At 60.8% G+C, this 56408-nt stretch carries 52 protein-coding genes (1 of these 52 running past the window's edge); 25 read left to right on the forward strand and 27 right to left on the reverse strand.

The window, feature by feature from the left end:
• Positions 1-448: 448 nt before the first annotated feature.
• The 4 genes from ACP7EW_RS30395 to ACP7EW_RS30410 all read right to left on the reverse strand — a co-directional run bounded on the left by ACP7EW_RS30395 (position 449) and on the right by ACP7EW_RS30410 (position 5444).
• Positions 449-790, reverse strand: a complete 342-nt coding sequence (locus ACP7EW_RS30395; protein ID WP_426221759.1) for a DUF6124 family protein — start codon at positions 788-790, stop codon at positions 449-451.
• Positions 791-1166: 376 nt separating this feature from the next.
• A complete protein-coding gene (locus ACP7EW_RS30400; RefSeq protein WP_426221760.1) occupies positions 1167-2600 on the reverse strand; it encodes a PIN-like domain-containing protein in 1434 nt (477 codons plus the stop codon).
• Between the two features lie 471 nt (positions 2601-3071).
• On the reverse strand, positions 3072-4505 hold the full coding sequence (locus ACP7EW_RS30405; protein WP_426221761.1) for a serine hydrolase domain-containing protein: 1434 nt from the start codon (positions 4503-4505) through the stop codon (positions 3072-3074).
• 24 nt (positions 4506-4529) lie between these two features.
• Positions 4530-5444 (reverse strand): LysR substrate-binding domain-containing protein, encoded by a 915-nt coding sequence (locus tag ACP7EW_RS30410; protein WP_028616574.1) that lies wholly within the window; start codon positions 5442-5444, stop codon positions 4530-4532.
• Between the two features lie 379 nt (positions 5445-5823).
• Here ACP7EW_RS30410 and ACP7EW_RS30415 point away from each other — a divergent pair, with 379 nt between their 5' ends.
• From ACP7EW_RS30415 to ACP7EW_RS30455, 9 genes are all read left to right on the forward strand, one after another.
• On the forward strand, positions 5824-7386 hold the full coding sequence (locus ACP7EW_RS30415; RefSeq protein WP_426221762.1) for an ABC transporter substrate-binding protein: 1563 nt from the start codon (positions 5824-5826) through the stop codon (positions 7384-7386).
• Between the two features lie 2 nt (positions 7387-7388).
• Positions 7389-8330, forward strand: coding sequence for an ABC transporter permease (locus tag ACP7EW_RS30420; RefSeq protein WP_033902298.1), 942 nt, complete (start codon positions 7389-7391; stop codon positions 8328-8330).
• Positions 8327-9205: an ABC transporter permease gene (locus ACP7EW_RS30425; protein ID WP_426221763.1), complete on the forward strand. Its 879-nt coding sequence runs from the start codon at positions 8327-8329 to the stop codon at positions 9203-9205. The genes ACP7EW_RS30420 and ACP7EW_RS30425 overlap by 4 nt, the downstream gene beginning before the upstream one ends.
• Positions 9202-10845, forward strand: coding sequence for an ABC transporter ATP-binding protein (locus ACP7EW_RS30430; protein ID WP_426221764.1), 1644 nt, complete (start codon positions 9202-9204; stop codon positions 10843-10845). The genes ACP7EW_RS30425 and ACP7EW_RS30430 overlap by 4 nt, the downstream gene beginning before the upstream one ends.
• A 111-nt stretch (positions 10846-10956) precedes the next feature.
• Positions 10957-12210: an OprD family porin gene (locus ACP7EW_RS30435; protein WP_426221765.1), complete on the forward strand. Its 1254-nt coding sequence runs from the start codon at positions 10957-10959 to the stop codon at positions 12208-12210.
• Positions 12211-12340: 130 nt separating this feature from the next.
• Positions 12341-13459, forward strand: coding sequence for a succinylglutamate desuccinylase/aspartoacylase family protein (locus tag ACP7EW_RS30440; RefSeq protein WP_426221766.1), 1119 nt, complete (start codon positions 12341-12343; stop codon positions 13457-13459).
• Positions 13460-13486: 27 nt separating this feature from the next.
• A complete protein-coding gene (gene rocD, locus ACP7EW_RS30445) occupies positions 13487-14680 on the forward strand; it encodes an ornithine--oxo-acid transaminase (RefSeq protein WP_051422206.1) in 1194 nt (397 codons plus the stop codon).
• A complete protein-coding gene (locus ACP7EW_RS30450; RefSeq protein ID WP_426221767.1) occupies positions 14677-17322 on the forward strand; it encodes an aconitate hydratase in 2646 nt (881 codons plus the stop codon). Before rocD ends, ACP7EW_RS30450 begins: the two co-directional genes overlap by 4 nt.
• A complete protein-coding gene (locus ACP7EW_RS30455; protein WP_426221768.1) occupies positions 17315-18028 on the forward strand; it encodes a transporter substrate-binding domain-containing protein in 714 nt (237 codons plus the stop codon). The genes ACP7EW_RS30450 and ACP7EW_RS30455 overlap by 8 nt, the downstream gene beginning before the upstream one ends.
• Here ACP7EW_RS30455 and ACP7EW_RS30460 read toward each other — a convergent pair.
• Positions 18014-18376, reverse strand: a complete 363-nt coding sequence (locus ACP7EW_RS30460; RefSeq protein ID WP_095016581.1) for an NUDIX hydrolase — start codon at positions 18374-18376, stop codon at positions 18014-18016. The two genes, ACP7EW_RS30455 and ACP7EW_RS30460, sit on opposite strands and share 15 nt — an antisense overlap.
• A 126-nt stretch (positions 18377-18502) precedes the next feature.
• Here ACP7EW_RS30460 and ACP7EW_RS30465 point away from each other — a divergent pair, with 126 nt between their 5' ends.
• The gene (locus tag ACP7EW_RS30465; protein WP_426221769.1) at positions 18503-19483 is read left to right on the forward strand and encodes a Gfo/Idh/MocA family protein; all 981 of its coding nucleotides are present in this window, start codon (positions 18503-18505) and stop codon (positions 19481-19483) included.
• 36 nt (positions 19484-19519) lie between these two features.
• Positions 19520-20149 (forward strand): ribonuclease T2 family protein, encoded by a 630-nt coding sequence (locus tag ACP7EW_RS30470; protein WP_426221770.1) that lies wholly within the window; start codon positions 19520-19522, stop codon positions 20147-20149.
• Here the strand turns inward: ACP7EW_RS30470 and ACP7EW_RS30475 are convergent.
• Complete coding sequence (locus ACP7EW_RS30475) at positions 20146-20583, reverse strand: Rrf2 family transcriptional regulator (RefSeq protein ID WP_426221771.1); 438 nt, start codon at positions 20581-20583, stop codon at positions 20146-20148. The genes ACP7EW_RS30470 and ACP7EW_RS30475 overlap by 4 nt on opposite strands.
• Before the next feature lie 144 nt (positions 20584-20727).
• Here ACP7EW_RS30475 and ACP7EW_RS30480 point away from each other — a divergent pair, with 144 nt between their 5' ends.
• The gene (locus ACP7EW_RS30480) at positions 20728-21600 is read left to right on the forward strand and encodes an NAD(P)/FAD-dependent oxidoreductase (protein ID WP_426221772.1); all 873 of its coding nucleotides are present in this window, start codon (positions 20728-20730) and stop codon (positions 21598-21600) included.
• Here the strand turns inward: ACP7EW_RS30480 and ACP7EW_RS30485 are convergent.
• The gene (locus tag ACP7EW_RS30485) at positions 21590-22288 is read right to left on the reverse strand and encodes an SDR family oxidoreductase (protein WP_038846576.1); all 699 of its coding nucleotides are present in this window, start codon (positions 22286-22288) and stop codon (positions 21590-21592) included. The two genes, ACP7EW_RS30480 and ACP7EW_RS30485, sit on opposite strands and share 11 nt — an antisense overlap.
• 106 nt (positions 22289-22394) lie before the next feature.
• Between ACP7EW_RS30485 and ACP7EW_RS30490 the strand changes: the two genes are divergently transcribed.
• Together ACP7EW_RS30490 and ACP7EW_RS30495 are read left to right on the forward strand one after the other, a co-directional pair.
• Positions 22395-22829: a winged helix-turn-helix transcriptional regulator gene (locus ACP7EW_RS30490; RefSeq protein ID WP_033902288.1), complete on the forward strand. Its 435-nt coding sequence runs from the start codon at positions 22395-22397 to the stop codon at positions 22827-22829.
• Positions 22830-22882: 53 nt separating this feature from the next.
• Entirely contained in the window at positions 22883-24571 is a 1689-nt protein-coding gene (locus ACP7EW_RS30495) for a phospholipase D-like domain-containing protein (RefSeq protein WP_426221773.1), read from the forward strand.
• Here ACP7EW_RS30495 and ACP7EW_RS30500 read toward each other — a convergent pair.
• The 3 genes from ACP7EW_RS30500 to ACP7EW_RS30510 all read right to left on the reverse strand — a co-directional run bounded on the left by ACP7EW_RS30500 (position 24564) and on the right by ACP7EW_RS30510 (position 26848).
• Positions 24564-25157: a TetR/AcrR family transcriptional regulator gene (locus ACP7EW_RS30500; protein ID WP_426221774.1), complete on the reverse strand. Its 594-nt coding sequence runs from the start codon at positions 25155-25157 to the stop codon at positions 24564-24566. The genes ACP7EW_RS30495 and ACP7EW_RS30500 overlap by 8 nt on opposite strands.
• Before the next feature lie 64 nt (positions 25158-25221).
• Entirely contained in the window at positions 25222-26064 is an 843-nt protein-coding gene (locus tag ACP7EW_RS30505; RefSeq protein WP_061436467.1) for an alpha/beta fold hydrolase, read from the reverse strand.
• A gap of 133 nt (positions 26065-26197) precedes the next feature.
• Positions 26198-26848: an aldehyde reductase gene (locus ACP7EW_RS30510; RefSeq protein WP_426221775.1), complete on the reverse strand. Its 651-nt coding sequence runs from the start codon at positions 26846-26848 to the stop codon at positions 26198-26200.
• 172 nt (positions 26849-27020) lie between these two features.
• Between ACP7EW_RS30510 and ACP7EW_RS30515 the strand changes: the two genes are divergently transcribed.
• Entirely contained in the window at positions 27021-27608 is a 588-nt protein-coding gene (locus ACP7EW_RS30515) for a LysE family translocator (protein WP_426221776.1), read from the forward strand.
• On the opposite strand, the gene ACP7EW_RS30520 is transcribed toward ACP7EW_RS30515, so the two are convergent.
• The 8 genes from ACP7EW_RS30520 to gloB all read right to left on the reverse strand — a co-directional run bounded on the left by ACP7EW_RS30520 (position 27550) and on the right by gloB (position 38355).
• On the reverse strand, positions 27550-28443 hold the full coding sequence (locus ACP7EW_RS30520; protein WP_426221777.1) for an AraC family ligand binding domain-containing protein: 894 nt from the start codon (positions 28441-28443) through the stop codon (positions 27550-27552). The two genes, ACP7EW_RS30515 and ACP7EW_RS30520, sit on opposite strands and share 59 nt — an antisense overlap.
• 54 nt (positions 28444-28497) lie before the next feature.
• Entirely contained in the window at positions 28498-30099 is a 1602-nt protein-coding gene (locus tag ACP7EW_RS30525) for an ABC transporter ATP-binding protein (protein ID WP_426221778.1), read from the reverse strand.
• A 1-nt stretch (position 30100) separates the two neighbouring features.
• Positions 30101-31120 carry an ABC transporter permease gene (locus ACP7EW_RS30530; protein ID WP_012723835.1) on the reverse strand — a complete coding sequence of 340 codons (1020 nt, stop codon included), beginning with the start codon at positions 31118-31120 and terminating at the stop codon, positions 30101-30103.
• Between the two features lies 1 nt (position 31121).
• Positions 31122-32198, reverse strand: coding sequence for a microcin C ABC transporter permease YejB (locus tag ACP7EW_RS30535; protein WP_033902277.1), 1077 nt, complete (start codon positions 32196-32198; stop codon positions 31122-31124).
• A complete protein-coding gene (locus tag ACP7EW_RS30540; protein WP_426221779.1) occupies positions 32199-34037 on the reverse strand; it encodes an extracellular solute-binding protein in 1839 nt (612 codons plus the stop codon).
• Positions 34034-35863: an extracellular solute-binding protein gene (locus tag ACP7EW_RS30545; protein WP_426221780.1), complete on the reverse strand. Its 1830-nt coding sequence runs from the start codon at positions 35861-35863 to the stop codon at positions 34034-34036. The genes ACP7EW_RS30540 and ACP7EW_RS30545 overlap by 4 nt, the downstream gene beginning before the upstream one ends.
• A 210-nt stretch (positions 35864-36073) precedes the next feature.
• Positions 36074-37489, reverse strand: coding sequence for a lytic transglycosylase domain-containing protein (locus ACP7EW_RS30550; protein WP_038849325.1), 1416 nt, complete (start codon positions 37487-37489; stop codon positions 36074-36076).
• 98 nt (positions 37490-37587) lie between these two features.
• Positions 37588-38355, reverse strand: a complete 768-nt coding sequence (gene gloB / locus ACP7EW_RS30555) for a hydroxyacylglutathione hydrolase (protein WP_426221781.1) — start codon at positions 38353-38355, stop codon at positions 37588-37590.
• Positions 38356-38420: 65 nt separating this feature from the next.
• On the opposite strand from gloB, the gene ACP7EW_RS30560 reads away from it, so the two are divergent.
• The 5 genes from ACP7EW_RS30560 (at position 38421) to ACP7EW_RS30580 (ending at position 43521) form a co-directional block, all read left to right on the forward strand.
• Entirely contained in the window at positions 38421-39179 is a 759-nt protein-coding gene (locus ACP7EW_RS30560; RefSeq protein ID WP_016979721.1) for a methyltransferase domain-containing protein, read from the forward strand.
• A 30-nt stretch (positions 39180-39209) separates the two neighbouring features.
• On the forward strand, positions 39210-39662 hold the full coding sequence (rnhA, locus tag ACP7EW_RS30565; protein ID WP_010210917.1) for a ribonuclease HI: 453 nt from the start codon (positions 39210-39212) through the stop codon (positions 39660-39662).
• Positions 39663-39732: 70 nt separating this feature from the next.
• Positions 39733-40473 carry a DNA polymerase III subunit epsilon gene (gene dnaQ, locus ACP7EW_RS30570; protein WP_177053027.1) on the forward strand — a complete coding sequence of 247 codons (741 nt, stop codon included), beginning with the start codon at positions 39733-39735 and terminating at the stop codon, positions 40471-40473.
• Between the two features lie 202 nt (positions 40474-40675).
• Entirely contained in the window at positions 40676-42931 is a 2256-nt protein-coding gene (locus ACP7EW_RS30575; RefSeq protein WP_426221782.1) for an Orn/Lys/Arg decarboxylase N-terminal domain-containing protein, read from the forward strand.
• A gap of 8 nt (positions 42932-42939) precedes the next feature.
• Positions 42940-43521: a GNAT family N-acetyltransferase gene (locus ACP7EW_RS30580; RefSeq protein WP_177112536.1), complete on the forward strand. Its 582-nt coding sequence runs from the start codon at positions 42940-42942 to the stop codon at positions 43519-43521.
• On the opposite strand, the gene ACP7EW_RS30585 is transcribed toward ACP7EW_RS30580, so the two are convergent.
• On the reverse strand, positions 43518-44411 hold the full coding sequence (locus ACP7EW_RS30585; protein ID WP_426221783.1) for a LysR substrate-binding domain-containing protein: 894 nt from the start codon (positions 44409-44411) through the stop codon (positions 43518-43520). The genes ACP7EW_RS30580 and ACP7EW_RS30585 overlap by 4 nt on opposite strands.
• A gap of 109 nt (positions 44412-44520) precedes the next feature.
• On the opposite strand from ACP7EW_RS30585, the gene ACP7EW_RS30590 reads away from it, so the two are divergent.
• Positions 44521-44865, forward strand: coding sequence for a hypothetical protein (locus ACP7EW_RS30590; protein WP_061436484.1), 345 nt, complete (start codon positions 44521-44523; stop codon positions 44863-44865).
• Positions 44866-44926: 61 nt separating this feature from the next.
• On the opposite strand, the gene ACP7EW_RS30595 is transcribed toward ACP7EW_RS30590, so the two are convergent.
• The gene (locus ACP7EW_RS30595; RefSeq protein ID WP_016979714.1) at positions 44927-45163 is read right to left on the reverse strand and encodes a hypothetical protein; all 237 of its coding nucleotides are present in this window, start codon (positions 45161-45163) and stop codon (positions 44927-44929) included.
• A gap of 227 nt (positions 45164-45390) precedes the next feature.
• Between ACP7EW_RS30595 and ACP7EW_RS30600 the strand changes: the two genes are divergently transcribed.
• Positions 45391-45948: an NADPH-dependent FMN reductase gene (locus ACP7EW_RS30600; RefSeq protein WP_016979713.1), complete on the forward strand. Its 558-nt coding sequence runs from the start codon at positions 45391-45393 to the stop codon at positions 45946-45948.
• A 43-nt stretch (positions 45949-45991) separates the two neighbouring features.
• On the opposite strand, the gene ACP7EW_RS30605 is transcribed toward ACP7EW_RS30600, so the two are convergent.
• The gene (locus ACP7EW_RS30605; RefSeq protein ID WP_426221784.1) at positions 45992-46621 is read right to left on the reverse strand and encodes an FMN-dependent NADH-azoreductase; all 630 of its coding nucleotides are present in this window, start codon (positions 46619-46621) and stop codon (positions 45992-45994) included.
• A gap of 95 nt (positions 46622-46716) precedes the next feature.
• On the opposite strand from ACP7EW_RS30605, the gene ACP7EW_RS30610 reads away from it, so the two are divergent.
• Positions 46717-47568 carry a LysR family transcriptional regulator gene (locus ACP7EW_RS30610; RefSeq protein WP_426221785.1) on the forward strand — a complete coding sequence of 284 codons (852 nt, stop codon included), beginning with the start codon at positions 46717-46719 and terminating at the stop codon, positions 47566-47568.
• Here the strand turns inward: ACP7EW_RS30610 and poxB are convergent.
• Both poxB and ACP7EW_RS30620 read right to left on the reverse strand, forming a co-directional pair.
• Positions 47565-49289, reverse strand: coding sequence for a ubiquinone-dependent pyruvate dehydrogenase (gene poxB / locus ACP7EW_RS30615; protein WP_426221786.1), 1725 nt, complete (start codon positions 49287-49289; stop codon positions 47565-47567). The two genes, ACP7EW_RS30610 and poxB, sit on opposite strands and share 4 nt — an antisense overlap.
• Positions 49290-49366: 77 nt before the next feature.
• Positions 49367-50599 (reverse strand): NADH:flavin oxidoreductase/NADH oxidase family protein, encoded by a 1233-nt coding sequence (locus ACP7EW_RS30620; RefSeq protein ID WP_426221787.1) that lies wholly within the window; start codon positions 50597-50599, stop codon positions 49367-49369.
• Between the two features lie 71 nt (positions 50600-50670).
• On the opposite strand from ACP7EW_RS30620, the gene ACP7EW_RS30625 reads away from it, so the two are divergent.
• Positions 50671-51075, forward strand: coding sequence for a MerR family transcriptional regulator (locus ACP7EW_RS30625; RefSeq protein WP_426221788.1), 405 nt, complete (start codon positions 50671-50673; stop codon positions 51073-51075).
• Between the two features lie 41 nt (positions 51076-51116).
• Here ACP7EW_RS30625 and ACP7EW_RS30630 read toward each other — a convergent pair whose 3' ends face one another.
• Together ACP7EW_RS30630 and ACP7EW_RS30635 are read right to left on the reverse strand one after the other, a co-directional pair.
• Positions 51117-51611: a DUF934 domain-containing protein gene (locus ACP7EW_RS30630; protein ID WP_033902261.1), complete on the reverse strand. Its 495-nt coding sequence runs from the start codon at positions 51609-51611 to the stop codon at positions 51117-51119.
• Positions 51595-53253: a nitrite/sulfite reductase gene (locus tag ACP7EW_RS30635; RefSeq protein ID WP_426221789.1), complete on the reverse strand. Its 1659-nt coding sequence runs from the start codon at positions 53251-53253 to the stop codon at positions 51595-51597. The genes ACP7EW_RS30630 and ACP7EW_RS30635 overlap by 17 nt, the downstream gene beginning before the upstream one ends.
• A gap of 411 nt (positions 53254-53664) precedes the next feature.
• Here ACP7EW_RS30635 and ACP7EW_RS30640 point away from each other — a divergent pair, with 411 nt between their 5' ends.
• Positions 53665-54726, forward strand: a complete 1062-nt coding sequence (locus tag ACP7EW_RS30640; RefSeq protein ID WP_426221790.1) for an ABC transporter substrate-binding protein — start codon at positions 53665-53667, stop codon at positions 54724-54726.
• Here ACP7EW_RS30640 and ACP7EW_RS30645 read toward each other — a convergent pair.
• Together ACP7EW_RS30645 and metH are read right to left on the reverse strand one after the other, a co-directional pair.
• Complete coding sequence (locus ACP7EW_RS30645; protein ID WP_033902258.1) at positions 54723-54941, reverse strand: DUF2970 domain-containing protein; 219 nt, start codon at positions 54939-54941, stop codon at positions 54723-54725. The two genes, ACP7EW_RS30640 and ACP7EW_RS30645, sit on opposite strands and share 4 nt — an antisense overlap.
• Positions 54942-54993: 52 nt before the next feature.
• Positions 54994-56408: the 3' portion of a methionine synthase gene (metH, locus tag ACP7EW_RS30650; RefSeq protein ID WP_426221791.1), read on the reverse strand. Its footprint extends 2296 nt past the window's final position; 1415 of the gene's 3711 nt are visible here — the last part of the coding sequence; its start codon lies beyond the right edge, outside the window — the gene reads right to left on this strand; its stop codon occupies positions 54994-54996.

The raw sequence follows: 56408 nt of genomic DNA on the forward strand, positions 1-56408 counted from the left end.
TGATTTGGGGGGCCGCCGCCACGCGCCATCCATGGCGCGGGGCGGCTAAACCGGCATCCCTGCCGGTTTACCCCCCAAATCCCTGTCGAATTCCGGCCAGCGTGTTTGACGGGGCGCCTGAGATCAAGATCAAGATCAAAAGCAAAAGCAAGAGCACGGCGGCCTGGTAGCCGACCTGAGTGGTTGGATCAAAAGCAGGTAGGTGTAGGAGCTGGCTTGCCGGGTCGCCGCATCGCATCGCTGCGATGCAGACGCCTCGGTGCTACGGTTAGGAAGCGCTCTAACGCTTTCATGTGGTGAGCGGGCTTGTCCCGCGCTGGGCTGCGCAGCAGCCCCAAATCCAGCCACCTCATTCTGCCTGAAGGAACTCGGAGAAATTACTGAGCCGCTTCGCAGGCCTGCCCGGGCGATGCAACGATTCGACAAGCCCGCCCACCACAACAGCCATTCAACGCGGCTGCATACACTCCACAGCCCGATCTACCATGGCTCGCGCCATATCCACCAAATGCAGCACTGAAATCACCAGCGTCTGTTCCGTCCCCTCTAACCGCTCACCAGCCTCTTGCGCGGTCGCTGAGGCACAGCGCAGCAAGCTACTGGTGTGAACCAATGCACTTTCAAAGCTGGTTTCAGGGGCAACGGTAAACAGCATCGGTTCTACCGTATCGGGCGCTGGGGCAGGGGAGAGATAGTGGTCCAATGCACGTTTGTACGCGGCATATTTCTGCGCCTGAGCGCTGTAAGAATCAGAAAACGTGAATGGCGGATCGGGAATGACTTTATCCATCGTGAAGCACCTCTAGTCGGTTAGAGGCCGTCACCATCGCTGCTAAACGATCAAAGGGTGGCGGCCGAGCGCAGGTTAGCAGAACCGGAGACTAGTACCCGGCGCACCCGAAAGTGCCCTGCGCACGGCCACCATAAAGCGTCGGGCCGAAAAAAAGCGCCCCGTCAAAGGTGGCGCTTTGCGCCTAGTCATCGGCGGGCTGCTAAACCCGGTCACTGAATTGGCAGTGACGGCCGAAGACTAGCTAGCGGATTCGCGAGGCGCAAGCCCGCGCGATTTTCTCGGAAACGTCCTGCGAGGGGAAGAGAAAAATCGAGATTTTGTCTTGAACCCTTTATTAAACCTTCTTAACTGTACTTAGGTAGTATAAAAGTGATTATTCTGGATTTTCATCCTTCTTTTGAGCTCTTAAGAAATGGTTGAACTTTCTAAGTTCTTCGAGATGGATTAATCTGCTGATCTCGTCTGGAGTATAATTCAAGTTTCGCTCGCGAAAATTTTCTATATCGCCTAGCTCTGTCTGGTTTTTTATTTCTCTGAGTGAGCGGAGATTAAGCTGGTCATCCATTCTTCTTAGTTGTTGGAGGCTGTCCAATGCTTGGATTTCATTTAATCTATCTTGCATGCTTAGGCTGCGGAGCTCTTCAAGTTGGTGCCTGGTCTGTGTAATGGTTTTCCAATGATCACGTGCTGAGGAGAGCATGTCTTTTGATAAGGTATCAGTGTTGGGGTTAGATCCTCCAAAAATCCGATCTGGCCTCCCGTATTTCTCCAATAGTTCTTTTGGCGTTAAAGTGTTTGAAAGGTCAGGCTCTAGTTTTTCACTGGAGTCATCAGGTTTGAATTTTTCTAGGTCTAAAACTATCCGATTTTTATCTTGGATATCTTCTATTGAGCGGTCCGGAATGTTTGCCTTCAAGATATTGTTACTTGCTACAAGAAAAGCTGAAGACGTATACATGTGAAAAAGACTGACTTCTGTTTCTCGGTAGATTTCTGATTTTAAATCTTCATTTGGGCCAATTATTTTAAGGCCTGCTGAATCTACAGTGCGCCACCAGTCCTTTTTGGTGTCATCCGTGATAAGGATGACACTTTCAATGTTAGCCTGGATGGCATGCTCTATGAGTTGCTTCCAGAGTATGAGGTCGCCGTACTGACGCTCATAATTTAAGTTGTTGTATATAAAGCTGGCGTCGTCAGGAGAACCTTTTCCTTTATCTTTGTCGCAAAAGCCAGGGGGTAGCTTCTTTTTATATCTTTCTGCTCCCTCGGCATATAAGGTGTTTAACCACTCTTGATCTAAAGGAGGTGAGCCAATTTTGTCATGTGTAATGGCGTCAATCTTATCAAGGATTTCATCTTTGGACCTGACATCAGGTTGGCGGCTATCCCACTCTTGTATTTTGGTGTTGCATTTTTTGACATCTTTTCGGATGGATTCGATTAGCGACTTTAAGTGAGTGCTAAGTTCGGGGAATTTCTTGCTCAATGAAGTGCTGTTGAATTTGGCCTCTATGTCTGAGGGTATTTTTTCTAGCTCGGATTTTATTTCCCTGAATACCTTTTTTTCATTCTTTATTACATCCAGTCGTCGTCTGTGATACTCAAGGCCAACTTGGTGGGGTATCCAAATATTGGGTCTTAATTTTTCTAATATCTTAAAGAAATCTTGTCGGGTGCTTTCTTCGTATCCGTACAAGTTCAGCAAGACATTCGTGTCAAATACAAATAGGGTTTTTTCGCTGCGCCAGGCAGCTTCCAGTAGCTGTGGCTCAGGGATTTCAAAGCTTTTGAATGATCCTTTCATATGCGTTGATTCTGCTGTCGTTCTGGGGTGGCAAAATAGTAGCACGCCTGATGAATTAGTCTAATTTCGCTCGCGTCCGTCATTTCAATCAATGTGCTCTCCATTTTCAGGCAGGGCTGAATCGGGCTAAATCCGGTGACGTTTAATGGGTATCTAAACTGGTCCTCATGGTCCGCCGGAGGCTGATGCATTTTTTCGGTCACCGGTCGTACGGAAAATAAGATTTTTGGTCACCTGACCTCGCAACCCAAATTATGCCGTTCGATGACTGCGGGAGGTTTTTTGTGAAGTAGTGCGAACTATAGGGTCCTGTTCAGGCTTCAGATCCCACATGGGTGCCTTTGATAGTCAATCGAAGCAAGACTGAAACTTGAGGTTATGGTGTGTAGTTGAAAAATTGATGTGCGGCGAGTGGGGCCGCTTCGCAGCCCAACGGGAGCAAGCTCCCTCACCACAAGGGGGAGGGATCGCTTAGAGCGATTTACCCATCAACACTTCCTGCTCCCGCCCCGCACTGTTCACATTCACCGTACGAGCGAAGCTCACGCCACCCTCCTTGAATTCACACACCACCCGATCCCGAAACGCCGTCTGCGGATAGATCCAGGTCATTTCCAACGTGGTCTCATCCAGCCAACGCGCACCTGCCACGATCTGCGCATCCTTGAATTCATACCCATGGTGCAACGCACGGCCGGGCATGCTGGTGAGCCCGTTGAGCCAATGGTTAATGCCGATCTGTAGGCGATGGGTCGCCTCGTCGTCGGTCAGTTCGAAGGTCAAGACATCGCCTGAAAATTCGAACGACAGCTGGCTTACACCCAGGCTGTTCTCGGCCACGGCAAATGCGCGCTTCGAATCCTCCGGCGCCTTGCAGTCCGAGACCAGCGAAGGGCGCTCAGCCATACTCGCTAACCGCTGCTCCAATCTTGCATCCGCCTCGGGCTTCACGCTGCGATCCTCACCCAATACCGCCGGAAAATGCCGCTCGATAGAGGGCACGATTTCCGCCGAATTTTTCATCCCGCCCACCAGCAGCAAGGTTGCGTTGTGCTCGCGGTACACCGCTGCCATCTGCACAAACACCCCCAACGCACTGAACGCCGGGCGCGGTTTCATCATCCAGTGGTAGCCGTAACGGCTGTCCGGCCCGCCTTGGGGTTGGGTGGCGGCGCGGACCCAGGCGGCCGGCAGTATTTGCTGCCCATTCCAGAGCCCGTCCTGGGCGTGCAGCACTGCCAGTTTCAGCGCCGCCGACACGGGGGCGGTGAGGCCATTGCCGCCAGGGTTCACGCCGTCGGGGCCGATGTCCCAGGTTTCGTTGTGAATATCCAGGGGGATGAACAGGCGCGGCTTGAGGTAGTCGTGCAAGGTTTGCCCGGTGACGCGGTTGATCAGCGCCGAAAGCATGTAGCTGGCAGCGCTGGTGTAGACGTATTCGGTGCCGGGCGCGTAGGCCAAAGGGATCTTGAAGAACTCAGCGATCCAGCTGGTGCTGATGCCGCGCCACACGGAGCCGGAGGTGTTGCTGGCGTGGCCGGTGCGCATGGTCAGCAGGTGTTCGACGGTCATGTCGGCCAGGCGTGGGTCGGCGTCGGCGGGCACTTCGTCGGGGAAGTAGGTGACCAGGCGATCATCCAGCTTGAGAAAGCCTTCTTCGATGGCCAGGCCGATGGCGCAACCGGTGAAGCTCTTGGCCATGGAGTGCAGCACGCGGGGTTCGTTGGGGTCCACCGGCCAGGTCCAGCCTTCGGCAACGACGTGGCCGTGGCGGTGCAACATGAAGCCGTGCAGGTCGAGGCCGGCGGCCTTGACCTCGTCGAGAAACGCGATCAGGCGGTCGGGGTCAACGCCAACACTGCTGGCGCTGGCGCGGGGTAAACCATCGTAGGAGGTCAGGGGCATGGAAACGCTCGGCAAAAGGGTGGATCAACGGCTGCGGTGCACCAGCCGGGAATAGGAAATCAGCATGCTGGTGAGTTCCTGGCTGACCCCGGTGAGAGGCGCGGAACGGCGGCTGATCAGGCACACATCACGGGGCGCGAGGGGTTCTTCGATGGCGATGGTAGTCAGTGCGCTGGAGAACAGCTTCATCCCCGGCAGCATGCGCGGCTCGATGGTCAGGTAGTCGGTTTCCGAGACGATGTGCAGGGTTTCCAGCAGCGAGTCGGTGGTGATGGCGATCTTCGGCGGCGCCAGGCCCTGGGTGCGGAACAGCTGGACCAGGCGGTTTTCCGCGCCGCCGATTACGCCGGTGGAGCGCACGCTGATCCATTGGCAGTCCACCAGCTCCTGCACCGACTTGGCCTGGGCCAACGGGTGGCCTTTACGCGCAATGATGCCCGCGCTGGAACTGTAGAGACGGTCGATGGACAGGTCGATATCGGTGACGTTCGGCGCCAACGGGCACAGCACGAAATCCAGGCGTCCATCGCGGACTTTTTCCACCAGGCCCTTGGTGGTGCCGCTGGCCACATGCACTTGGATGCGCGGGAAGCGCTGGGTGAAGTTGCTCAGCACCGGTACCAGCAGTTCGGCCAGGGGTTCGGAGGTCACGCCCAGGTCGATATGGCCTTCGGGCTCGCCTTTCCACGGTTGCAGGTCGAGCAGGGCGCGTTCGCAGTCGAGGGTGATCGAGCGGGCGCGTACCAGGAACACTTCACCGGCCGAGGTCAGGTTGATGCCTTGGTTCGAGCGTTGCAGCAGCACCACACCGAGTTCTTTTTCCAGGGTCTGAATTGACTGGGTCAGGGTGCTTTGCGCCACGTCCAATTGGCGTGCGGCAGAGCGAAAGCTGCCTTTTTCGACCACGGCACAGAACGCACGAAGATGGGTGAGAGTCATGAAGGACTGCCTCAGGTTTCAGCATTTAAACCATTGAATGCCCGCCAGCTTATCTGATGGCTACAGGTGCGCACAGATCGGTTTTGCCGATCAGGTTCATTATTTTTGAACGCATGCAAACGGCTCCAGGCCCTGATTTTTCGGTAGGCTGGAGGCAAGTCAGGACAGGCTGGGCAGGTGATCGGAAAAGCCGAGCCTGATCACTTGGAGCGTTCTTCTCAAGCTTGCTGCGTGAAGAATAAGATCGGTTTAGGAACATTCGCCAACCGTGAAGGCGACTAAAACAACAACAACTCTCCAGGTGTTCGGCCGTGCCTCTTTTTGGGTCCTGCCAGCGTCCGAACCCCATGCGTAAGGAACATTTAAGGTGCAGTTATCCATGAACAAGACTCTTATCCTGGCAGGCGCCTTGTCTGCGGCGCTGGTGGGCACTGCCCACGCTGAAAGCGTATTGAAGGTCGCGCTCAACGCTGACATCCGCAGCACCGATCCGGGTGTGAACCGTGACACCAACTCCGACGCCGTGATCATGCACATCACCGAGGGGCTGGTAGCCTTCCGCGAAGATGCCACCGTTGGCCCGCTGCTGGCCAAGGACGTGCAGGTGTCCGACGACGGCTTGCGCTACACCTTTCACCTGCGCGACGGGGTGAAGTTCCAGAATGGCAAGGCGTTGACGTCTGCTGACGTGCTGTGGACCTGGAAGCGCTTCCTCGATCCCAAGACCCAATGGCGCTGCGCCCCAGAATTCGATGGGCATGGCGGCGCCAAGATCGTCGACATGAGCGCCCCGGATCCCCTCACCGTGGTGTTCACTCTCGACAAGCCCAACGGCTTGTTCCTGACCAGCACTGCACTGCCTGAATGTGGCGGTAGCGGCATCCTGTCCGCCGATTCGCTTAACGCCGACGGCAGCTGGAGAGCCCCAGTCGGCACCGGCCCATTCCAGCTGGGTGAGTGGAAGCCCGGCCAATACGTCGAGCTGCTGCGCAACCCCAACTACACCCCGCGCGACGAAACAGAGCCCGATGGCTACACCGGCAACAAATCCACCCGCCTGGACCGCGTGCGCCTGCTGGTGATCCCGGACCCGGCCGCCGCCAAAGCCGCGCTGTTGTCGAAAAACGTCGACCTACTGATTGATGTCACCCCGCTGGACGCCACAGAGCTGGCCGCCCATTCCGGCGTGCGCGTGACTTCCAGCGGCACCATGTCGGTCAATGCCTTGCTGTTCCAGACCCGCGACCCGCTGCTTAAAGATGTGCGTTTGCGCCAGGCCATCGCCCATGCCCTGGATTCGGCGCAAATCGTCGAGGCGCTCACCGGCGGTCGCTCCAAGGCCAACAACTCGATGGTCGCCAGCGGCAGCCATTACCACACTGCCGTCGAAGACCAGGGCTTCACCTTCGACCCGGCCAAGACTGCGCAACTGCTACGCGAAGCTGGCTACAAGGGCGAGCCGATCAAGCTGATCGTCAACAAACGCTACGCGGCGATCTTCGACATGGGCGTGTTCGTGCAGGCCATGGCCAAGGCCAGCGGCATCAACCTGGAGCTGGAAACCCTGGAGTGGGGCACGCAGTTGGAGCGCTACCAGAGCGGCAACTACCAGATGATGGCGTTTCCGTACTCCGAGCGCCTCGACCCGGCCTTGAGTTTCGACTCGATGACCGGCGACAAGGACAAGGAATCACGCAAGGTCTGGGACAACCCCCAGGCCCGCGAGTGGCTGCGTGAAGCCCAGCGCGAAGGTGACATCAGCAAGCGCCAGGCGCTGTTCGATCAACTGCACCAGCAGATGATCAAGGACGTGCCGATGATCCCGATGTACAACGGCAACGCGATTGCCGCCAGCCGTGACTACGTCAAGGGCCTGCGCACGTGGCCGGTGTCCAAGCCGCGCTTGTGGACCGTCAGCGTCCCCGCCGCCGGGAGTAATTGAGGATGTTCCGTTTTATCTCCCAACGCCTGGCGATGTCTGTGCCGACCTTGCTGCTGATCTCGCTGATGGTGTTCGCGATCATCCGCCTGGTGCCCGGTGACCCGGCCCTGCTGATGCTTGGCGACATGGCCGACGCCCACAGCCTGGAGGTGGCGCGTGCGTCCCTGGGGCTGGACCAGCCGCTGCCGGTGCAGTTTGTGATCTGGCTCAAGGCGGTGCTCAGCGGTGACCTTGGGCATTCGATCACCACCAATGAGGCGGTGTTGCCGCTGATCCTGGATCGGTTCCAGATGAGTGCCGGGATTGTCTTGGTGTCGGTGTTGTTGGCGGCCTTGATTGCGGTGCCGGCGGGCTTGCTGTCGGCGTGGAAGCAGGACAGTGCGCTGGACTTCGGCGTGGTGTCGACAGCGACGCTGTTGCTGTCGATCCCCAGTTTCTGGCTTGGCTTGCTGTTGCTGTATGCCTTCGGCATCAAGCTCGGCTGGTTGCCGGTGGTGGGTTATGTGTCGTTCGGCCAATCGCCGTGGCAGGCCTTGAGTTTTATCGTGCTGCCGATTGTCACCCTGACCTTGGTTGAACTGGGTGCGATCACGCGGATGGCACGGGCCAGTGCCATCGAAGTGCTGCGCCTGGAGTACATCACCCATGCCCGCGCCAAGGGCCTGTCGGAGCGGGCGGTGTTGTGGCGCCATGCGTTGCGCAACTCGTTTGCACCGACCTTGACCCTGATCGGCCTGATCCTTGGCAACCTGCTCAGCGGCATCGCTGTGCTGGAAACCGTGTTCACCCTGCCGGGTATCGGCCGCCTGATGGTCGACGCCATCTACGCCCGGGACTACCCGGTGCTGCAAGGCTGCCTGCTGCTGGTGACCTTTGTCTATGTGCTGGTCAACCTGTTGGTGGACCTGCTGTACCCGCTCTTCGACCCCAGGGTTAAGTTATGAATAAGCCACTGCCTGTTGCACCCGAGGTGCTGTTGCCCGCACCGATGCGTGCCCCCAGGGCCTGGCGCGTGCCGCCGTTGAACGCGCTGATCGGTGCGTTCCTGTTGGGCTTGCTGTTGATCATGGCCGCGCTCGGCCTGGTGTGGACGCCCCATGACCCGCTGGCGCTGAACCTGCTGGCACGTTTGCAGGCGCCGACCGCCGCGCATTGGCTGGGCACTGATGAATACGGCCGCGATGTGTTGAGCCGCCTGATGATCGGCGCACACACCAGCCTGTGGGTGAGTGTGCTGACGGTGAGCATGGCGATCATCGCCGGAACCTTCCTCGGCTTGCTCGCTGGTTTCCTGCGCGGCTGGGTCGACCGTGGCCTGATGATGGTCAATGACGCGTTGCTGGCGTTCCCCGGCATCCTGTTGGCCCTGGGCCTGATGGCGATCATCGGCCCGAGCCTGTATGGCATCGTCTTTGCCCTGAGCCTGGCCTATACGCCGTCGGTGGTGCGGGTGATGCGTGGCACGGTGCTGTCGCTGCGGGAGAAAGAGTTCGTCGAAGCCTCACGGGTGATTGGCAATTCCGAGCTGTACACCATGCTGCGTCACATCGCGCCGAACTGCGTCGCGCCGGTGTGCGTGCTGGCCACCAGCATGTTCGGCTGGGCGATCCTTGCCGAGAGTTCGTTGAGTTTCCTCGGCTTGGGCGTACCGCCACCGGCGGCGACCTGGGGCAACATGCTCGCGGCCAGTCGGCCGTACATCGCCACGGCCAGTTGGCTGGGGTTGTTTCCCGGTGTCTGCATCGCCATGGCGTTGCTGGCGTTCAATCTGTGCGGCGACGCCTTGCGTGACCGCCTTGATCCACGGATGAGTAAATGAGCATGACTGACGTATTACTGGCAGTCGATCACCTGAAAATCCGCATCGGCGCCCACGGCCCGCTGGCGGTCAATGACCTGAGCTTCACCATCGCTCCCGGCGAAATCGTCGCCTTGGTGGGCGAGTCCGGCAGCGGCAAGACCATGGCCGCCCGCGCCGCCATCGGCCTGTTGCCGCCACCGCTGGAACACTGCGGCGGCCAGGTGCGCTTCCAGGGCCATGACCTCAACAGCCTCAAGCCCGAGCAACTGCGCGAGCTGCGCGGGGCCAAGATCGGCATGGTGTTCCAGGAGCCCATGGTGTCGCTGAACCCGTCCATGAGCATCGGCGAGCAAATGGCCGAGGGCCTGCGCCTGCACGCCAAACTGACGGAAGCGCAGATCCGCGAACGCAGCCTGGAGATGCTTGGCCATATCGGCATCAAGGACGCCGAACGCTGCCTGAGCGCGTTCCCCCACGAGTTCTCCGGTGGCATGCGCCAGCGCATCATGCTTGCCTCGGTGATGCTGCTGCGCCCGGCGCTGCTGATTGCCGACGAACCCACCACCGCGCTGGATTGCCTGGCGCAGCTGGACGTGTTGAAGCTGATGCTCGACCTCACTCGCGAGCAGGGCACGGCGATTCTGTTCATCAGCCATGACCTGTCCCTGGTGGCGCGCTACGCCCATAAGGTGGTGGTGATGCGTGAAGGCCGCGCAGTGGAGCAGGGCACCATCGAACAGATCCTGCTGGCGCCCAAGGCCGACTACACCCGGCAGTTGCTGGAAGCCTTGCCGCGTCGCGGGGTACTGGCGGACTTGCCCCAGGCCGACGGCCCGCTGCTGACGGTCAAGGACGTGTGCATCGAGCATCCTGGCCCGCGCAGCCTGTGGGGCCGCACCGCGTTCAAACGCGTGGTGCATTCGGCCAACCTCACCATTGCACCGGGGGAGACCCTGGCGCTGGTGGGCGGCAGCGGTTCGGGCAAGACCACCCTTGGACGCGCCATTGTCGGCCTGAACAAAGCCTGTGCCGGTGCTATCGAGTTTGAAGGAGTGGACATTCTCAAGTCCGGCAACCGCGAACATCGCCTGCAATGCCAGATGATTTTCCAGGACCCGTACTCGTCCCTCGATCCGCGCATGAAAATCGGTGACATCCTCGCCGAACCGTTGCGCCATGTGCCCGGCATGAGTGCCGAGCAGAAGCGTGAACGGGTCACCAAGACCTTGCTGGACATCGGTTTGGCCGAGCAGTTTGTCGACCGCTTCCCGCACCAGCTCTCCGGTGGCCAGCGCCAGCGTGTCGCGATTGGCCGCGCACTGGTGCGTCATCCTCGATTGGTGATTGCCGACGAGCCGATTTCGGCGTTGGACATGACCATCCAGAAGCAGATTCTGGAGCTGTTCGAACGCCTGCAGGCGCAATACGGCTTTGCCTGCCTGTTCATCTCCCACGACCTGGCGGCGGTGGAGCGCATCGCTCACCGGGTGGCGGTGATGAGCGAGGGCAGGGTGGTGGAAATGGGCGCCCGCGATGAAATATTCGACCGCCCGCAACATCCTTACACCCGCAAGTTGCTGGCCGCCGCCAGCCCCTTGGAGAAGCTTGAAAACGGTGGCTACCGCATCCGCCAGGGCCCCGTACCGCTAGCGCTGTAACCCAGGACTGACTTTACCCGCCGCGCAAATCCCGGATTTGCGCGAACGGCGAAGCCATGCCCGAAGAACAATAAAAACACCCCAAACCCCACACTGCCAGGAGCTAAAAAAATGAAAAAATCCCTGACTCAACTCATCACCGGCGTTGGCGTCGTGAGCAGCGGGATGATCCCGTTCGCCGCCCATGCCGACTTCATCAAGGACAGCAGCGGCACGCTGGAATTGAAGAACTACTACTTCAACCGTGACTACCGTGAAGAGGCCAGCCAATCGGTGCGTGCCGAATGGGCCCAAGGCTTTTTGCTGGGGATCAAGTCGGGCTTTACCGACGGTACCGTGGGCTTTGGCCTGGATGCCATCGGTATGCTTGGCGTGAAACTCGACTCCAGTCCGGACAAATCCGGCACCGGCCTGCTGCAGCGTGACAGCGACAAACGCGCTTCCGACAGCTATTCCAAACTGGGCGTCACCGCCAAGGCCCGCTTGGCCAAGAGCGAGCTGCGCGTGGGTTACCTGGTGCCGGACCTGCCGACCCTGCAACCCAACACCAGCCGCCTGTTTCCGCAATCCTTCAGCGGTACGCAACTGGTATCCAACGACATCAGCAACCTAAAGATCAGCCTCGGCCAACTGGACCAGGCCAAGGACCGCGACTCCACCAACTACGAAGACATGAAGCTGACCACCATCAGCAAGGTCTACAAAAGCACGGCCCTGAGCGACCAGTTCCGTTTTGCCGGCGGTGATTACTCGCTGACGCCCAACACCTTGCTCAGCTACCACTATGCCGAGCTGGACAGCATCTACCACCAGCAATATGGCGGCTTCAAGAACAGCTTTGGCCTGGGGCCGGGCAACCTGAAGACCGACGTGCGCTACTTCAAGGCCGACAAGGACGGTGCGGGCCTGGCCGGTAACGTTGATAACCGGGCCTTGAGTACACGCCTGACCTACCAGTACGGCGGTCACAGCATCGGCGGCGGCTTCCAGCAGCAGTACGGCACCACGCCGTTCACCTACCTTGATGGCTCCATCAGCTACCTGTTCACCGAATACCAGTTCACCAACTTCACCCAGACCAAGGAACGCGCCTGGCATGCGCGCTACGACTACAACTTTGCCGACCTTGGCCTGCCGGGCCTGTTGTTCGGCATCAAATACGCCAAGGGTGATTCGGCTGAAGTGATCGGCTTCACCGGCGAAGGTCGTGAATGGGAGCGCGACCTGGACATCAGCTACGTGGTGCAGACCGGCCCGTTCAAGGGCGTGTCGATGCGCTGGCGCAACGCCCTGGCCAAGGGCAACTTCTACAACGACGTCAACGAAAACCGCGTGCTGCTGGGCTACACCCTGGCGCTCTGGTAACCACAGGTGGGGCGGCCTGGGCTGATCGGTTTTGCAGATCAAGATAGCCCCGGCCGCCCTTACAGGCGATCACCCGGTCTCGTTAGTATTTTCTCAAGTTCCGTCACTCGAATATCGAGACTTCTGCGTTATGAAACTTAATCAACACCCCTTGCTGCAAGCGACACAAGGTACCCACAGGCACGTGGAGAGTGAGCATTACGGTGCAGTGGGTGCAGGTCGGAAAATCTACATCCAGGCGGCATTGCATGCCGATGAAACCCCGGCGATGTTGGTGGCAGCGCATCTGCGCCGGCAACTCGCAGTGTTGGAAAATGCCGGCCGCATGAACGCGCAGATCGTGCTGGTGGCGGTCGCCAACCCGGCCGGCCTGGGCCAATACATCCTGGGTGCGCCCAGTGGCCGTTTTGAACTGGGCAGCGGGCGCAACTACAACCGTGGATTCCCGGTGCCTTATCAGGCCATCGCCGAAAAAATCGAGTTCCGGCTCGGCCAGGACATCGACGCCAACCGCGCGCTGATCCGCCAGGCCTGGGGTGAGTGCCTGCGCGCCGCTCAGCCGATGGATGAGTACCAGTCGCTGCAACAGACGCTGATGCTGCTGGCCCACGATGCCGACATCGTGCTCGACCTGCATTGCTCCCGCGAAGCCGCAATGCACCTCTACACCGGCGAGGCGGTGTGGCCGACCATCGAGCCGCTGGCCCGTTACATCGGTGCCGAGGCGACCTTGTTGGCGACCGACTCCCAAGCCAATTCCTTCGACGAAGCGCTGTACCTGCTGTGGGTCAACCTGCGTGAGCGTTTTGGCGCGCGTTTCCCGATCCCGGACAGCAGCATCGCAGTGACGGTCGAGCACCGTGGCCAGCGTGATGTGTCTTACGAGCTGGCGGACCATGACGCCACCGCGATCATCGATTACCTGACTCACCTGGGTGCCATCGAAGGCACGCCACGCCCGTTACCAGCGCTGCGCAGCCCAGCCACGCCGCTGGCGGGCAGCGAGCAGTTCTACGCACCGAGTGCCGGGGTGCTGGTGCACCGTGCGGCGGTGGGCAGCCGGATCGAAGCAGGGCAGGCGCTGTTCGATATCGTCGACCCTCACAGCGGCAAGACCGTCACGGTCAACAGTCACAACACCGGTGTGCTGTACATGCGCCGTGATGTGCGGTTTGTGAAACCGGGGGACCCGCTGGGTCGCGTCTCCGGGGCTAAACCGATTCGCAGCGGCAAGCTGCTCAGCGCTTGATCAGATACCTACTAGGCAGGACTCTCCATGCACTCCAACCCGGCAATCACCCTCGAAAACCAATTCTGCGCCCATAACTATTCGCCACTGCCGGTGGTCATCGTCAAGGGCGAGGGCGTCTGGGCCATTGGCGATGACGGCAAGCGCTATCTGGACATGATGTCGGCCTATTCCGCCGTCAGCCACGGTCATGTGCACCCGCGCATCCGCGCCGCCGCCGTGGCGCAGATCGACAAGATCAGCGTGGTGTCGCGCGCGTTCTACAGCGAGCCGTTGGGCAATTTCCTCAAGGCGCTGTGCCGCCTCAGCGGCTTCGATTCCGCGCTGCCAATGAACAGTGGTGCCGAAGCGGTGGAAACCGCGATAAAGGCGGCGCGCCGCTGGGGTTATCGGGTCAAGGGCATCGCTGCAAACCAGGCGAAGATCGTGGTAGCCGACAACAACTTTCACGGGCGCACCTCGACCATCGTCGGCTTCTCCTCCGAGCCGGACTACAAGGCCGACTTCGGCCCGTTCTGCAACGGTTTTACCGAGGCACGCTTTGGCGATATCGAGAGTTTCCGCCAGGCGATCACCGCCGACACTTGCGCGGTATTGATCGAACCCATCCAGGGCGAAGCCGGTATTCGCGTGCCACCGGCCGGGTTTCTGCGCGAGCTGCGAAAACTGTGCGACGCGACCAATACCTTGCTGATCCTTGATGAGATCCAGTCGGGCCTGGGCCGTACCGGCAAGTGGTTTGCCTTCCAGCATGAAGGCATTCGCCCGGATGCGCTGATCCTCGGTAAAGCGCTGGGCGGCGGGATCATGCCGGTGTCGGCGTTTTTGGCGGATCACTCGATCATGGATCTGTTTGATGCCGGCAGCCACGGCTCGACCTTCGGTGGCAATCCGCTGGCCGCCGCCATCGGCCTGGAAGCCCTGAACGTGCTCGAGGACGAAGGTTTGATCGACAACAGCGCGCAGCTCGGCCATTACCTGGTGGAACGTCTCAAGGCGATGAATTCCCCTGCGATCCAGGAGATTCGCGGGCGTGGGCTGTGGGTCGGCGTGGAGCTGGACCGCGACGCACGTCCCATCTGCGAAGCCCTGCTCGCCGAAGGTTTGCTGACCAAGGAAACCCACGAAAATGTGCTGCGCATCGCGCCGCCGTTGTCCATCACCCGCGACGAACTGGAGTGGGGCCTGGTCCGTATCGAACGGGTTTTTGCGCAGCTATGAGCACCTTTCTCAACCATTTGCACATCGACGGGCAACGTTACGCCTATATCGACCTGCATAAGCTGCTGACGCCAGCGCAATTGCACCGGCTGCCGTATTCGCTGCGCATCCTGCTGGAAAACATCGCCCGTTGTGCCCCGGCCTCATTGCCTGCCGTGCTTTCGCGCGCCACCGGACACGGGCCTGATTGCGAGGTGCCATTCCAGCCCAACCGCCTGATGTTCCACGACACCACGTGCCTGCCGGCCCTGGCGGACTTTGCCGGGATGCGCGATGTGGTGGCGGAACTCGGCGGTGACCCTATGGCGGTGAACCCGGCGATTCCGGCGGTGCTGACCATCGATCATTCGGTGATTGTCGAGCACTACGCCGAAGCGGGTGCGGTAGAGGCCAACCTGGACATCGACTTTCGCCGCAACAGCGAGCGCTACCGTTTTATCAAGTGGGCCCAGGCCAGTCTGGACAACTTCAACGTGATTCCGCCGGGCACGGGGATCATCCACCAGATGAACATGGAGTCCGTCGCACAGGTCGTTTGGGAGAGCACTGCGTCCGACGGCGGCGTGCTGCTGCACCCGGACTGCATGGTCGCCACCGACAGCCACACGCCGATGATCAATGCCATCGGAGTGTTGGGCTGGGGTGTGGGTGGGTTGGAAGGGCAGGCGGCGATGCTGGGCGAGCCGGTGCCGATTCCGTTCCCGCAGGTGGTGGGGATTCGTGTCAGCAATGCCTTGCGTCCCGGCGTAACGGCGACGGACTTGGCGCTGACCGTGACCGAGTCGCTGCGTCGGCGCAGCATGGTCGGCAAGTTTGTCGAGTTCACGGGGCCGGGGTTGGCGTCCTTGAGTTGGGCGGCGCGAGGCACGGTGGCGAACATGGCGCCGGAGTATGGCGCGACGGTGGTGTTTTTCCCGTTTGACGACGAGACCTTGTCTTACCTTGAGTTGAGCGCGCGGCCGAAGCCGTTGTTGGCCAAGGTCACGGCCTATATGGCGGCGCAGTCGTTGTGGCGCCAGGAAGGGGAGCCCGAGCCGCAGTTCGATGAATTGATCGAGCTGGACCTGGCGCAGGTGGAACCGAGCGTGGCCGGGCCGCATCAGCGTCAGTCGCTGGCGGCGGCCGGTGCCTCGTTTCACCAGCACGTGAAGGGCGAGGCCGGTCAGCAGTTTTTCGCACCATCGTTTGATGCGCCGCTGACCCATGGTGCGGTGGTAATGTCAGCGATCACCAGTTGCACCAACACCGCCAACCCGGCGCAGATGATCCAGGCCGGGTTGCTGGCGCGCAATGCGCGGGCACGTGGCGTGGGGCGCAGGCCGTGGGTGAAGACCTCGCTGTCGCCGGGCTCACGGGTAGTGGCGGACTACTTGGAAGCGGCAGGCTTGCTGGAGGATTTTGCCGCGCTGGGTTTTGACTTGGCGGGCTTTGGTTGCATGACTTGTATTGGTAACTCCGGCAGCCTCGAAGCGCATGTGGAGGCCTTCGCCGAGCAGGGGCTAAAGGGCGTGGTGGTGCTGTCGGGCAATCGCAATTTCGAGGGACGGGTCAACCCCAAAGTACCGGCCGGTTACCTGGCATCGCCCGCGCTGTGCGTGGCCTATGCGATTGCCGGGAGCATCGACATCGACCTGTCCAGTCAACCGCTGGCGCTGGATGCCCAGGGCCGGCCGGTGTACCTGCATGAGCTGATGCCCAGCGATGCCGAAGTGTCCGCGCAAGTCGCCGAAGTAGTGCGCCCGGCGCTGTTCCAGCAACGCAGTGAGCTGCTCTGGCAGGGCACGCATCACTGGCAGACGCTGGAGGCCGAAGGCAGCGTGCAGTTTGCCTGGCATCCCGGCTCTACCTATCTACGCCGCCCGCAGTACCTGGCGGACGTACAGCCGTTGCCGGTGCCGCGTCTTTCGGTACGTAACGCCAAGGCCTTGGTGGTGCTGGGCGACAACGTCACCACCGACCATATCTCCCCGGCGGGCACCATCCCGGCGCAGAGCCTGGCCGGTGCCTGGCTGCGTGAAAGGGGCGAGGCCGAGGCGGATTTCAACCAGTACTCGACCCGGCGCAGCAACCACGAGGTGATGGTGCGTGGCGCCTTTACCAACCCGCGCCTGAACAACCTGTTGGACCCAACGCAAGCGCCGCGCCAAGGCGTGTGGGCGTGGAACGCCGACCATACGGACTATCAGCCGCTGTATCTGGCTGCGCAAAGCTACGTGGGTACGCCTACTGTGCTGTTTGCCGGGATCAACTACGGCGCTGGCTCCAGCCGCGATTGGGCGGCCAAGGTCCTCAGTCTGCTGGGCATCAAGGCGGTGGTGGCGCGCAGCATCGAGCGCATTCATCGCAGCAACCTGATCGGCATGGGGGTGTTGCCGCTGGTATTCAACGATGGGGGAACCGTGCAGGACTTGGCACTCGACGGCAGCGAGCGCCTGACCTTCCTCGGCCTGGATAACCTGCAGGTGGGTGCAAACCCGATTACGCTGCAGATCGATCGCGTCGACGGTGGTCTCACCCAATGCAGTCTGGTGTTGCGCCTCGACTCGCTGCAAGAGCTTGGTTACCTTGTGCACGGCGGCGTGCTGCCGTTTGTGATCCGCAAGACCGTGCAACGGACCCGCCAAGGAGCGCTTGATGATTGACACCCGCGTACTGCAACAATTGGCCCCCGATGGCGTGCTGCGCGCCGCCATCAACTTTGGCAACCCGGTGCTGGCGCAACGTGGTACGAACGGAGAGCCCCAGGGTGTTTCCGTGGCGCTGGCCAAGGCGCTGGCTGCAGAGCTGGGTGTCGAATTGGAGTTCATCACGTTTGAGGCGGCGGGTAAGGTATTCGCGGCCTTGGCCGAGGACGTCTGGCGCGTGGCGTTCCTGGCTATCGAGCCGGTGCGTGAAAAGGAAATCGCCTTCAGCGCGCCGTATGTGGCGATCAAGGGCACGTATCTGGTGGCAGCGGACTCACCTTTTACGCACGTCGCACAACTGGATGCGCCGGGCCGACGCATCGCCGTCGGTCAGGGCGCGGCCTACGATTTGTACTTGAGCCGAACGGTCGAGCATGCCGAATTGGTACGCGCGCCGACCTCGGCCGCAGCGGTGGATTTGTTTATCGAACAAGGTTTGGATGCGGCGGCAGGGGTGCGGGACTTCCTGCAAACCCAGATCACCGCGCAAAGGCGTTTGGTGCAGGACGATTTCATGACCATCCGCCAAGCCATGGCCGTACCGGTGGCGCACGCAGCCGCTGCCGCGTTCGTCAGGTCCTTTGTCGAACGGCAGAAAGAGAATGGCGGGGTGAAGCGAGGTCTGTTGGCCAGTGGCCAAAGCGCTGAACTACAGGCGACGTAGAAAGGATTTAACGATGTGTCGGGTGGCGTCGGTGGTGTCCAGATCATCCATGGCGCCATAGGGGTGCCACTGGCAATCGATTATTTCATTGCAAGGTTTTGCATCGGCGATGTTCACCACCGACGCTTCGAACACGTGATGGACGGTGTCGCGGGCTTTCAGCTCCTGCAAGTACAACAAGCCGTCCACGTTCAATCCGGTTTCTTCTTCCAACTCGCGTTCAGCCGCGCCGACCGGGCGCTCATTGCGTTCGACCTTGCCACCCGGCAGCGCCCATTTCGATCTGGCCTTGCGCACGAAGAGGATATGCCCCTCGTGTTCGCAAATGACCGTGGCCCTTATTTTCATCGTCTGTGCCCCGCAGCGGGATGAGTGTCATAAAAGTGTAATGCAATTGTCATGCTAAGTGGTTATGGCGCTGACGTGTGGGGATGTGGATACTGCCCGATTGATCAAAACGCACGAGGAGAGCAGATGAGCACCGTACGCTGGGGCATGATCGGCTGTGGCAGTGTCACTGAGTTGAAGAGTGGACCCGCTTTCTACAAAGCGCCAGGTTCGGCGTTGGTGGCCGTGATGGGGCGCCGCGAAGAAGCTGTGCGTGATTATGCGGCACGCCACGGTATTGCACGCTTCTATACCGACGCCCAGGCACTGATCAACGACCCTGAAGTGGACGCCGTCTACATCGCCACCCCGCCCGACAGTCACCTCGAATACAGCCTGATGGTGGCGGCGGCCGGCAAGCATTGCTGCGTCGAGAAACCGATGTCGCTGAATGCCGAGCAGAGCGCCTTGATGCAGCGCACGTTCGAACGTGCCGGGTTGCATCTGTTTGTTTCCTATTACCGCCGTTCGCTGCCGCGCTTCCAGCAAGTGCGCGACTGGCTGCGAGATGGGCGTATCGGTGAGCTGCGCCACCTGACCTGGACCCTGTGCAAACCACCGGCTGCCCACGATGCCAATGCCGCCAACTGGCGCACAGACCCGAGCGTTGCCGGGGGCGGTTATTTTGCCGACCTGGCGAGCCATGGCTTTGACCTGTTCCAGTACCTGGCCGGCGATATCATCGAAGTGTCCGGTTACACCTCGCGTCAGGAAGGCCGTTACGCGGCGGAAGATGCCGTGACGGCCAGCTGGCGCTTTGCGTCCGGCGCGCTGGGCATGGGCTGCTGGAACTTTGTGGCGGACCGTCGTGAAGACCGGGTGGAACTGATCGGCAGCCGTGGGCGTATCCAGTTCTCGGTCTTTGAGGACCAGCCCCTGCATCTTGAAGGCGAGACGCAGGAGGTGCTGGAAGTACCGTGCCACGCGCATATCCAGTGGCATCACGTAGTGGCGATGAACGCGCATATTCGCGGCGAAGCCGAGCATCCGTCGTTGGCCATCGAGGCGCTTAAGACCGATCGGATCCTGGACAAGGTGCTACAACGTAACCCCCATCACCCCGGCTAGGCACGATAGGGTGTTCTTTTTCCAAGGAATAGACGGATGAAATACTGGATAGCGGTGTGGCTCGTCCTGGCCACCAGTGCAATGGCGGCCCCGCGTAGCCAAGGCACGCCGGGGGAGTTTGATTTTTATGTGTTGTCGTTGTCGTGGTCGCCGACCTTTTGCCTGACGCACCCGGACAACGAACAGTGTTCAGGCAAGGGCTATGGGTTTGTGTTGCACGGCTTGTGGCCGCAGTACGCGCGGGGAGGGTGGCCGGCGTCGTGCTCGCCGCAGACACAGTTGAGCCGTGAAGACATCGAGAAAGGCGCGGCATTGTTCCCGACCCGTTCGTTGCTCAGGCACGAATGGGCCAAGCATGGCACCTGCAGCGGCCTGGAGCCGTTGGCCTATTTGCAAAAGACCGATGAGGCGCTGGGCGTGGTGAGCATTCCGCAGCAATTACAACCGTTCAATACGCCGCCCGCATTGCAGGCCCGTGAGATCGAGGCGCTGTTTCGCGAGAGCAACCCGCGCATGGGCAACCATGGGCTGGCGGTGATCTGCAAAGGCAAGGTGTTCTCGGAAGTGCGGGTGTGCCTGACCAAGGACCTGGCGTTAACCGGCTGCCCGCGCAGTGTGAAAACCCAGTGCCGCGACGGTGATATCCGCATCCCCACCCAACGCTAAGGCAGCATCGCCAGGCGATAGCGCTCATCAAAATCCTCGGCCAGTTGCGCCAATGTGACTTGGCCCAGGCGCTCCAGCAGCAGCGCCTGGGCTTGCTCGAAGGCCTGCGTCAGCGCGGCGTTCACCGCTTGTTCTACCAGGCATTGGGGGTGGTCGGTGGACAAACCGATAGCAAATATCGAGGGTGTACCCAGGGCGTTGTGAATCTCCAGCAGGGTGATTTCACTCAACGGCTTGCCCAGGCTCCAGCCACCTTGATGGCCCTTTTCCGAACGGACGTAACCCTTTTCCTTGAGCAGCCCGAGCGTGCGCCGTACCACCACCGGGTTGGTGCCGAGCATCTGCGCGATGGTTTCCGAGGTGGCGCGCTCTTCATGGCGACCCATATGGATCAGCACGTGGAGCATGCGCGAAAGGCGGGTGTCATTTCTCATCAAGGGGCCTCGGTTCATTCAAGCCGAAAGTATCGTTCGTAACCCTAAAAGTTGCGAGACTCTTGACGGACTATTTTTACGTAACTTATGGTGTGTCGTGAAAGCCCTCGGATAACCGAGGGCACACAACATGGGGTCATTTTCATGATGTACGACGTGATTATCGTGGGTGGCAGCTACGCGGGCCTGTCTGCCGGCCTGCAATTGGCGCGGGCGCGGCGCCAGGTACTGGTGATTGATGCGGCACAGCGGCGCAATCGCTTTGCGACCACCTCCCACGGTTTTCTCGGCCAGGACGGCCAGGCGCCGGAGATGATCGCTGCCGAAGGGCGCAGCCAATTGATGGAGTACCCGACGGTCACGTGGGTGCAGGACCGCGTGGTTCAGGCCGAAGGTTGCAGCGTTCGCACCGAATACAACGGTACGTTCCAGGCCAAGCGCTTGATCCTCGCCACCGGCGTTGTCGACGAGTTGCCCACTATCGAAGGCCTGCAAGAACGTTGGGGCAAGCACGTATTCCACTGCCCGTACTGCCACGGCTATGAGCTGGATCAAGGCCGCATCGGCGTTCTCGCCACCTCACCGCTGGCCATGCACCATGCGCTGATGTTGCCGGACTGGGGCACCACCACCTTGTTTACCAATGGCGTGTTTACCCCGGATTCTGATCAGCAGGCGCAGTTGGATCGACGTGGGGTCAGCGTGGAAAACGCGGCGGTACGGCGTATCAGCGGTGAGCGCGCCGACCTGGAAATGGACGATGGCCGAGTCTTCAACCTCGACGGCATCTTCACGATGTCCCGCACCCGAATCAGCCCCTTGGCCGAGCAGCTGGGTTGCGAATTGGCCGACGGCCCCACTGGCCTTTACCTGCACACCAACGACATGCGCCAGACCTCCGTGCCTGGCGTGTTTGCCTGTGGTGATACGTCGCTGGCCGCCGGTTCCGTCGCGCTGGCCGTGGCCGAAGGCGTGCGCGCCGGGGTGGGCGCGCACTTTTCGTTGATCAACGGTTGAGGTAGACCGGGCTGTCGGTGGACAACGAGGCTTTGACCCCGTGGGTCATGTCGGTGATCAGCACTTCTTCACGCTCGTCGCTCAAGGCCTGCAAGGTGAGGGCGACCACTTCCTGGGGCGTACTTTTCGGGGCTTGCACGTCGGCCACCATGTCGGTGTCGATGTAGGCCGGGTGCACGCCGATCACCAGGGTATTCTGCTCACGCAACTCGCCGCGCAGGCCGTTGGTCAGGCCCCACTGGGCGGACTTGGAGGCGCTGTAGCCACCGGCGCCCGGAGGGCTCAGCCAGCTTAGAACCGACAGCACATTGATCAACGCACCGCCGCCTTGCTTGGCCAGGATCGGCGCAAAGGCACGGCTGACGCGCAGGGTGCCGAAGGTGTTGACGTCGAAGTGCTGTTGCAGGTTCTCGACGCTGTCCTCCGCCAACAATGAGCCGTACTTCAGGAACCCCGCGTTGTTGATCACGATATCCACGTCCGTGCACTGCTCGGCGGCGCGTTGCACGCTGGCCTGATCGGTGATGTCCAGGGCAATCGGCGTGCTGCCGGGGATGTTGACGCTGCTGGGGTCGCGCGCACCGGCGTAGACCTTGGCTGCGCCGCCTTCGAGCAAGGCATTGACGAACGCTTTGCCCAGGCCGCGATTGGCACCGGTAACCACTACCACTTTTCCACGAATATCCATGATCAGCTCCAGGTTACAAATTAGGTTTAATGATGAAACTGTTTTTATCCTGTGCCTGTTGGTCCTATAATGCAACCTAATTTTACAGCTGCCTGGAGGGCCGACGATGAAACGCAAATGCCTGGAAGGCGATTGCTGCCCAGTGGCGCGCGCCCTGGACGTGGTGGGTGACTGGTGGACGCTGTTGATCATCCGCGATGCATTCGCCGGGGTGACTCGCTTCGGAGATTTCCAGAAGCACCTGGGCGTGGCGAAAAACATCCTTGCCACCCGCCTGAAAGACATGGTCGAGCAAGGCTTGCTGCAAACCAGCGAAGTCGGCGCGCGCAGCGAATACCAGCTCACCGACAAGGGCCGCGCATTGATGCCGGTGTTGGTGACACTGGCGCAGTGGGGTCAAGCCTTCACCGAGCCTGAACATGTCGGCACCCAGGTACTCGATGCACGCTCGCTCAAGCCGCTGCGCAACGTCGAGATCCTCGCCGAGGACGGGCGGGTGTTGGGTATTGACGATATTGTCACTCAAGCGCCACTGGCTTGATCCGGCGCAGGCGCTAGACTCCAAGCACCGTCTCCCATTGGAAGGGACATCGCTTGAGCGCCGATTTCGAGAGCAAGACCACGTTCCAGGGGTTGACCTTCAAGCTGTACCGAGGAGAGGGCGCTGCACTGCTGGCGTTCGACTTGGCGCCGGACCTGGCCACCCCTGACTTTGTCGGCTTCAGCATCGAAGTGCGCTACCCCGGCGCCACTCATTGGGGTGTGCTGCACAACCGCCTGCACTTCGATTACCCACCTACGCCCGAACGGCCGCGGACTTTTCCGTCCATCGAGGCACCGTTCCAGAAATTCCGCTGGATCCACGTACCCAGTGAGATCCCACCAGGCCTTTTCCGCTACCGCGTCACCGCTTGCTACATGGGGGCTGACGGCACACTGAGCAAGGGCGTCGGGGTGGAAGGGCAGGTGAGCCTCGAAGCGCAGACCATCAGCCATTTCGTCAATATCGGCTTTACCCGGGGCTTTGCGTCCTCCCAGGCCTACGGCGACCGTTTCGACAATGAAACACGCATCCTGCCACCGGCCCGTTCCGCCCCCAGTGCCTACCTGGAGCTGGACATGGTGCCTTTCGAGCGCAACTACCAATGGTTGGGTTTTGAGGCGCGTCAGTTGATTCTGCAGGTGCTCGACCAGGTGGCGAACGACCCCGAGTTGAGCCTCGACGCACTGATCTACGAAAGCAAGGAACCGGACATCCTGCGCCGCCTGGAACAGCTCGGCCCGCGCCTGCGTGCAATCATCGATGACCATGGCGACCAGGGCGCCGCCGACAGCTGCGAAAGCATCAGTGCCGCTCGCATGAGCGCGGCCGGAGCGCAGATCAAGCGTCTGCATTTCTCCAGCCAGCAGCACAATAAAGTGTTGATTGTGCGCCGCGCCGGCAAGGCGATCCGGGTGCTCGGTGGTTCCACCAACTTTGCTTTGCGCGGCTTGTATATCCAGGCCAATAACGTGCTGTTGTTTGACGACGAAACGGTCGCGGGCAAGTTCGCCGAAGTCTTCGACGCCTATTGGACCTCACCCACGACGTTCCGCAAGCACCCGCTCTCGCAACAGTGGTGGGTGGTGCGCGACGAGCCAGGCTCCAAAGTGTCGCTGTGTTTTGCGCCGCATGCCGACAGCGCGTTGTCCCTCGACCCCATCGCCACCAGCATCGAAAACGCCACCAGTTCGGTGCTGTATTCCATCGTGTTCCTGAGCCTGATCAACGGCAAAGTGCGCACAGCACTGGACGAGCTGATGCAGCGCGCACTGTTCTCCTACGGCGTGGCCCAGCGCACCGGCAAGCTGGCCGTGCGCAAGCCGGACGGTTCGGTGGGGCTGTTGCCGTTCGCCTACCTGGCGAGCAACGCCCCGGCGCCGTTCAAGTCGGAGTGGTCGGGCAATGCGGGGAACATGGTGCACAACAAGTTTGTGGTCACGGACTTCAATGGCGCCAACCCCACGGTGTACACCGGTTCATCCAACCTGGCCGGCGGTGGAGAGAAGAACAACGGCGACCACCTGATCCGCATCGAAGACCGCAAGATCGCCGTGGTGTATGCCATCGAGGCGTTGCGCCTATTCGACCATTTCCACTTTCGCGTCAATGCCAGCCAGCCTGGCGCGCTGCAAACCCTGCGTCTGGCCAAACCTCCGGCTGCGGGTGAGAAAGCCTGGTTTGACGCCTACTATCGCCCTGGCCATGTGAAGGCGCGGGACCGCGAACTGTTCGTCAAATAGGCCCCGGCTGGCCGTCCACCAACTGTTGGAACAAGGGCGTCAGCAGGTCGATCAACACCTGCGGATCGGCCTTGGCCAATGCCGACAACTCCAACATCTGGCGCATCACCTGGAAGCCCGACACCAGCGCCATTACCAACGCGGCGCGTTCTTCATGATGGGCGCCCTTGAGCGCGGCGGCCATGGTCGCCTGATGGCCCTTTTCCACTTGCTCGCGGCCGATGATCGCCGCGCGTTTGCTGGACGCCGAATGCAGCATGATCAGGAAGCCTTCCAGCGGCGTGCTGCCGGCTTCGGTGATGCTGACCAGTGCGGTAGCCATCGTTCGGCCGAGGTTTTCCGAGCTGAGATTGTTCTCGGTGAGGATGATCGGGCTGGCCATGGTGTCGGCGATCACTTCGGCAAACAGCTGCTCCTTGGAGCCGAAGTAGCGGTTGACCAGCATTGCCGTCACGCCCGCGCCAGCGGCGATTTCGCGCACCCCGGCACCGTCATAGCCCGACTGGGCAAACGCCTTGCGTGCGGACAACAAAATGGTTTCGCGGGTGACGGCGGCATTGCGCCGGCGTGGAATGGGGTTGGGCATTGGCATCCTGACGTGGCTGGAAACTGTGGGCGCGCACCCGGTGCGCGCCCACAGGGTACAGGGTCTATTTGCTGTCGAGGAAGCCCAGCAGTGCGGCATTGAACAACGCCGGGTCTTGCAGGAAGGCAAAGTGACTGGTGTTCGGCAGGATCAGCAGGCCTGCACCGGGGATGGTTGCGGCCATGTACTCGGTGTGTTCGCGCTTGATCGCTTCGTCATGGTCGCCGTCGGCAATCAGGATCGGCGTCTTGATGCTTTGCAGTTGCGCGTCAGTCCAGTTCGGTTGGCTGGCCCACATATGGCTGATTTGCTCGACGAACGCGTCGTACTCTTTTGGCGTCGGCGACAGCTTGGCGTACTCCTTGCCCGCGCGTTCGATGAAGGCGGCGAAGGTCGGGTTTTTCTCCACACCGTCTTTTACGCCGGCGGTCTGGGTGTTGGCGGCGAAGGCGAACACTTTGCCGATACGGTCCGGATGACGCAGGGCCAGGTCGATGCCGATAATCGCACCGTCGCTCCAGCCGACGATGTCGGCGCGCGGGATTTTCAGGTGGTCGAGCACGGCCACCACGTCGTCGGCCATCAGGTCGTAGCCGTAGGGTTTTTCATCCCGCGAACTGCGCCCGTGGCCACGGCTGTCGATGCTGATCACCGTGTGTTTGGCCGACAGCGCCTTGACCTGGTTCCCCCAATAGTCGGAGTTGGAAAGGCCGCCGTGCAGCAGCACCACCGGCGAGCCGTGGCCGGTGCGGGTGTAGTAGACCTTGATGCCGTTGACGGCAGCGTAGCCGGTCTTGGCGCCGGCCACGGCGGCGGGCGTTGGCGGCAGGGTTTCCCAGCGTTCAGCGGCTTGAGTAGCGGAAAAAGACAGCATCAGGCAGGCAGCTGCCAGCAGGCGACGTGACATAGCGGTTCCTTGTTTGCGATGAGTAGGGGCTGAACTCTAGCACCGGCGCCGGCACCGGAAATACGCATTTTTGCCTATCAAAACCGGGCGTTTGAAAGAAAAAAATGCAGTTATATCAATGGAATAAAAGCGTCTAAACGACCTTGTGGGCGATCAGGCTATTGGCACAATCGATCAGCGTCTCGCTGCTGGGGCGAGGCTGCCAGCCCAGCATCACGCGGGCTTTTTCTGAGGTGTGGCGGTGTTGGCGGCCAAGGTTGGGGGTGAGGCCGCGCAGCAGCGGATCAAAGCGTGCCAGCAGGCGCATCAGCCAATCCGGGATGTTACGGCTGGGCACCTTGTTGGCGGCGTCGCCCAGGTGGTCGCGCAGCATCTGGGAAATTTCTGCCATCCACAGGAACTGCCCAACCCCCAACAGCCGCTGTCCGGCGGCGGCCGATGCGGTCATGGCGCGGATATGCAGGGCGGCGAGATCGCGTACATCCACCACTTCGAAGCCCAGGCGCGGGTTGCCTTTGGCGCGACCTTGCAACAGGCGGGCGATGACTTGCACGGACCCGAGGGTGTCGGCGCTCATGATCGGGCCGAACACCGCACCGGGGAGCACGGTGGTCAGTGTGGTCGGGCCGGTTTGTTTGTGCATGAAGTCCCACGCGGCACGCTCGGCCTGGCGCTTGGCGTGGCGATAAGGGGTCACGTGGGTTTCATTGGGGTCGAACCACACGGACTCGTCGCTGACGGCGATGTAGCCCGTGCCTCCGGTGACCACAACCGTTTCCGCCATGACCTTTCTCCCGCCTGTGTGAATGAATTCAGGCTGACTTTAGGGCTGAAATCGCTACAAGTCTACAGCTGTATACAAAATTCTACGAAGAGGGGCATTTTGTTCAATACCCCGATCCTTTTGCTCTTTACCGTAACGTCATCGTCACTCGCTCGAATAAAAGGGAACTGCAATGAGCTTGATCATTTCCATGGCCGCCTTCGCGTTGGCCACTTCCATCACGCCGGGACCGGTGAATGTGGTGGCGCTGAGTTCGGGGGCGCGTTTCGGGTTTGTCGCCAGCCAGAAACATGTGGTTGGCGCTGCCGTGGGGTTCACCTTGTTGCTGGTGCTGATTGGCCTGGGCCTGCATGAGGTACTGGTGCGCTGGCCGATCCTGACCCAACTGATCCAGTGGGGCGCAGTGGCCTTCCTGCTGTACATGGCTTGGAAGCTAGCGGTCGACGATGGTCGACTGGATGCCGAGGGCACTGCCACCGCACCGTCGATGCTGTATGGCGCGATCATGCAATGGCTCAACCCCAAGGCGTGGCTGGCCTGTGTGGCGGGGATGGGGCTGTTCGTCGCGGACGGCGACGCCGCGCAAGTCTGGCTGTTTGCGGCGCTTTACCTGGTGATCTGCTACCTGTCGGTGGCATGCTGGGCCTATGCGGGAACCTTCCTGCGCCGCTACCTGGGCAATCCCCAGGGCGTGCGGGTGTTCAACCGTTCAATGGCCGCGTTGCTGGTGGCCAGTGTGGGTTATTTGCTGATGGCGTGAGCCGGTCGCGGTACTGCCCCGGCGTGGCGGCGAAGTGCTGTTTGAAGGTGCGCTGGAAATGCGCCTGGTCGGCGAAGCCTGCGGCCAGGGCTACATCGGCGATCAACTCGCCCTGGCGCAATTGCGTACGGGCAAACTGGATGCGCTGGTTGACCAGGAACGCATGGGGCGTGAGGCCGTAATACTGCTTGAACGCACGGATCAGGTAGGAGGGCGACAGCTCGGCCGCACCGCAGATATCTTCCAGTTTCAGCGCCTGGGTGCAGTGCTCTCGGATGTACTCGGCGGCCCGCTCCAGCCTTTGGTTGACCTCGCGCAGCGGGGTATGGGAGGGGTTGAGTCGCTGCTGTACTTCGCTGAAGTAGCTCACCAAAGCGCTTTGTTTTTTCAGGTGCTCGGCCTGTTCATCCACCAATATCCGGTACAACGCCAGCAGGCCCTGGTACAGCACCGGGTCCTGGGTGTAAGGCGTGTTGAAGGGCCGGTAGCCCTGGTCAGCACTGAAGCCTAACTGATGCTGCAAATCCGTCAGCCAGGGCGTGTCGAGGTACACCATCTGATAGGACCACGGCTCATTGGCGATGGGATTGCAGGCGTGCACGTCGTCGGGGTTCATCAACACCACGGTACCGGCGCTGATCTCGAAGGTGTCGGCGCCATAGTGGTAGTAGCTGCGGCCGGTTGTCACCGCACCAATGGAAAAGTGCTCGTGCGCGTGCCGGGTATAGGTCACCTTGCGCCCATCGTCGATGGTGCGTGCCTCGATGAAGGGCAGGCGCTCGTCGCGCCAGAAGCGCGGTGCGTGCGCCGGGTGCATAGACGTATTCGATAGCATGGTGGCCGTTCCCTCCAGATACTTAAGCGCGGGCTCTGCACTTAACGGTTTAGGTCAGATGGGTACGAGGAACGCTGCCTCCAGCAGCTGCCGGGTGTAGGCATGCTGCGGGTCGGCAAAAATCGCCTTGGCATCGCCTTGTTCCACCACCTGCCCATGCTTGACCACCATCAACTGGTGACTCAGCGCCTTCACCACCGCCAGGTCATGGCTGATGAACAGGTAGGTCAGGTTGTACTTGGCCTGCAGGCTACGCAGCAGTTCCACCACTTGGCGTTGCACCGTGCGGTCCAGGGCTGAGGTAGGTTCATCGAGCAGGATCAGGCGCGGCTTGAGCACCAAGGCGCGGGCGATGGCGATGCGTTGGCGCTGGCCGCCGGAGAACTCGTGGGGGTAGCGGTGGCGGGATTCGGGGTCGAGGCCCACTTCCTTGAGCGCCGCGATGATCGCGGCTTCCTGCTGGGCCGGCGTGCCCATCTTGTGGATGCGCAGGCCTTCGCCGACGATCTCGCTGACGCACATGCGCGGGCTCAGGCTGCCGAACGGGTCCTGGAACACCACCTGCATTTCCCGGCGCAGCGGGCGCACTTGCTGCTGGGTGAGCTTGTCCAGTTGCTGGCCTTCAAAGCGAATGCCGCCCTTGCTGGCGATCAACCGCAGAATCGCCAGGCCCAAGGTGGATTTGCCCGAGCCGCTTTCGCCGACGATGCCCAGGGTCTGCCCCTGAGGCAGGCTGAAGTTGATGCCGTCCACCGCCTTGACGTAATCGACGGTGTTGCGCAAGAAGCCTTTCTTGATCGGGAACCAGACTTTCAGGTCATCGACTTCCAGCAACGGGGGGCCGACTTCGTTGCTGGCCGGTCCGCCGCTGGGCTCCGCCGCGAGCAGTTCCTGGGTATACGGATGCTGGGGCGTCTGGAACAGTGTTTCACAGTCGGCCTGCTCGACGATGCAACCCTTTTGCATCACGCACACACGATGGGCGATACGCCGCACCAGGTTCAAGTCATGGCTGATCAGCAGCAGCGCCATGCCCAGCCGCGCCTGCAACTCCTTGAGCAATTCGAGGATCTTCAATTGCACCGTCACATCCAGCGCCGTGGTCGGCTCATCGGCGATCAGCAACTCCGGCTCATTCGCCAGGGCCATGGCGATCATCACCCGCTGGCGCTGGCCGCCGGACAGCTCATGGGGCAGGGCCTTGAGGCGTTTGTGCGGCTCGGGAATGCCCACCAGATCGAGCAGCTCCAAGGTGCGCTGGGTGGCGACCTTGCCTTGCAGCCCCTTGTGCAGCCCGAGCACTTCGTTGATCTGCTTCTCGATGGAGTGCAGCGGGTTCAACGAGGTCATCGGCTCCTGGAAGATCATCGCAATGCGGTTGCCGCGAATATGGCGGATGGTTTTTTCTTTCAGTGTGAGCAGGTCCTGCCCGGCATAGTCAATGGTGCCGGAGGGATGCCGCGCCAGCGGGTAGGGCAGCAGGCGCAGGATCGAGTGGGCGGTCACCGATTTGCCCGAGCCGCTTTCGCCCACCAGGGCAATGGTCTCGCCACGCTTGATGTCGAAGCTGACATTGTTCACCACACGGTGGTGATGCTCGCCCGTGACGAACTCGACGGAGAGGTCGCGGATTTCGATCAGATTGTCCTGATTCATCTCATTTCCTCGGGTCGAAGGCATCGCGAGCGGACTCGCCGATAAACACCAGCAAACTCAACATGATCGCCAGCACGGCAAAGGCACTCATGCCCAGCCACGGCGCTTGCAGGTTGGATTTGCCCTGGGCCACCAGTTCTCCCAGCGACGGCGAACCGGCCGGCAAGCCGAAACCGAGGAAGTCCAGGGCGGTGAGGGTGCCGATGGCGCCGGTGAGAATGAACGGCATGAAGGTCATGGTCGACACCATCGCATTGGGCAGGATGTGGCGGAACATGATTGCGCCGTTCTGCATGCCCAGGGCCCTGGCGGCGCGCACGTATTCCAGGTTGCGCCCGCGCAGGAACTCAGCGCGCACCACGTCCACCAGGCTCATCCACGAAAACAGCAGCATGATGCCGAGCAACCACCAGAAGTTGGGTTGCACGAAACTGGCGAGGATGATCAGCAGGTACAGCACCGGCAACCCGGACCAGATCTCCAGGAAGCGCTGCCCGGCCAAGTCCACCCATCCGCCGTAGAAACCCTGCAAGGCCCCGGCGATCACGCCGATGATCGAGCTGAGCACTGTCAGCGTCAGGGCAAACAGCACCGACACACGGAAGCCGTAGATGACCCGCGCCAGCACATCGCGGCCCTGATCATCGGTGCCCAGCAAGTTGACGCTGGAAGGCGGCGCGGGCGCCGGCACTTTCAGGTCGTAATTGATGCTCTGGTAGCTGAACGGAATCGGTGCCCACAAGGTCCAGGCATCCTTGGCCTTGAGCAGTTCCTGGATGTAGGGGCTCTTGTAGTTGGCCTCCAGCGGGAATTCACCGCCAAAGGTGGTCTCCGGGTAGCGCTTGAGCGCCGGGAAATACCAGCCGCCGTCGTAGTGCACAGCCAGCGGCTTGTCGTTGGCGATCAGCTCGGCGCCCAGGCTCAGCACGAACAGGATCAGGAACAGCCACAGCGACCACCAGCCACGCTTGTTGGCCTTGAACCGCTCGAACCGGCGGCGATTGAGGGGGGATAGATTCATCTCAATGCTCCCGGCTGGCAAAGTCGATACGCGGATCGACCAGGGTGTAGGTGAGGTCGCCGATCAGTTTCACGATCAGTCCCAGCAGGGTGAAGATAAACAGCGTGCCGAACACCACCGGGTAGTCGCGGTTGATCGCCGCCTCAAAGCTCATCAGACCCAGGCCATCGAGGGAGAAAATCACTTCCACCAGCAAAGAACCGGTGAAGAAAATCCCGATAAAGGCCGAAGGGAAACCGGCGATCACCAGCAACATCGCGTTGCGAAATACATGGCCGTACAGCACGCGGTGGTTGGTCAGGCCTTTGGCCTTGGCGGTGACGACGTACTGCTTGTTGATCTCATCGAGAAAGCTGTTCTTGGTCAGCAGGGTCATGGTGGCGAAGTTGCCGATCACCAGGGCCGTGATGGGCAGCGCCAGGTGCCAGAAGTAATCGAGGATCTTGCCGCCCCAGCTCAGTTCGTCGAAGTTGTTCGACGTGAGCCCGCGCAAGGGGAACCAGTCGAGGTAACTGCCGCCGGCAAACACCACGATCAGCAGGATCGCAAACAGGAACGCCGGGATCGCATAGCCGACGATGATCGCCGAGCTGGTCCACACATCAAAATGACTGCCGTGCCGCGTGGCCTTGGCGATCCCCAGCGGGATCGACACCAGGTACATGATCAGCGTGCTCCATAACCCGAGGGAAATGGACACCGGCATCTTCTCCTTGATCAAGTCTATGACCTTGGCGTCACGGAAGAAGCTGTCGCCAAAATCCAGCTGGGCGTAGTTCTTGACCATGATCCACAAGCGTTCCGGCGCCGATTTGTCGAAGCCGTACATCTTCTCGATTTCCTTGATCAGCGCCGGGTCCAGGCCCTGGGCGCCTCGGTAGCTGCTGGAACCGGCCACCGACACTTCGGCGCCGCCACCGGCAATGCGGCTGGTGGCGCCTTCAAAACCTTCAAGCTTGGCGATCATCTGCTCCACCGGGCCACCGGGGGCGGCCTGGATGATGACGAAGTTGATCAGCAGGATCCCGAACAGGGTGGGAATGATCAGCAACAGGCGGCGAAAGATATAGGCCAGCATTTAATCGCCTCCACTCGCCGGATCGGCGCTGGTGTCTGGTTCTGAGGTGACGGCGGGTTTTACGTCAGGCTTGGCCCACCAGGTAGCGGTGCCGACGTCGTAGCGCGGCGGGACGTTGGGGTGGCCCAGGTGATCCCAGTACGCCACGCGAAAGGTCTTGATGTGCCAGTTCGGGATCACGTAGTAGCCGAACTGCAACACGCGGTCCAGGGCCTTGGCGTGCGCCACCAGGCTTTTGCGCGAATCGGCGTCGATCAGCTCTTCCACCAACTGGTCGATGGCCGGGTCCTTGAGCCCCATGTAGTTGCGGCTGCCGGGTTTGTCGGCGCTGGAGGACTTCCAGAACTCGCGCTGTTCGTTCCCCGGCGAGGTGGACTGCGGGAAGCTGCCCACCAGCATGTCGAAGTCCCGCGAGCGAATGCGGTTGATGAACTGCGAGACGTCAACCCGACGGATCACCAGGTCGATGCCCAGGTCGGCCAGGTTGCGCTTGAACGGCAGCAGGATGCGTTCGAACTCGGTCTGGGCCAGCAGGAACTCGATTTTCACCGGCTTGCCGGTGGTGTCGACCATCTTGTCATCGACGATGCGCCAGCCGGCTTCCTGCAGCAGTTGGTAGGCCTCGCGCTGCTGGGTGCGGATCATGCCGCTACCGTCGGTCTTGGGCGGTTCGAAGGCCTGGGTGAAGACTTCGGGCGGGATCTTGTCGCGCAGCGGTTCGAGGATCGCCAGTTCATCCGGGCCCGGCAGGCCGGTGGCGGCCATTTCCGAGTTTTCAAAGTAGCTGCGGGTGCGGGTATAGGCGCCGTTGAACAGCTGCTTGTTGCTCCATTCGAAATCCAGCAACAGACTGATGGCCTTGCGCACGCGCACGTCCTGGAACATCGGCTTGCGCATGTTGAACACAAAGCCCTGCATGCCGGTGGGGTTGCCGTTGGGAATTTCTTCCTTGATCAAGCGGCCCTGGGCCACCGCCGGGATGTTATAGGCGTTGGCCCAGTTCTTGGCGCTGAACTCCAGCCAATAGTCGAACTGCCCGGCCTTGAGGGCTTCCAGGGACACGGTGCTGTCGCGGTAATAGTCAGTGATGCGGTTATCGAAGTTGTAGAAACCCTTGGCGACCGGCAGGTCCTTGGCCCAGTAATCCTTGACCCGCTCGTAGCGGATCATGCGCCCGGCCTTGACCTCGGCCACCTTGTACGGCCCGCTGCCCAGCGGCACTTCGAGGTTGCCCTTGGCAAAATCGCGGGTGACCCACCAATGCTTGGGCAATACCGGCAGTTGCCCGAGGATCAGCGGCAATTCGCGGTTGTTGGTGCGCTTGAACTTGAACAGCACCTTCAGCGGGTCTTCGGCGATCACTTCGTCGACGTCGGCGTAGTAGGTGCGGTAGATCGGCGAGCCTTCCTTGATCAGTTCCTGGAAGGTGAACACCACGTCTTCGGCGCGGATCGGGTGACCGTCATGGAAGCGGGCTTCGGGGCGCAAATAGAAGCGCACCCAACTGTTGTCCGGGGCTTTTTCGATCTTGCCGGCGACCAGGCCGTATTCGGTGATGGGTTCGTCCAGGCTTTGCATGGCCAGGGTGTCGTAGATCAAACCGAGGTTGTCGGCCGGCACGCCCTTGCTGATGTACGGGTTGAGGCTGTCGAAGCCGCCCATGGCCGACTCGCGGAACGTGCCGCCCTTGGGCGCGTCCGGGTTGACGTAGTCGAAGTGCTTGAAGTCGGCGGGGTATTTGGGCGGTTCGTTGTAGAGCGTCAACGCATGTTGCGGGGCGGCGTGGGCCGCGGTGCACAGCAGCAGGCCGCCGAGCAGTGCAGTACGCAAATACATCATTGGGCTTTCTCCGAAGCTTTCAGCCACCACGCGCTCAGGCCCAGGCTATAGGGCGGCGTGGTGACAAAGGCGAACCGGTTGCGGTACGCCAAGCGATGATAGTTGAGGTACCAGTTGGGAATACTGTAGTGCTGCCACAGCAGCACCCGGTCCAGGGCACGGCCGGCGGCCAGTTGCTCTTCGCGGGTCTTGGCGGCCAGCAGTTGTTCCAGCAGGTGATCGACAATCGGGTTGGCAATGCCTGCGTAGTTCTTGCTGCCCTTGATCGCGGCCTGGCTGGAGTGGAAGTACTGCCACTGCTCAAGGCCCGGACTCAAGGTCTGGTTGAGGGTGATGAGAATCATGTCGAAGTCGAATTGATCCAGGCGTTGCTTGTATTGGGCGCGGTCGACGGTGCGCAGGCGCGCGTCGATGCCGATGCTGATCAGGTTCTCGACATAGGGCTGCAGGATGCGCTCCAGGTTCGGGTTGACCAGCAGGATCTCGAAGCGCAGCGGTTGGCCGTCTTTGTTCAGCAGACGTTGGCCGGAGAGCTTCCAGCCAGCGTCACCGAGCAGGGCCAGGGCGCGGCGCATGGTCTCGCGGGGGATGCCGCGCCCGTCGGTCTGGGGCAGGCTGAACGGCTGGGTAAACAGGTTGGCCGGCAATTGCTCGCGGTAGGGCGAGAGCATCAGCCATTCATGGCCGGTGGGCACGCCGGTAGCGGAGAATTCGCTGTTAGGGTAATAGCTCAAAGTACGTTTGTAGGCGCTGCTGAACAGGGTGCGGTTGGTCCATTCGAAGTCGAACATCAGCCCCAGGGCTTCGCGCACCTTGGTCTGGCTGAAATTCGGTCGCCGGCTGTTCATGAACAGGCCCTGGCTCTGGGTCGGGATCTGGTGGGCAATCTGCGCCTTGATTACGTCGCCCCGGTTCACCGCCGGGAAGTTGTAGCCGTTGGCCCAGTTTTTGGCCTGATGCTCGATATAGATATCGAACTCGCCAGCCTTGAAGGCTTCGAAGGCCACGTCGCTGTCGCGATAGAACTCCACTTCGACCTTGTCGTAGTTATAAAAACCCTGGTTGACCGGCAGGTCCTTGCCCCAGTAGTCCTTGACCCGTTCGAACACCAGTTGCCGGCCAGGCGTGACCTTGCTGATACGGTACGGCCCGCTGCCCAGTGGTGGTTCGAAGGTGGTGGCCTTGAAGTCGCGGTTTTTCCAGTAGTGCTGGGGCAATACCGGCAATTCGCCCAGACGCAGGATCAGCAACGGGTTGCCGGCGCGCTTGAACACAAAGCGGATCCGGTGTCGGTTGAGGATATCCACCCGCGCCACTTCCTGCAGGTTGGTGCGGTATTGCGGATGGCCTTCGGTCAGCAGGGTGCGATAGGAAAACGCCACGTCATAGGCCGTGATTGGCTTGCCATCATGAAAACGCGCTTCCGGGCGCAGGTTGAACACCACCCAGCTGCGGTCCTCGCCGTACTCCACCGACTGGGCGATCAGCCCATAACTGGAGGTGGGCTCATCGCCGGAGGGCGCGTACAGGCCGGTGCCGACCATCAATGGCTCGTTCAGCTCGTTGACGCCGTACTGCAGGAAATTGGGTGTGGAAACTGGGCTGGAGCCCTTGAATGTATAGGGATTGAGCGTATCGAAGGTGCCAAAGGCCATGACCCGCAATGTCCCGCCTTTCGGCGCTGCGGGGTTTACCCAATCGAAGTGGGTGAATTTGGCCGGGTACTTGAGCCTGCCGAACTGCGTATAACCGTGGCTCTCGGTAATCGCCGCGTTCGCACCAAAGCTCAAGGCCAGACTTATTAGTAGAAGGAGGGGACGCTTCAAGTCAGGGATCCGATCCAGGCGGCTTGCGCTTTATGATCGGTACAGTAACAGCTTGTTCCGGTTGGAAAAAGCCGGTTGGGATGATGTAGATCCAATGTGGGAGCGGGCTTGCTCGCGAATGTGGAGGATCAGTTAATGCATCTAGTGACTGACACACCGCATTCGCGAGCAAGCCCGCTCCCACATTAGCTCCCCGGTGTGCCTGAGGTCTCAGCGTGGCCCGGAAACCACCAGCATCTGCCCCGGCTTCAACGCCTGGCCAGTACGCGGGTTCCAGCGCTTGAGATGTTGCATCTCGACGTTGAAACGCTTGGCAACGATGTACAACGAGTCGCCTTTCTTGACCTTGTATTGCACCGGCTTCTTGCTGTCGGCCTTGGCCACCAGCTTGCGCGTGTCCTGCATCACCAGGGTCTGGCCGACCTTGAGCGCCTGGCCGTTGAGCTTGTTCCAGCGCTGCAGGTCATGCACATCGACCTTGTTGGCCTTGGCGATCAGCGTCAGGTTGTCGCCACTGCGCACCTTGTAGCTGCGGGTACGGCCGGCAACGCGCGCGGTTTCGACTTCGTCGAACACCTGCTTTTTCGGACGCATTGCCAGCAATTCTTCTGGCTTCATCGTCGAAAGGGTACTGGTGAGCAGTTGTGCCTTGGAACTCGGCACCAGCAGATGCTGCGGGCCATCCAGAGTGGTGCGCTGTTTCAGCGCGGGGTTGAGCTGGAACAATTCGTCTTCGTCGATTTCGGCCAGTGCGGCGACCCGTGACAGGTCCATGCTTTGCTTGACTTCAACCACTTCGAAGTACGGCGTGTTGGCAATCGGGTTCAGGTTGACGCCATAGGCCTCGGGCGCCAGCACCACTTGGGACAACGCCAAGAACTTGGGCACGTAGTCCTTGGTTTCCTGGGGCAGGGGCAGGTTCCAGTAGTCGGTCGGCAGACCGAGCTTCTCGTTGCGCTCGATTGCCCGGCTCACCGTGCCTTCGCCGGCGTTGTAGGCGGCCAGGGCCAATAGCCAGTCACCGTTGAACATGTCGTGCAGACGGGTCAGGTAGTCGAGGGCGGCGGTGGTGGAGGCGGTGATGTCGCGGCGGCCATCATAGGCCCGGGTCTGGCGCAGGTTGAAGTAGCGCCCGGTGGAGGGAATGAACTGCCACAAGCCGACCGCATCGCTGCGCGAATAGGCCATTGGGTTGTAGGCACTTTCAATCACTGGCAGCAGCGCCAGCTCCAGGGGCATGTTGCGTTCTTCAAGGCGTTCGACGATGTAATGAATATAGAGGCTGCCGCGTTCGCCGGCGTTCTCAAGGAAGGAAGGGTTGCTCGCGAACCACAGTCGCTGTTGCTCGATACGTGGGTTGACGCCTACACCATCCTGCAATTGAAAGCCCCTTCGCATGCGCTCCCAGACATCCTGGGGCACTTCGGGAGCGGGCTTTTGAGAAAGCCAGATGACGGGTTTCTGTTTGATCTTGGCGCTGAGGTTTGGCTTGGGTTGCACGGTGGATTGTGCGGTGAAATTGCTTGATTGGCAGCCCGCCAGCGTGGCGGACACAGCCACCGCCACAGCTTGAGCCAGGCGGGTCAATGCGTCTGAATGGTTGGATTTACGAATAGATGACGACATTGGCTGGAAGTAAGTTCCGGGCAAAAATGTCGGGCGATTCTAGAAACCCGTTTGGTTCCGGTCAACCATTCAGAAATTACGTATCAGATTGCTTCCCGTTAGAACTTATCTTTCCACGCCCTCAAGCTAGCAAACACCTCGGCCCCAGAGCGGTTGTCGCGGCCATTCCGTTCGTCCGCTTTTTGTTTAACGGATGTTTCAGAGGTGCGCAGAAAGGGGTTGGTGCGCTTTTCCAGGGCCAGGTTGGAAGGCAGCGTGATCTCGCCACGTTCGCGCAATTGGCGGACGTTTTCCACCCGTTCGGCGATATCGGCATTGTTCGGTTCCACGGCCTGGGCAAACTTGAGGTTGCTTTGTGTGTATTCGTGGGTGCAGTACACCAAGGTGTCGGCGGGCAGCGCGGCCAGACGCTCAAGGGAGGTGTGCATCTGTTCTGGCGTGCCTTCGAACAGGCGCCCGCAACCGGCGGCGAACAGGGTGTCGCCACAGAACAGCACGCCTTGGTGATAAAACGCAATATGGCCCAGGGTGTGGCCGGGTACGGTATAAATGTCGAAATCCCAGCCGAGCACGCTGATCCGCTCGTCATCGTTAAGGGCGACGTCCCGCGCGGGGATTTTCTCGTTGGCTGGGCCGTAGACCTTGGCGTCAGTCACCCGTTTGAGTTGTTCGACGCCGCCGACATGGTCGTGGTGATGGTGAGTGATGAGGATGTCGCTCAGGACCCACTCAGGGTTTTGCTTGAGCCAGGCCAGTACCGGCGCGGCATCGCCGGGGTCGACCACGGCGCAGCGCTGGGTGCTCGGGTCTTGTAACAACCAGATGTAGTTATCGGTGAAGGCGGGCAGGGCACTGATCTGTATCATTCTTCGATTCGCCAAGCTGAACACATTGGTGCATCTTAGAACGTCTAGGCGAGTTGGAGAATGCAATGACTGATAAAGCGTTCGCCCAGGCCGATCCTGAGTGGCTGGCCCTGATCAGTGCAGCCCGTGAATGGCTGTCCGGTCCGATCGGGCAATTTCTGCTGGACGAAGAACGGCGCATGCTCGAAGACGAGTTGGGCCGGTTCTTTGGCGGCTACCTGGTGCATTACGGACCTTCGGCCGAAACGCCGCCGTGCGCCCCCCAGGTGCAGCGCAATGTTCGCCTGGGTGCACCGTTGCCGGGGGTGGAGATTGTCTGCGAGGAGCAGGCCTGGCCGTTGAGCGAGCACGCCGCAGACGTGGTGGTGTTGCAGCATGGCCTGGATTTCTGCCTGTCGCCCCACGGCTTGCTGCGCGAAGCGGCGAGCAGTGTGCGTCCGGGTGGTCATTTGCTGATTGTCGGGATCAACCCCTGGAGCAGTTGGGGCTTGCGCCATGTGTTCGCCCACGACGCCTTGCGTCAGGCGCGTTGCATCTCGCCGCAACGGGTGGGGGACTGGCTGAACCTGCTGGGCTTCGCGCTGGAGAAACGCCGCTTCGGGTGCTATCGTCCGCCGCTTGCGTCGACCAAGTGGCAAGCCCGCCTGGCCGGCTGGGAGCGCCGCGCAGGCGCCTGGCAATTGTCGGGTGGCGGCTTCTATCTGCTGGTGGCGCGCAAGATCGTGGTTGGGTTGCGGCCGGTGCAACAGGTACGCCGCGAGCCGATGGGCAAGTTGGTGCCGATGCCGATGGCCAAGGTCAACCGCAAGCAAAGCGACGCATGACCCTCTTTTTGAATGAATACCGAGCAACCGATGACCGATAGCGTAGAACTCTTCACCGATGGCGCCTGCAAAGGCAACCCCGGCCCTGGCGGCTGGGGCGCGTTGCTGGTGTGCAAGGGCGTGGAGAAAGAGTTGTGGGGCGGCGAGCCCAATACCACCAACAACCGCATGGAGCTGATGGGCGCGATTCGCGGCCTGGAAGAACTCAAGCGCCGTTGCAACGTGTTGCTGGTGACCGACTCGCAATACGTGATGAAGGGCATCAACGAGTGGATGGTCAACTGGAAGAAACGCGGCTGGAAGACGGCAGCCAAGGAGCCGGTGAAGAATGCCGACCTGTGGCAACTGCTCGATGAGCAATGCAATCGCCATGACATCACCTGGAAATGGGTACGCGGCCACATCGGCCACCCCGGCAACGAACGCGCCGACCAGTTGGCCAACCGTGGCGTGGACGAAGTGCGCGGCTACAAACAGAGCTGATGTCGACTCACGTGTTAATATCGCGCCCCTTGAAATACACCACACCGTTGAGAGCTGAACCCTGATGGCCATCCGATCTGTTGTACTCGATACCGAAACCACCGGCATGCCGGTGACCGACGGCCACCGGATCATTGAAATCGGCTGTGTCGAACTGATGGGTCGCCGCCTCACCGGGCGTCACTTCCACGTCTACCTGCAACCGGACCGCGACAGTGACGAAGGCGCAATCGGCGTCCACGGCATCACCGACGAGTTCCTCAAGGGCAAGCCGCGTTTCGCTGAAGTCGCCGATGAATTCTTTGAGTTCATCAACGGCGCCCAGTTGATCATCCATAACGCGGCGTTCGACGTCGGCTTCATCAACAACGAATTTGCCCTGATGGGGCAGACCGATCGTGCAGACATTTCCCAGCACTGCTCGATCCTCGACACCTTGATGATGGCCCGTGAGCGCCACCCCGGCCAGCGCAACAGCCTCGATGCCTTGTGCAAGCGTTATGGCGTCGACAACTCCGGCCGTGAGCTGCACGGCGCCTTGCTCGACTCTGAGATTCTTGCCGACGTCTACCTGACCATGACCGGCGGGCAGACCAGCCTGTCCCTGGCGGGTAACGCTTCAGACGGCAGCGGCTCGGCGGAAGGCTCGGGCAACCGTCCTTCGGAAATCCGTCGCCTGCCAGGCGACCGCAAGCCGACCACGATTATCCGCGCCAGTGAGCAGGACCTGGCCGAGCATGCGGCGCGGCTGGAAGCGATTGCCAAGTCGGCGGGTGCGCCGGCGTTGTGGTCAACCCTGACCCAGCAATAGGCTGGAAAAGCGCGGTAAAAATGTGGGAGCGGGCTTGCTCGCGAATAGGGTGGTTCAGTTAACTTATCTATCGACTGACACACTGCATTCGCGAGCAAGCCCGCTCCCACCTTTGATTTGTACAACCGTTGAAATCTTCATTCGCGTCATCGCCCCCCAGCTTCTACCCTTGAGTGCATAGCCCTCAGGACTGAACGCACTCATGTACAAAGACCTGAAGTTTCCTGTGCTTATCGTGCACCGTGACATCAAGGCCGACACCGTTGCCGGTGACCGGGTCCGAGGCATCGCCCGAGAGCTGGAACAAGAGGGCTTCAGTATTTTTTCCGCAGTGGATTACGCCGAAGGGCGACTGGTGGCTTCTACCCATCATGGCTTGGCGTGCATGCTGATCGCCGCCGAAGGCGCTGGCGAAAATACCCACTTGCTGCAAAACATGGTCGAGCTGATCCGCCTGGCGCGGCTGCGGGCGCCGAACCTGCCGATCTTTGCCCTGGGCGAGCAAGTCACTCTGGAAAATGCGCCCGCCGACGCTATGAGCGAACTCAACCAGCTGCGCGGCATTCTCTATCTATTCGAAGACACCGTGCCGTTTCTTGCGCGGCAAGTCGCCCGTGCGGCGCGTACTTACCTGGATGGCCTGTTGCCGCCATTCTTCAAGGCGCTGGTGCAACATACCGCCGACTCCAATTACTCCTGGCACACCCCCGGCCATGGTGGTGGCGTGGCCTACCGCAAGAGCCCGGTGGGGCAGGCGTTTCATCAGTTCTTCGGGGAAAACACGCTGCGCTCCGACCTGTCGGTATCGGTGCCTGAACTCGGCTCGTTGCTGGACCACACCGGCCCACTGGCCGAAGCCGAAGCCCGCGCCGCGCGCAACTTTGGCGCCGACCACACCTTCTTCGTGATCAACGGCACCTCTACCGCCAACAAGATCGTCTGGCATTCCATGGTCGGCCGCGATGACTTGGTGCTGGTGGACCGCAATTGCCATAAGTCGGTGTTGCATTCGATCATCATGACCGGCGCCATCCCGTTGTACCTGTGCCCCGAACGTAACGAACTGGGGATTATCGGCCCGATTCCCCTGAGCGAATTCAGCCCCGAATCGATCCGCACCAAGATCGACGCCAGCCCGCTCACCCGTGGCCGCCCGCCGAAAGTGAAAATGGCCGTGGTGACCAATTCCACCTACGACGGCCTGTGCTACAACGCTGAGCTGATCAAGCAGCAACTGGGCAACAGCGTCGAGGTGCTGCATTTTGATGAGGCCTGGTATGCCTACGCCGCGTTTCATGAGTTCTTCGCCGGGCGCTACGGCATGGGCACTTCGCGCACGCCAGACAGTCCGTTGGTGTTCACCACCCACTCGACCCACAAGCTGCTGGCGGCCTTCAGCCAGGCCTCGATGATCCATGTGCAGGACGGTGGCGCACGCCAACTGGACCGTGATCGGTTCAACGAAGCCTTCATGATGCACATCTCCACGTCGCCGCAATACAGCATCATTGCTTCGCTGGATGTCGCGTCGGCGATGATGGAAGGCCCGGCCGGGCGTTCGCTGTTGCAGGAAATGTTCGACGAGGCGTTAAGTTTTCGCCGCGCCCTGGCCAACCTGCGCCAGCACATTGCTGAAGAGGATTGGTGGTTTTCGATCTGGCAGCCACCCTCGGTGGCGGGTATCGACCGCGTCGTCACCGCCGATTGGCTGTTGCACCCTGAGGATGATTGGCATGGCTTCGGCGATGTGGCCGAAGACTATGTGCTGCTGGACCCGATCAAAGTGACCCTGGTGATGCCCGGCCTCAATGCCGGCGGCGCCCTCAGCGATTGCGGGATCCCCGCAGCCGTCGTCAGTAAATTCCTTTGGGAGCGTGGCCTGGTGGTGGAAAAAACCGGGCTGTATTCCTTCCTCGTGTTGTTCTCCATGGGCATCACCAAGGGTAAATGGAGTACCTTGCTCACCGAGTTGCTGGAATTCAAGCGCAGTTACGACGCCAATGTCAGCCTGGCCAGTTGCCTGCCTTCGGTGTTCGCCCAAGGGCCGGTGCGTTACCAGGGGCTGGGTTTGCGCGATCTGTGCAACCAATTGCACGGCTGTTACCGCAGCAATGCCACGGCCAAACACCTCAAGCGCATGTACACCGTGTTGCCGGAAATCGCGATGAAACCGGCCGACGCCTACGACCAATTGGTGAGGGGCGAAGTAGAGGCAGTGTCCATTGATGCCTTGCAAGGGCGCGTCGCAGCAGTGATGCTGGTGCCTTACCCGCCCGGTATTCCATTGATCATGCCGGGCGAGCGCTTTACCGAGTCGACGCGCTCGATCATCGACTACCTGGCGTTTGCCCGGACGTTCGATAGCAGTTTCCCCGGTTTTGTCGCCGATGTTCATGGGTTGCAACACGAAGATGACGGCAGTGGTCGTTGTTACACCGTCGATTGCATCAAGGCTTAAGGATGGTTATGCAAGCTGTAATGAACCCGAAGTATCCGGGGCTCAGTGTAAGGGTCGCCGACGAAGGCTTTGATGCCTACGTGTGGGGCAATGACTTCAGCTTTGAGGTCAGTGCCTACGGTGAGCCGCAGATGGGCAAGCGGGTCGATCAATGGCCCGTGGAGCGCATCCTGCCGTACCGCAAGTGCTATGGCATCGATCCTGAAGAATTCGCCAGCTTCCGTGACGCGCCCGACAGCGCGATCTTCATGGCCTACCTGGATGATCGCCCGGTGGGACATATCGTGGTCAGCACCAACTGGAATGGTTTTGCCCACGTCGACGAACTGGCGGTGGCCTTGCCTGCGCGGCGTCATGGGGTGGCCAAGGCGTTGCTGGATGTGGCGCAGTTCTGGAGTCGCAAGAAGAACCTGCCGGGCATGATGCTGGAAACCCAGAACAACAACCTGGGCGCCTGTCGATTGTACGAGCGTTGCGGTTATGTGATGGGCGGGGTCGATCACCTGCGCTATCGCGGCATCGATCCGCAAACCCGTGAAGTGGCGATTTTTTGGTATCGGCTGTTCAAGAGCGAAGTCGACAAGCCTTAACCTGCCAACAGGCCCTCGGCCTTTTGCGTCACGATTTCCAGCAGCGCATTAAGCGCGGGCGAAGTCACGCCATCCTTGAGGGTCAGCGCGTACAGGCTGACCATGATCGGCGGCGACACCGGGCAGGCATCCAGCCCAGCCTCACGCGCGCCGAACGCGGTGAAGGGGTCGACCACTGCCAGGCCTTCTCCGGCTTCCACCATGCTGCGCATCATTTGGTAAGTCTGTACGCGTGTCTGCACCACGGGTAGCGGGCGCAGGGCTTGCAGCTTGGCATCCAGCAGGCGGCTGAGCGGGTCCTGGCCTTCCAGGCCGATCATCGATTGCCCGGCCAGGTCCTGAAGCGCGATGTATTTTTGCTTGGGCTTGAGCCAGCCGTGGGGGGCTAGCAATTGCAGTTTGCCCTGGGCTAATACCGTGCTGTGGATTTGCGGGTGTTCCGGGTCATGCAGGCTCAAACCCACATCGGCTTCGTGCAGCAGCAAACTCCTGACGATCTCTCGGGTCGGTTGGCTCGACAGGTTGCACGGTGTGTCCTGAAAGCGTCGGCGCAACGCTGCAATGCTTTGCGGTAGCAGTTGATTGGCCAGGGGCGGCGTGCAGAGGGCGCGCAGAGTGGGGGCATGATGGTGTTTCAAGCGGCTGGCCAGACGTTGCACCGGCTCCAGCGCTTCATAGACGTGGGCGATCTCAGCTTGCAGTTCCAGGGTTTCCCGGGTGGCCTGCAAGCGTCCACGCACACTGGCGAACAACATAAAGCCCAGCTGCTGCTCGGCGTCCTTGAGCGCGGCTTCCACATCGCCCACGGAGAGTTGCAACCACTCGGCGGCCAAGCCTGGGTGTCCGGTCTGCAAGATGGCCTGAATCACTTCGATATGACGTAAACGCATCGCCGGAGTCTATGTGCAGCGGGCCGGGTATTCAATAGAATGGCTGCGCTGATCATCAACGACCACAGCCGGCTACCGGCATTAACAACAAAAACAGGTCTGGTCTCATATGCCTTTACCCTCGATTTTTCTCGGGGTAACGGCCAAGCAACTGCTGGTCCTGGTGACCGTCGGCTGCGTGGCTGCTTATCTCCTCGACACTCAGAACGAAACCGCGCCGGAAAACCTGGCCCTTGAAGCCTATATCCGTTCCCAGGAACAGGTGGTCGAGCAGGTGGGCTCGGTGCTGGGCATGGAGTTGGTCAGGCAGGTGGTCGCGCATCCGGGCTACAACTCGGCGGGCTACCAGCGTTCGCTGTATGCCGTTGAAGGCGAGCGGGGGCGGTTGATGGTCACGCTGAAGAAGGTGCAGGGAGAGCAGGGCATCGAGGTCACGGAAATCCGTCGTCCGTGATCACCCCAGCCCAGTCAATGCCGTCAATGGCCAGGACTGAGCAGGTGGATAGGGCGAGATCTTATGACGCGAGGGTGGTTTGCGATTCGCGCACAAGAATGGTGCCCGATTGGATCAACTTGAATTCGTCGCCTTCCAGTTTCTCTACACGGTCGCCAATGGCCAGCTTGTAGGTGGTGGTAGGTGCCGAGCCAGCCAGGTCGCCTTGCGCCGGGTTGGATTCCTGGAACTCATGCACCGAATACACGCGTCCTTCTGCGTCTCTGGCATGAAACTGTCCGACTAATACTGCTGCCATCTGTTTAGAACCTCTGGAGATAAACACTCGATTTGCGGTTCTGTAGACCGTCATGGAGCGGGGTAGTTTACTTACGGAATAAAAATACTATTCGCTGATATTTTCAGATGCTTCCTACGTGTCGCAGTGCCAGGCAAACGCCCGCAGGAATATCAAAACCTTCTGGTGAACACGCCGCGAAGACTCTATAACTACAAGCTCCTTTAGTCAGACGTCGGGAAACCCCAATGAGCAAGGTCTACACCGTAGCCGTCGTGGTCGGCAGCTTGAGAAAAGACTCGATCAACCGCAAGGTCGCACTGGCACTGGCCGAACTGGCCCCGGCCAACCTGAAGTTGAACATTGTGGAAATTGGCGATTTGCCGCTCTACAACGAAGACATTGACGGGGCGACACCGCCGGCAGCCTACAGTACTTTCCGCAAACACGTGAGTTCATCCGACGCGGTGTTGTTCGTGACCCCGGAATACAACCGCTCCGTGCCCGCCCCGTTGAAGAACGCCATCGACGTCGGTTCGCGGCCTTACGGGCAGAGCGCCTGGAGTGGCAAGCCGGGGGCGATCATCAGTGTATCGCCGGGTGCGATTGGTGGATTTGGCGCCAACCATCACCTGCGCCAGTCCCTGGTGTTTCTCGATGTGCCGTGCATGCAGCAGCCGGAGGCCTATCTGGGCGGCGCGGGCAGTGTGTTTGACGAGGCGGGCAAGGTCTCGGAAAAGACTAAGCCGTTCTTGCAGGCGTTTATCGATGCCTACGGCAAGTGGGTCGAAAAACAGCACGGTTGACCGCTGTAGACCCGGCCAAAGCGGCCGGGTCTTTTGCGTGTTGTCAGGCCAACTGATCCGCAAGCAACAGCGCCAACGCTGTGCTCTTCAGGCGCGATGCCTGATCGACTTCCGGCCCCAGGATGGTCTTTTCCACGTACAGCGAGTGCACATCCGTCACCCCGATAAAGCCTAGCCAGGCCTCCATGTAAGGCTTCTGGAAATCCATCGCCTGGGTGTCCGGCGCCGAAAAATCCATACCCCGCGCATACACGTTCACCGCCGTCTTGTTGCGCAGCAGCCCGCGCAACCCGTGCTCCGGGCTGAATTCGAACAACACGTCCTTCTGCGACACCACGTCGATAAAGTGCTTGAGCTTGTAGGGCACGGTGAAATTCCACAGCGGTACCGAGAACACCAGCACGTCAGCCTGATGCAGTTGGGCCGCCAGCCTTTTCAGAGTTTCCCAGGCGAGGGCTTGTTCTTCGCTCAAGGGCGTTCCACTGAGCCCGGCGTATTTGGCGTCCATGATCGGGCCGTCGAATTCGGGCAGGTCCAGCGCCCAGAGGTCCAGGGTATTGACCTGGGTGTCGGGCGCGTTCTGCTGATACCGCGCGATAAACTGGCGGGCGATTTCCAAAGAGGCGGAGCGCTGTTTGCGCGGTGAGCATTCGATGTGCAGGAGGGTGGTCATGGCGGGTCTCGGAGAAAGATGACCCAAGCATTGCAACATAACGCTAAGTGAAATATAAATCGTGTTTTATTACCTGATTAATTTGTTTTAAGAATATGTTCGATACCGTCCTGCTAAAAACCTTTGTCGCCGTGGTGGATGAAGAAGGCTTCAGCCGCGCCGCTGCACGTTTGCACCTCACCCAATCGGCGGTCAGCGGGCATCTGCGTCGTTTGGAGGAACAGGTGGGCAAGCCCTTGCTCACCCGTACCACACGCTCTCAACAACTGACGCCGGACGGTGAACGCTTGATGGCCTACGCACGGGGCATCCTGGCGCTGAATCGCAATGCCTGGGCCGAGCTGACGCGCTCGGCATTTGAAGGAAATCTGCGCGTTGGAGTGTCGGAAGAGTTCGCGGATGCGCGTCTGTTGCGCGAGTTGCAGGAGGTTGCCGCGCAATACCCCGGCCTGCAAATCACTGTGCAGGTGGGTATTCCCGGTTCATTGCTGGCGTTGATGAAGCTGGGCGAATTGGATGTGGTCGTGGGTTCATTGTGCGAGTCCAGCGAGCCTGGCCTGGCGCTGTGGCAGGAGCCGTTGGTATGGGCCTGGTCTGCGCAACCGCTGACGACGTTGCCGACGCCCTTGCCCTTGGCGCTGTTTCCCGAGCCTTGCCCTTATCGCGAAGCGGCGCTTTCACGTCTGGCCCAGGCGGGAATCGTTCAGCGTACCGCTATGCTGTGCTCAAGCTATGCGGCGCTGCATGCCGCTGCGTTGGCGGGGTTTGCCATTGCACCGATCGCGCGCAGCCAACTGGTGCCCGGCTTGACGGTACTCGGCGCCGAGCACGGGTTACCCGAATTGCCCGATGCCGAGTTCCGCCTGTTCAGCGCGCCGGAGGCGGACCCACGCATGGTCGAGGTGATCACCGAAGTAGTGGTCCGCTACGGTGCTTCCTTGCGCTAGCGCAACCAGTTGGTGCGCGCCAGCTCGATCACCTCATCGCCACGGCCACTCATCACCGCCTTGAGCATATACAGGCTGAACCCCTTGGCCTGTTCCAGCTTGATGGTCGGCGGCATCACCAGCTCCTGGGTCGCGGTAACCACGTCCACCAGCACCGGGCCGTCATGGGCGAGGGCGCGGCGCAGGGCCGGTTCCAGGTCTTCCGATTGCTCCACGCGAATGCCAAGAATGCCCATGGCGTTGGACATGGCGGCGAAGTCCGGGTTTTTCAGCTCGGTACCGGTATCCAGATAGCCCGCAGCCTTCATTTCCATGGCTACGAACCCCAAGGAAGAGTTATCGAACACGATGACCTTTACCGGCAGTTTCAGCTGTGCCAACGAGATGAAGTCCCCCATCAGCATGGCGAAACCACCATCACCGGACATCGAGATCACCTGGCGATCCGGAAAGGCTGCCTGGGCACCAATGGCCTGGGGCATGGCATTGGCCATCGAGCCGTGGTTGAACGAACCGATCAGGCGGCGCTTGCCATTCATCTTCAAATAGCGCGCAGCCCACACGGTGGGCGATCCGACATCGGCGGTAAAGATTGCATCGTCATCCGCCAATTCACTGAGCAAACGTGCGACGTATTGCGGGTGAATCGGTCGATTGGCTTTTGAGGGTTGAGCGAGGTCGTCCAACCCTTGGCGGGCTTTCTCGTAATGCTTCAGGGACGTTTCGAGAAAGCTGCGATCGGTCTTGCGCGTCAGGCGCGGCAGCAGGGCGCCGATGGTTTCGCTGACATCCGCGGCAATGCCCAGGTCCAGTGTGGCGCGGCGGCCGAGGGCCTGCGGGTTGCGGTCGACCTGAATGATCTTGGCGTCGGTTGGGTAGAACTGGCGGTAGGGGAAGTCGGTGCCGAGCATGATCAAGGTGTCGCAGTCGAGCATGGCATGGTAGCCAGAGCTGAAGCCGATCAGGCCGGTCATGCCCACGTCGAAAGGGTTGTCCCATTCCACATGCTCTTTACCGCGCAGGGCATGCACTACGGGAGCGCCGAGGGCGTCGGCCAGGGCCACCACCTGGTCATGGGCGCCGGCACAGCCGCTGCCACACAGCAGGGTGGTTTTCTGGCTGCTTTCCAGGATCTCGGTGAGGCGTTGCAGGTCCTGCTCCGCCGGCAGCGCGCGTGGCGCATGCAAGGCGGGCCACGGCTTGAGCTTGTCTTCGACTTCCAGCAGCGACACATCGCCCGGAATCACCACCACCGCCACGCCGCGATTGAGGATCGCCGAACGCATGGCGCGGTGCAGCACGTGAGGCATCTGTTCGGGGTTGGTGACCAGCTCGATAAAGTGGCTGCACTCCTTGAACAGTTCCTGCGGATGAGTTTCCTGGAAGTAGTTCAGGCCGATCTCCGACGACGGAATCTGCGCGGCAATTGCCAGCACCGGCACATGATTGCGATGGCAGTCGAACAGGCCATTGATCAAATGCAGGTTGCCCGGCCCGCAGCTGCCGGCACACACGGTCAGTTCTCCGGTGGCCGCCGCTTCGGCGCCGGCGGCGAACGCAGCCACTTCCTCATGACGCACATGCATCCACTCGATACTGTCCATGGTGCGCAGGGCGTCCGTAAGGCCGTTGAGGCTGTCGCCGGTCAGGCCCCAGATGCGCTTGATCCCCGCCTGTTCAAGGGTGGTCGCCAATTGCTGGGCCAGGTTGATTTTCGCCATGAAGAACTCCAATCGTCAGTGAGGTTAAAAACTGCTGATCAATAGGGGACAGTTCGATCACGGCGGATGTTCATCCTTTAATGTGAAGATTGCGTCATGGCCGCCCGGTATTGCCGGGTGCGTCGCGCCAGAAACCATTGGTCACGCACCAGCGCCATGCACGGCGCGACGTTGGCCTTGGGCAAATGGCCGCGGCTGAGGCGGCGCATCTGGTAGCGCACCACGGCAAGGACGGCGAGGGAGGCCAGGGGTTTGCGCTTCCAATCGATGGGCTTGAGTTGTGGGTTGGGGTCGCGGCCCTCACGCCAGTGCTGGATCAACTGCGGTTCCAGGGTCAGGGCCGTGGCGATCCCGGCCATGGCGACGCCGCTGTCCAGCACTTGTTGCACGATGGGCAGGCGACGGATGCCGCCGGTGACCATCACCGGCATCTTCGCAATGGTCGCCAGTTGGCTGGCGAACTCCAGGAAGTACGCCTCCCGCGCCAGGGTACGGCCGTCACGCGCTTCGCCTTGCATGGCCGGTGCTTCGTAACTGCCGCCGGATAATTCCAGCAGGTCGATGGGCAGCGGGTTGAGCATTTTGACCACGGCGCGTGCGTCGGCTTCTGCAAAACCGCCCCGTTGGAAGTCGGCGGAGTTGAGTTTGACGGCGACACAAAACGACGGGCTGACGTTGGCGCGTACCGCACGGATCACTTCCAGCAACAGCCGCGCGCGGTTTTCCAGGGAACCGCCCCAGTGGTCGGTGCGTTGGTTGCTCAACGGCGACAGGAACTGGCTGAGCAAGTAGCCATGGGCGCCGTGGATCTGTACGCCGGTAAACCCGGCTTTTTCAGCCAGGCGTGCGCTGGTGGCAAAGCGCTGGATCACATCCTGGATATCGTCCCCGGTCATGGCCTTGGGCGTGGCAAACATCTTGGAGAAACCGCCCAGGTCGAGCGCCACGGCGGACGGCGCAATGGCTTGCTGGCGCAGGTTGGCCGGGGTCTGGCGGCCTGGATGGCTGAGTTGTACCCAGAAGTGCACGCCGTTGTCGCGCGCCACGTCGGCCCACTCGCGAAAGCTAGCCAGGTGCTGCTCGTCTTCGAGGGCCACGCCGCCAGGGCCGGTCATGGCGCGGCGGTCGACCATCACGTTGCCGGTGATCAACAAGCCAGGCTCGCCCTGCGCCCAAGCCCTGTACAGCTGCTTCAGTTCAGGGGACGGTGCCTGATTGCCGTCGGCCATGTTTTCTTCCATCGCGGCCTTGGCGATGCGGTTGGAGAGGACTTGGCCATTGGGCAGTTGCAGGGCTTCAAAGGGTGACATGGGTTGACTCCTGAGCGGGGGAGGCCTCAGGCTAAGCTTAAAGTTAACTTTAATGTCAAGCAGGGGCGGTGATGAATATTGGTGAGCTGGCAAAGCAGAGTGGGCTGGCGGCGTCGCGCATCCGCTTTTATGAGGCCGAGGGGCTGATCAGCCAGGTGGGGCGCCAGGCCAATGGTTATCGGCGCTACTCGGCGGAAGCATTGCAGACGTTGCAGCTGATTCAGAGCGCGCAACAGGCCGGTTTTACCTTGCAGGAACTCAAGGCGCTGATGCCGGCGCCGGGTGAGCACAAGCGTGAAGAGCTGATCGAGGCGCTGGAGCGCAAGGTCGCGCAGATCGAAGAGATGCAAGCGCAACTCGCTCACAGCAAGGCGCAATTGCTGGGAGTGATCGACGCGGTGCGGGCGCAGCCCGAAGGTGTGCCGTGCAGCATGGGGCAAAAGCAGGTGCTGGCGTCGATCAAACTCAATGCATAAAACAAGCCCTGGCATGCCAGGGCTTTTTCATGCACCAAGACTCAGCGACGGCGGAACAACGGCAGCGGTTCATCCGTGGCGGCCTGGTACGTCACCGAGAAGTCCTTGAGGCTTTCCAGCGCTTCGTACGGGTCTTTGTCGGCGCGCAGGGCGAAGGCATCGAACCCGCAGCGGCGCAGGTAGAACAGTTGGTCGCGCAGCACATCGCCAATCGCGCGCAGCTCGCCTTTGTAACCATAACGGTCACGCAGCAGGCGCGCGTTGGAGTAGTTGCGGCCGTCGGTGAAGGCCGGGAAGTTCAGGGCGATGACCTGGAAGTGTTCCACGTCGTCACCGATTTCTTCTGCCTCTTCTTCAGCGTCCAGCCAGACACCCAGGCCGCCGTCACGGGCCTTGAGGGCGTGCGCGTGTTCGCGCCACAGGGCCAACGGCACGATCAGGTCGTCGCAGTTGGAAATGCCGTCGAAGCTCGCGTCCTTGGGCAGCAGGTGCCAGGTTTCGTCGAGGACTTCGTTGTTCTTAATGATTCGCTGCATAGACGCGCTCCTTGAACAGGTCGATGCCGATGCGCTGGTAGGTGTCGATGAAACGCTCATCTTCGGTGCGCTGTTCGATGTACACATCGATCAACTTGCCGATCACCTCAGGCATGGCTTCCTGGGCGAAGGATGGGCCGAGGATCTTGCCCAGGCTCGCATCGCGGCTGGCGCTGCCACCCAGGGACACTTGGTAGAATTCTTCGCCTTTCTTGTCCACGCCCAGGATGCCGATGTGGCCGACGTGGTGATGACCACAGGCGTTCATGCAACCGGAGATGTTCAGGTCCAGCTCGCCGATGTCGAACAGGTAGTCCAGATCGTCGAAACGGCGCTGGATCGATTCGGCAATCGGGATCGACTTGGCATTGGCCAGGGAGCAGAAGTCGCCGCCCGGGCAGCAGATGATGTCGGTCAGCAGGCCGATGTTCGGCGTGGCGAAACCGCCTTCGCGCAGCTCGCCCCACAGGGTGAACAGTTGGCTCTGTTCAACGTCCGCGAGGATGATGTTCTGCTCGTGGGAGGTGCGCAGTTGACCGAAGCTGTAGCGCTCGGCCAGGTCGGCGACGGCGTCCAGCTGCTTGTCGGTGATATCGCCCGGTGCAACACCGGTCGGTTTCAGCGACAGGGTCACCGCCACGTAGCCCGGCTTCTTGTGCGCCAGGGTGTTGCGGCCACGCCAGCGGGCGAAACCTGGGTGTTCTTTATCCAGCGCTGCGAGCTCGGCGTCCTGATTGCTCAGGGCTTTGTATTCAGGGTCGACGAAGTGCTTGGCGACGCGGTGCACTTCGGCTTCGGTCAGGGTGGTCTGGCCGCCGCGCAGGTGTTCCATCTCGGCGTCGACTTTCTGGGCGAACACCTCAGGGGTCAGCGCCTTGACCAGGATCTTGATCCGGGCCTTGTACTTGTTGTCACGACGGCCGTAGCGGTTGTAGACCCGCAGGATCGCGTCGAGGTAGCTCAACAGGTCCTGCCACGGCAAGAATTCGTTGATGAAGGCACCGACCACCGGGGTACGGCCCAGGCCACCACCGACCAATACGCGAAAGCCCAGCTCGCCCGCTGCGTTGTACACCGGCTCCAGGCCGATATCGTGCACTTCGATGGCCGCACGGTCCGAGGTCGAGCCATTGATGGCGATCTTGAACTTGCGCGGCAGGTAGGCGAATTCCGGGTGGAAGGTGGTCCATTGGCGGACGATTTCGCACCAGGGGCGCGGGTCGATCAGCTCGTCGGCGGCAACACCGGCGAATTGGTCGGTGGTCACGTTGCGCAGGCAGTTACCGCTGGTCTGAATGGCGTGCATCTGCACGGTGGCCAACTCAGCCAGGATGTCCGGCACATCTTCCAGCGCCGGCCAGTTGAACTGTACGTTCTGGCGGGTACTGATGTGGGCATAGCCTTTGTCGAAGTCGCGGGCAATCTTGGCCATCATGCGCGTCTGGCGCGACGTCAGTTGGCCATAGGGCACGGCCACCCGCAGCATCGGCGCAAAGCGCTGAACATAAAGGCCATTTTGCAGGCGCAGAGGGCGGAACTCTTCTTCGCTCAGTTCACCTGCTAGGTAGCGTCGGGTCTGATCACGGAACTGCTTGACGCGGTCCTCGATGATGCGCTGATCGTATTCGTCGTATACGTACATATAGGTCCTGTTCTCGGCAAATCTGCGCGCACGGCCGCGCACTCCCAACGGAGCCGGCGCACGATACCAGTTTGCGTTTATGCGCAAAAGTGATGTTTGAGTATATGCAAATAACCAAATCGCCTAATGAGAACCGTTATCGCCATACCCACATTTGTCATGCGGGCAATCGTCAACTTTACTGTGAGCGTGTTTGAACGTAATCACCTATAAAACCGACAAGAGGCGATGCGATGAGCAATCCGACAAAAGCCCGTAAACCCGACAGTACCGTTGATGCCTGGGCCATCCTGTTCCTGATCATTCTGGTCGTGGGAACTGCCGTGTTCTGGGTAAGCCACCAGTAAACAGCCTCGATTGACTGTCGCAATGCCACTATCATGGCGGTCAATATTCAAGGCTTGAACATCCATGTCGAAGGTGCTGATTGCGTGTGTGTGGTTGCTGGGATCGGCGTACGGGGCGATGGCCCATGCCACGTCGGTGGTGTTTCTCAACCCTGGCATGTCGACGGAAACCTTCTGGGTCAGCTACGCGCAATTCATGCAGGCCGGTGCCAAGGACCTCGGCCTGCATTTGCGTGTGCGCTATGCCGAGCGTGACGCCCATAACACCCTGAGCCAGGCCCGCGAAGCACTGCAAGGCAGCGAGCGGCCGGATTATCTGGTGCTGGTGAACGAGCAGTACGTCGCCCCGCAGATCCTGCGCATGGCCCAGGGCAGTGGGGTGAAGCTGCTGATCGTGAACAACGCGCTGACCGCCGATCAGGTGCAATTGCTCGGCAACAGTGCAGGCTGGATCGCCAGCATGGTTGCCGACGACGAACAGGCCGGCTACCTGATGCTCACCGATCTATTGCGCCAGCACGGTCCGGTCGCAGCCGGTGAGACCATCGACCTGCTGGCATTCTCCGGCACCAAGACCACCCCAGCCGCGCAATTGCGTGAACAGGGCTTGCACCGCGCCCTGGCCGAGCACCCTGAAGTACGCCTGCATCAATTGGTCTACGGCGAATGGAGCCGTCAACGTGCGTTCGAGCAAGCCACGCTGCTGTTCAAGCGCTATCCGCAGACCACGCTGGTGTGGTCGGCCAACGACGAGATGGCGCTGGGTGCCATGCAGGCGTTGCAGGACAGCGGGCACGTGCCGGGCAAGGAGGTGTTGTTCAGCGCGGTGAACAGTTCGCCGCAGATCTTGCAGGCGCGGCTGGAGGGGCGCTTGAGTACGCTGGTCGCCGGGCATTTCACCCTGGGCGGCTGGGCGATGGTGTTGATCAATGATGACGCCAAGGGCGTGGATATCAGCGCCCATGGTGGGCGTGACCGCCAGGAGGCGCTGTTCCAGCTGATAGACGCCTCCCAGGCACAACGCTTGCTGGGGCCCATGGCGCCTGTCGATTTTCGCGCACTGTCTGCCGTCGGCAAGCCGGCGTCCTACCGTTACCCGTTCAGCCTGCAACTGCTGCTGCGCTAGACACCGGCCAACAGCAGCACCAGCTTGACGATGCCGAACAGCGTCAAGGCAAACACCGCCGTGAACAGAATGCCCAACACGACAAAGTGGCTGGGTTTGCCGTGGGTGAAGTCGCGGGCGCGGTTCTTGCCGCTTTGCACGCCAAACGCAGCCGCCATCACGCTGTGCAGCATTTGCCAGAAGGTAGGGGGCTTGTTGTTGACTGGATCGTCCATACATCCCTCGACACAAGGTGTGTGAGGGACAGCATAGACAATCCCGCCGGGCTTAGTTGTCGTAACCCAGGTTCGGCGCCAACCAACGCTCGGTCACGCTCAGGTCCTGGCCTTTGCGCGCTGTATAGCTCGCCACCTGGTCCTTGTCGATCTTGCCCACGGCAAAGTACTGCGCCTGCGGGTGGGCAAAGTACCAACCGCTGACCGCTGCCGCCGGGAACATCGCGTAGTGCTCGGTGAGGAACACGCCACTGCGGCCCGCTTCCATCTCACGTGCCTCCGGGTCCAGCAGTTGGAACAAGGCGCCTTTCTCGGTGTGGTCCGGGCACGCCGGGTAACCCGGGGCAGGGCGGATGCCGCTGTACTGCTCCTTGATCAGCGCCTCGTTGTCCAGTTGCTCGTCCTTGGCGTAACCCCAGTAGTCTTTACGCACTTGCTGGTGCAGCCACTCGGCGCAGGCTTCGGCCAGGCGGTCGGCCAGGGCCTTGACCATGATCGAGTTGTAGTCGTCGCCCGCGTCCTGGTAGGCCTTGGCCACTTCTTCGGCGCCGATGCCGGCGGTGGTGATGAAACCACCGATGTAGTCGGTCACGCCGCTGTCCTTGGGTGCCACGAAGTCGGCCAGGGAGAAGTTCGGCTTGCCGTCGGTCTTGATGATCTGCTGGCGCAAGTGATGCAAGGTCGCCAGCGGCTTGCCGTCTTCGCCGTAAACTTCCAGGTCATCGTCCTTGACTTGGTTGGCTGGCCAGAAACCAAACACTGCACGGGCGCTGATGAGTTTTTCGTCGATCAGCTTGGCGAGCATTTCCTGGGCATCGGCGTACAGCGCGGTCGCCGCTTCACCGACAACTTCATCAGTCAGAATGCGTGGGAATTTCCCCGCCAGGTCCCAGGAAATGAAGAACGGCGTCCAGTCGATGTACTCGGCCAGCACCTTGAGGTCGATATTGTCCAGCACCTTGGCGCCGGTAAAGGTCGGCACTACCGGCGTGTAGGTGCTCCAGTCGAACTGCGGCTTCTTGGCGATGGCGGCCGGGTAGCTCAGGCGTTCGGTGCGGGCGCTGCGGTTTGCGGTGCGTTCACGCACTTCCACGTATTCTTCGCGGGTACGCTCCACGAAGCCGGCTTTCAGCTCCTTGGACAGCAACTGAGTCGCCACGCCGACCGCACGCGAGGCGTCGGTGACATACACCACGGCATCGTTGCTGTACTTGGGCTCGATCTTCACCGCCGTGTGCGCCTTGGAGGTGGTGGCGCCACCGATCATCAGCGGCAGGTGGAAGTCCTGGCGCTGCATCTCACGGGCCACGTGCACCATCTCGTCCAGGGACGGCGTAATCAGGCCGGACAGCCCGATGATGTCGCACTTCTGCTCCTTGGCCACCTGCAGGATCTTCTCCGCCGGCACCATCACGCCGAGGTCGACGATGTCGTAGCCGTTGCAACCCAGCACCACGCCGACGATGT

The organism is Pseudomonas sp. DWRC2-2, from assembly GCF_049897885.1.
Classification (GTDB): domain Bacteria; phylum Pseudomonadota; class Gammaproteobacteria; order Pseudomonadales; family Pseudomonadaceae; genus Aquipseudomonas; species Aquipseudomonas azotoformans_A.

Excerpts from the sequence above, each read along its gene's own strand:
- ACP7EW_RS30630 (WP_033902261.1), bottom strand. The coding sequence starts at position 51,611 with ATGCAGCGAATCATTAAGAACAACGAAGTCCTCGACGAAACCTGGCAC.
- ACP7EW_RS30505 (WP_061436467.1), bottom strand. The coding sequence starts at position 26,064 with ATGTCACGTCGCCTGCTGGCAGCTGCCTGCCTGATGCTGTCTTTTTCC.
- ACP7EW_RS30540 (WP_426221779.1), bottom strand. The coding sequence starts at position 34,037 with ATGATGTATTTGCGTACTGCACTGCTCGGCGGCCTGCTGCTGTGCACC.
- rocD (WP_051422206.1), top strand. The coding sequence starts at position 13,487 with ATGCACTCCAACCCGGCAATCACCCTCGAAAACCAATTCTGCGCCCAT.
- ACP7EW_RS30645 (WP_033902258.1), bottom strand. The coding sequence starts at position 54,941 with ATGGACGATCCAGTCAACAACAAGCCCCCTACCTTCTGGCAAATGCTG.
- ACP7EW_RS30625 (WP_426221788.1), top strand. The coding sequence starts at position 50,671 with ATGAATATTGGTGAGCTGGCAAAGCAGAGTGGGCTGGCGGCGTCGCGC.
- poxB (WP_426221786.1), bottom strand. The coding sequence starts at position 49,289 with ATGGCGAAAATCAACCTGGCCCAGCAATTGGCGACCACCCTTGAACAG.
- ACP7EW_RS30640 (WP_426221790.1), top strand. The coding sequence starts at position 53,665 with ATGTCGAAGGTGCTGATTGCGTGTGTGTGGTTGCTGGGATCGGCGTAC.
- ACP7EW_RS30575 (WP_426221782.1), top strand. The coding sequence starts at position 40,676 with ATGTACAAAGACCTGAAGTTTCCTGTGCTTATCGTGCACCGTGACATC.
- ACP7EW_RS30440 (WP_426221766.1), top strand. The coding sequence starts at position 12,341 with ATGAAACTTAATCAACACCCCTTGCTGCAAGCGACACAAGGTACCCAC.
- ACP7EW_RS30435 (WP_426221765.1), top strand. The coding sequence starts at position 10,957 with ATGAAAAAATCCCTGACTCAACTCATCACCGGCGTTGGCGTCGTGAGC.
- ACP7EW_RS30500 (WP_426221774.1), bottom strand. The coding sequence starts at position 25,157 with ATGCCCAACCCCATTCCACGCCGGCGCAATGCCGCCGTCACCCGCGAA.
- gloB (WP_426221781.1), bottom strand. The coding sequence starts at position 38,355 with ATGATACAGATCAGTGCCCTGCCCGCCTTCACCGATAACTACATCTGG.
- ACP7EW_RS30525 (WP_426221778.1), bottom strand. The coding sequence starts at position 30,099 with ATGAATCAGGACAATCTGATCGAAATCCGCGACCTCTCCGTCGAGTTC.
- ACP7EW_RS30465 (WP_426221769.1), top strand. The coding sequence starts at position 18,503 with ATGAGCACCGTACGCTGGGGCATGATCGGCTGTGGCAGTGTCACTGAG.
- ACP7EW_RS30485 (WP_038846576.1), bottom strand. The coding sequence starts at position 22,288 with ATGGATATTCGTGGAAAAGTGGTAGTGGTTACCGGTGCCAATCGCGGC.
- ACP7EW_RS30550 (WP_038849325.1), bottom strand. The coding sequence starts at position 37,489 with ATGTCGTCATCTATTCGTAAATCCAACCATTCAGACGCATTGACCCGC.
- ACP7EW_RS30610 (WP_426221785.1), top strand. The coding sequence starts at position 46,717 with ATGTTCGATACCGTCCTGCTAAAAACCTTTGTCGCCGTGGTGGATGAA.
- ACP7EW_RS30520 (WP_426221777.1), bottom strand. The coding sequence starts at position 28,443 with ATGCTATCGAATACGTCTATGCACCCGGCGCACGCACCGCGCTTCTGG.
- ACP7EW_RS30415 (WP_426221762.1), top strand. The coding sequence starts at position 5,824 with ATGAACAAGACTCTTATCCTGGCAGGCGCCTTGTCTGCGGCGCTGGTG.
- ACP7EW_RS30600 (WP_016979713.1), top strand. The coding sequence starts at position 45,391 with ATGAGCAAGGTCTACACCGTAGCCGTCGTGGTCGGCAGCTTGAGAAAA.
- rnhA (WP_010210917.1), top strand. The coding sequence starts at position 39,210 with ATGACCGATAGCGTAGAACTCTTCACCGATGGCGCCTGCAAAGGCAAC.
- ACP7EW_RS30410 (WP_028616574.1), bottom strand. The coding sequence starts at position 5,444 with ATGACTCTCACCCATCTTCGTGCGTTCTGTGCCGTGGTCGAAAAAGGC.
- ACP7EW_RS30405 (WP_426221761.1), bottom strand. The coding sequence starts at position 4,505 with ATGCCCCTGACCTCCTACGATGGTTTACCCCGCGCCAGCGCCAGCAGT.
- ACP7EW_RS30535 (WP_033902277.1), bottom strand. The coding sequence starts at position 32,198 with ATGCTGGCCTATATCTTTCGCCGCCTGTTGCTGATCATTCCCACCCTG.
- ACP7EW_RS30585 (WP_426221783.1), bottom strand. The coding sequence starts at position 44,411 with ATGCGTTTACGTCATATCGAAGTGATTCAGGCCATCTTGCAGACCGGA.
- ACP7EW_RS30490 (WP_033902288.1), top strand. The coding sequence starts at position 22,395 with ATGAAACGCAAATGCCTGGAAGGCGATTGCTGCCCAGTGGCGCGCGCC.
- ACP7EW_RS30510 (WP_426221775.1), bottom strand. The coding sequence starts at position 26,848 with ATGGCGGAAACGGTTGTGGTCACCGGAGGCACGGGCTACATCGCCGTC.
- ACP7EW_RS30515 (WP_426221776.1), top strand. The coding sequence starts at position 27,021 with ATGAGCTTGATCATTTCCATGGCCGCCTTCGCGTTGGCCACTTCCATC.
- ACP7EW_RS30605 (WP_426221784.1), bottom strand. The coding sequence starts at position 46,621 with ATGACCACCCTCCTGCACATCGAATGCTCACCGCGCAAACAGCGCTCC.
- ACP7EW_RS30460 (WP_095016581.1), bottom strand. The coding sequence starts at position 18,376 with ATGAAAATAAGGGCCACGGTCATTTGCGAACACGAGGGGCATATCCTC.
- ACP7EW_RS30425 (WP_426221763.1), top strand. The coding sequence starts at position 8,327 with ATGAATAAGCCACTGCCTGTTGCACCCGAGGTGCTGTTGCCCGCACCG.
- ACP7EW_RS30620 (WP_426221787.1), bottom strand. The coding sequence starts at position 50,599 with ATGTCACCCTTTGAAGCCCTGCAACTGCCCAATGGCCAAGTCCTCTCC.
- ACP7EW_RS30480 (WP_426221772.1), top strand. The coding sequence starts at position 20,728 with ATGATGTACGACGTGATTATCGTGGGTGGCAGCTACGCGGGCCTGTCT.
- ACP7EW_RS30590 (WP_061436484.1), top strand. The coding sequence starts at position 44,521 with ATGCCTTTACCCTCGATTTTTCTCGGGGTAACGGCCAAGCAACTGCTG.
- ACP7EW_RS30530 (WP_012723835.1), bottom strand. The coding sequence starts at position 31,120 with ATGAATCTATCCCCCCTCAATCGCCGCCGGTTCGAGCGGTTCAAGGCC.
- ACP7EW_RS30420 (WP_033902298.1), top strand. The coding sequence starts at position 7,389 with ATGTTCCGTTTTATCTCCCAACGCCTGGCGATGTCTGTGCCGACCTTG.
- ACP7EW_RS30560 (WP_016979721.1), top strand. The coding sequence starts at position 38,421 with ATGACTGATAAAGCGTTCGCCCAGGCCGATCCTGAGTGGCTGGCCCTG.
- ACP7EW_RS30595 (WP_016979714.1), bottom strand. The coding sequence starts at position 45,163 with ATGGCAGCAGTATTAGTCGGACAGTTTCATGCCAGAGACGCAGAAGGA.
- ACP7EW_RS30635 (WP_426221789.1), bottom strand. The coding sequence starts at position 53,253 with ATGTACGTATACGACGAATACGATCAGCGCATCATCGAGGACCGCGTC.
- ACP7EW_RS30430 (WP_426221764.1), top strand. The coding sequence starts at position 9,202 with ATGAGCATGACTGACGTATTACTGGCAGTCGATCACCTGAAAATCCGC.
- ACP7EW_RS30475 (WP_426221771.1), bottom strand. The coding sequence starts at position 20,583 with ATGAGAAATGACACCCGCCTTTCGCGCATGCTCCACGTGCTGATCCAT.
- ACP7EW_RS30580 (WP_177112536.1), top strand. The coding sequence starts at position 42,940 with ATGCAAGCTGTAATGAACCCGAAGTATCCGGGGCTCAGTGTAAGGGTC.
- ACP7EW_RS30400 (WP_426221760.1), bottom strand. The coding sequence starts at position 2,600 with ATGAAAGGATCATTCAAAAGCTTTGAAATCCCTGAGCCACAGCTACTG.
- ACP7EW_RS30470 (WP_426221770.1), top strand. The coding sequence starts at position 19,520 with ATGAAATACTGGATAGCGGTGTGGCTCGTCCTGGCCACCAGTGCAATG.
- ACP7EW_RS30450 (WP_426221767.1), top strand. The coding sequence starts at position 14,677 with ATGAGCACCTTTCTCAACCATTTGCACATCGACGGGCAACGTTACGCC.
- ACP7EW_RS30395 (WP_426221759.1), bottom strand. The coding sequence starts at position 790 with ATGGATAAAGTCATTCCCGATCCGCCATTCACGTTTTCTGATTCTTAC.
- ACP7EW_RS30455 (WP_426221768.1), top strand. The coding sequence starts at position 17,315 with ATGATTGACACCCGCGTACTGCAACAATTGGCCCCCGATGGCGTGCTG.